The sequence below is a fragment of the Methylobacterium oryzae genome, from assembly GCF_036441375.1.
Classification (GTDB): Bacteria; Pseudomonadota; Alphaproteobacteria; order Rhizobiales; family Beijerinckiaceae; genus Methylobacterium; species Methylobacterium oryzae_A.
In genome coordinates this window covers 1-54,542 of the sequence record NZ_MLCA01000011.1, presented here as the reverse complement: position 1 = coordinate 54,542, position 54,542 = coordinate 1, and the positions used below count along the sequence as shown (strand labels likewise).

Below are 54,542 nucleotides of genomic sequence, written 5' to 3'. Positions count from 1 at the left end.
CAGCCGACGATCAGGACGCGGGCCGGGTCGAGCCGGTCGGACAGCCAGCTCGCCACGACGATGGCGGCGGCCATGAACAGGATCGCGCCGAGTTCGACCGTCAGGAACGAGGCCCGGGAATAGCCGAGCGTCGTCGTGCCGTAGCCGAGCGCGAAGGCGGTGGCGGTCCAGAACAGGGAGAAGCAGGCGACGACGCCGAACATCCCGGCGACGACCTGTCCGGCGTGGTGGCGCATCAGCGCGACGAGCGGGACGCGCGGGGGCTGCGCGTCCTTCACGGCGGCGGCGAATTCCTCGGTCTCGCCGAGATTGGTGCGGACCCAGAGACCGAGCCAGACCAGGGGAACGCTGAGCAGGAAGGGGATCCGCCAGCCCCAGTCCGCGAACTGCTCCGCGCTGAGGGTCACGGTCAGGATGAGGAACAGGCCGTTGGCCACGAAGAAGCCGAGGGGCGCCCCGAGCGGCGCGAACATGGCGTAGCGCGCGCGCCAGCCCGGCGGCGCGTTCTCCAGCGCCAGCAGGGCGGCCCCGCTCCACTCGCCGCCGAGCGCCAGCCCCTGCCCGAACCGGAGGAGGCAGAGCAGGACAGGCGCGAGCCAGCCCGCGAGCGCGAAGGTGGGCAGCAATCCGATGGCCGAGGTCGAGAGACCCATCAGCAGGAGCGAGGCGACCAGCGTCGCCTTGCGCCCCACCCGGTCGCCGAAATGCCCGAAGACCGCGCCGCCGATCGGCCGGGCCACGAAGGCCAGGCCGAAGCTCGCGTAGGCGCTGATCAGCTCCGCCGATTGCAGCGCCGCCGGGAAGAACAGCGGCCCGAAGATCAGGCTTGCCGCCGTGGCGTAGATGTAGAAGTCGTAGAACTCGACCGTCGTGCCGATCAGGCTCGCGAGGAGGACGCGCGCCGTCGTCTGCCTGGGACGCGCGTTGCCCACCGCACTCATCTCCGCGCCTCGCTCCGCAGCCTGCCATACGGGTGCGCGGCCGGACGGGGTGGCCGCGAGCCCGGGGGCCGAGACGCGCTGACCTCGCCGGAGGTTGAGCGAGCCCCGGGGACAGTGCAACCGCTCATAGCCACAAGCTTGGCCGCAAGTCGATAGACGCGGCCGGGTGCGGCCCCTGCATCCGACCCTTGCGGACGGGCTGCGCCGTCCACGGACAGTCGGCTTGATCGGGCGTGGACACAACCTGTAAGCACTGCCGTCTCGGACAGCCTGGCAGAGGCGCGCGGGGGCTCGTCGATCACGATGTCAGGCACTGTCCGGGGTGGCGCGGCGGGAACTGGCGCCGACACGGCCTCACCGCTGGTGGTCATCGTCGAGGACGACGAGGGCGTCCGGGAGGGGCTCCAGGATCTCCTGCGCTCCGTCGGCCTCGACACCCTCGCCTACGGCGCGACGAGCGAGCTCCTCGCGGCGACGCTCCCGGACCGCCCCGGCTGCCTGATCCTCGACGTGCGCCTGCCGGGATCCAGCGGTCTCGACCTGCAGTCCAAGCTGGCCGCGATGGGCAACCGCATGCCGATCATCTTCATGACCGGCCACGGCGACATCCCCATGACCGTCCAGGCCATGAAGGCGGGCGCGCTCGACTTCCTGACCAAGCCGTTCCGCGATCAGGACATGCTCGACGCCATCGCGGTCGCGATCGAGCGGGACATGACCCGGCGCGCGTCGCGCGCGGGGGTCGCCGAACTTGAGGCGCTGGCCGCCACCCTGACGGTGCGGGAGGCCGAGGTGATGGAGCAGGTCGTCAAGGGGCTGCTCAACAAGCAGATCGCCCACGCCCTCGGCATCAGCGAGATCACGGTCAAGATTCACCGGGGCAACGTCATGCGGAAGATGGAGGCCGGCTCCGTGGCCGACCTCGTGCGCAAGACCGAGCTGCTCAAGGCCCGGGCGGCCGTCTGAGCCCGAAGCCCGCCCCGCCGCAGCCTTCGGCAAGGGCCGGTCGGCGCGGAACGATGCCGGGCATCGCCGCGTTGGCACCCGCTCGGGACAGGGTCGTCGGCAAGACCTGATCGGACTCCGGCGAGACAGTCCCGGCTCGGCGCACGAAACCCGTGTCCACCGGATCGCGTCGCGGCGCTCCGAGGCCCGCTCTGCTGTGGCGGGACTGGTTCATCAGGATGTGGGTCCGGCGCGCCCATCAAACCATCGTATGATTTCGTCGGAGCGGCCGCTGGCCCACAGAGGTGGGATCGACGCGCCTCCGAGAGGCTCCGGAGGGAGATTCGTGCCGGTCGGGAAGAAAGCGGTCGCGGTCGTGGACGACGACGAGGCGGTTCTGGACGCGACGTCCAGCTTCCTCGAAGCGTTGGGCTACGACGCGCGGGCCTTCAACTCGGGCGAGGCCTTCCTGGCCTCGATGGCCGGCAGCGACGTCTCGTGCCTGCTGACGGACGTGAACATGCCGGGGATCAGCGGCATCGAATTGCAGGACCGCGTCCGGGAGCGGCGCCCGGCCCTGCCGGTCATCATGATGACCGCGCTGACCGACGACGCGCTCCGGCGCCGGGCCCTCGCCGGCGGCGCCCGCGATCTCCTGCGCAAGCCCCTCGTGGCCGACGAACTGATCCGCTGCCTGGAAGAGTCGATCGGGGCCTGACGATCGCGGCCTGAGGATCGGCCCCTTGAACGTTGGCCGTCTCCGTATCGGTCCCGCCGTCGCGCGCCCGGAGCCTGGGACGGGGCCGCGGGCGGCCGTCCCGCGCCGGACGATCCGATTGGGACATCAAACCTCCGTATGATTCCGGCGCGAATGGCCAGGGTGCAAGGTCACGCCATGGAAGGCGCGCGCCGCACGCGGGCCGGACGAGGAGGCGGGGATGGGACTGACGATGGCGAGCCGGGGCGGTGCAGGGTCGGACGAGGCCCTGCTGCGCGCGGAGACCGCCCGCAGCGCCATGGCCCGGCTCCTCGCCGTCGCCGGACACGATCTGAAGCAGCCCCTGCAGGTGGCCCTGATGGCGATCGACCGCGCGGTCTCGGACGGCGTCGGACCCCGGGCCGCGGCCCGGCTCGGCCTCGCCAGCGACGCGCTGGTGCGGCTCGGCCGCGAACTCGACGATCTGGCCCGCTCCTCCCAGGCCGGGACCGTGCCGCCCCGGCTCGGTCCCGTCGCCCTCACCCCCCTCCTGGAGGCGGTGGCGGCCGAGTGGCAGCCCTACGCCGACGCCGTCGGGGTGCGGGTGCGGGTCTGCGCCACGGCGCTGGCGGTCGAGAGCGAGGCCGCCATGCTGACGACCATCTTGCGCAACCTCGTCGGGAACGCCGTGAAGTATGCGGGTCCGGGCGGCCGTGTCGTCGTCGGATGCCGTCGCCGGCAGGGACGGGTCACGATCGAGGTGCACGATGGCGGTCCCGGCATCGCGCCCGAACGGCTGGCGGGCATCTTCGACGCCTTCGACCGCGCCGGGCGCCGGGACGGGGCCGGTCTCGGGCTGGGTCTCCATATCGTCCGGCAGACTGCCGCGGCGCTCGATCACCCGATCGCCGTGCGATCCCGCCGCAACCGGGGCTCGGTCTTCGGCGTGACCGCGCCCCGTCACCCTCCGGCATCCTCGTAGGCGCCGCGGGCCGATCCCGGCGCCGCCTCCGTCACGCAAGCGGGTCCGCTTTCCCGGCGACCGGAGGCTGCGAAACGCCCGGATCGCGCGCGCAGGCCCTCGAAACAAGCGGCGTCCACGGCGACGCAGGCGTGCCGCGGCCGCACGGCTTGCTCGCCAGGGTTGCTTGTGGAACCGTGTCGGCCTGAGACCCCGAAGAGGCGACGGATGCTCCGCACCGTGCTTTCGCAGACGGAGCGCGACCCGACATGACGGCTGGTGACCCGCCCAACAAGATGGCCGAAGTTGCCGGGCTGGCGGCCGCGATCGCCGACCACATCCTCGCGCAGCACGAGGCGGGGACCACGATCCCGCCGGAGCAGTTCCGGATGCTGGTGAGCGCCGCCCGGATGCTCCTGGACAACGGCGTGGCGTGGCCGCCGTCGGTGACCTACCTCATCATGGAAGTCGCCCGACGGGTCGAGGAGGCCGAGCCGCCGCCCAAGGGCGATCAGGTCGTGGCGCAGCTGACGCAGGCGCTCGACGCGGCCCGGCCCTCCTGAGGCGGACCGTCACGCGGCGGGGCCGATTTCCCGCGGGACCGGCGCCCTATATGGGCCCGATGCCCACACTCGGCCTCAAGCTCCCGCTCCGGATCTGCGTCCTCGAGAACGCCGCCTGCGTCGAAGATGCCGGCGGCCGGCGCACCGGCTTCGTCTACTGGGACGAGGGCCGGCCGGGGAGCGGCGACAGGCCCTTCACCCGCGCCGAGGCCATCGAGCAGGTCCGGATCATCGCGGGCGCCTGGGCCGGCGCTCTGGTCCACAGCGGCACCCTCGACACAGGCCCGGCACCCGAGCCGGGTGCCGCCGCCGCCGAGCCCTCTCCGGAACTCTGACCGCGTCCGCGCAGGGAGCGCCGCTACAGGCCGGCGCCGCTCGAATACGAGGCCGGCGCGCCCGGGCCCGCGCTCGTCGCGGAGGCCGCGACGGTGGCGGCGATCCAGTCGCCGTCGCTGGTCCCGGCCACCCGGCAGTTCCGCGCCATGGCCCGCTCCTGGCGGCGCCAGAGCCAGAGGCGGAGGGTGTGGATGAGGTCGTACATGGTCGGCCCCGCGCTGTCGCGCCCGTGGATGTGGTGCGCGCGCGCGGCCCGCTCAAGCCTGCGACCTGCGCCAGCGGGTGGGCGTGACCGCCGCCGCCGGAGGGGGCGTCAGCCGGCGCCGAGTTCCCGCACCACCGCCGCCAGCGTGTCGGCCATGTAGTCGAGCATCGGGTCGGTCAGGCCGGGCCAGACGCCGATCCAGAAGCTGTCGCGCATGATCTTGTCGGTGTGGGTCAGCGCGGCGTGGACCCGGTAGGTCACGTCCCGGAAGGCGGGCTGCCGGGTCAGGTTGCCGGCGAACAGCAGCCGGGTGCCCACGCGCTTCTCTTCCAGGCGCGCGACGAGGGCGTTCCGATCGATGCCGGCCCCGTCCCGCACCGTCAGGAGGTAGCCGAACCAGCTCGGCTCCGAGCCCGGGGTCGCCCGCGGCAGGTGGAAGAGTCGGTCGAGCCCGCGCTCCCGCAGGCGCCGCTCCAGCCCGGCGAAGTTCGCGCGGCGGCGCGCCACGAAATGGTCGAGCTTGGTCAGCTGGCTCACCCCCAGGGCGGCCTGCATGTCGCTGACCTTCAGGTTATAGCCGATATGAGAGTACGTGTACTTGTGGTCGTAGCCGTGGGGCAGGTCGCCGAGCTTCCAGCCGAAGCGGTTGCCGCAGGTGTTGTCGGTGCCGGGCTTGCAGTAGCAGTCCCGCCCCCAGTCCCGGAACGACTCGACGATCTTGGCGAGCGGGCCCTTGTCCACCAGCACCGCCCCGCCCTCGCCGGTGGTGATGTGGTGGGCCGGATAGAAGCTCAGGGTGGCGACGTCGCCGAAGGTCCCGACCCCCTGCCCGCCGATGGTCGCGCCGAACGCGTCGCAGCAATCCTCCACGAGCCAGAGGCCGTGGCGGCGGCAGATTTCGGCCACCCGGACCACGTCGAAGGGGTTTCCGAGCGAGTGCGCGATCATCACCGCGCGGGTCTTCGGCGTCACCGCCGCCTCGAGCAGGTCGACGTCGACGTTGTGCGTCTCGACGTCGACGTCGACGAAGACCGGCACGCAGCCGTGCTGCACGATCGGCGCGACGGTGGTCGGGAAGCCCGCCGCGACGGTGATGACCTCGTCGCCCGGCCGCAGGCGGCGGGCGCCGTGCTTCGGCGAGGTCAGCGCCGCGAAGGCCAGGAGATTCGCGGCCGAGCCCGAGACGGTCAGCCGCGCGTGCTTCCGGCCGAACGCCGCGGCGAGCTCCCGCTCGAACCGGTCGGCGTAGCGCCCCGCCGTCAGCCACATGTCGAGGGAGGCGTCGATCAGGTGGGCGCAATCCTCCGCGTCCATGACCTTGCCGGAGGGCGGGATGTAGGTCTCGCCCGGCACGAAGGCCGGCTTCCCCCGGGCCTCGAAATGCGCCCGGGCAAGGTTCAGGATCTCGGTGCGCAGGGCGTCGGTCATGGGGGCGAAACACTGTTGTCCGGTGCCGGGTCTCCGGCAGCTATACCGCGGGATCGGCCGGGCGTGAGACGGACTTCGGCGATGGAACCCGCTGCGATCGGGCCCGCGCCCCTGTCGGAGCGGCTGCCGGAGCGGCTGTCGCTGACCGGGCGCACGGCTCAGAACGGCGTGTCGAACGCGTCGAGGCCGGGATGCAGGCGATCCCGGTCCGACAGGGTTGGGTGCGCGATGCCCCAGTCGAACCCGAAGCTGTCCCAGCGGATGCCGGCATCGGCGGCGGGGGCGTGGACCGACGTGACCAGGTAGAGCAGCGTCGCCGCGCTGGAGCGCACGGCGAAACCGTGGGCGCAGCCCTCCGGGATGGAGACGCCGGCGGGCGCCGCCCCGTCGAGGTCGAAGGCGACGGCGCGGCCGTAGCCGGGCGAGTCCCGGCGCAGGTCGAGGACGACGTCCGTCACCGCGCCGGACAGGCACCAGACGAGCTTCGCGTGCTGGTGGGGCGGCACCTGGAAATGCATGCCGCGGATGACGTCCCGCGCCGAGGTGGAGCAGTAGACCTCGGCGAAATCGGTCCGCAGACCCGCCGCGGCGAGGCTCGGCGCGTGCATCAGCTTGTGGAAGCTGCCGCGGGCATCGCGGCTGCCGGGCGCGCGGAGGGCGAGCACCCCCGGAAGATCGCTGGTCCGGATCTCGAACATCACTGCGCCGCCATCAGTTCGGTGAGGCCGCGATCCAGGCCGACGGCGGCGGACCAGCCGGGCAGGAGCGGCCCCATCCAGGGCCGCATCACCTCCCGGGGCCGGTAGGGCCGCGCGCCCCAGGCCACCGGAACGGGCCGCGCACCGAGACGCTCGATCCGCGCCACGAGCGCGCGCAGCGACAGCGTCTCGGGCCCGCGGAGCGCGAAGGCTTCCTGCGTACGCGGCGGCGCCGCGCGGATCCTGTCCAGGGCGGCGCGGCTCCCCGACAGCACGTCGTCGACGTGGAGCAGGTTGAGCGTCTGCTCGCCCGGGGACAGGTCGAGCCGTCGCCCTTCCCGCTGGGCCTGGAGCAGGGCCGAGACGAGCTTGCCGCGGCGATCCGCCGGTCCGTAGGTGTCCGGCAGCTTCAAGGTCAGGATCGCGAGGCCCTCCGCCTCGGCGTAGTAGGCCGCGATATCCTCGAAGGCCTGCTTGGTCGCCGCGTAGAGGGTCGCCGGATCGTAGCGATCACCCGCGAAATGCTGCCAGATCGTGCCGAAATTGACCATGTGCCGGACCCCGCAGCGCGCCATCGCGTCGAGGAGCTGCGTGCCGAACAGCAGGTTGGCCTGGATCAGCGGCGCGACCTGGTCCGGCCCGTGCACGCCGACGAAGTGGGTGGCGGCGTGGATCACCGCCTCGGGCGCGAAGGCGCGCATCGCGGCGTGCAGCGTGTCGGTGGCGCCGTCGTGGCGCAGGATCGTCGCGCGCGGGTCGAGGAACTCGGTGGCCGAGTTCGCCCGGACCAGGGCGCCGACGGTGATGCCGGCCTCGGCGAAGCCCCGGGTCAGGCGTCCGCCGACGAAGCCGGTCGCGCCGGTGACGAGCAGCCGGCCGAAGGGCGGCGCTACCACGTCTTCCACGGTGCCCGTCCCGACGCCCAGAGCGCCTCGAGGTTGGTCTTGTCCCGGAGCGTGTCCATCGCCTGCCAGAAGCCGTCGTGGATGAAGGCCTGGAGATCGCCCTCCCGGGCCAGGCGCTCCAGGGGCTCGCGCTCCCAGACCGTCTCGTCGCCCGCGACCGTGTCGATCACCGACGGCGCGAGCAGGAAGAAGCCGCCGTTGATCCAGCCGCCCTCATTGTCGGGCTTCTCCTCGAAGGCCGTGACCCGATCGCCGTCGAGGGCGAGGTAGCCGAAGCGCTTGTCGGGCCGCACCGCCGTCACGGTGGCGCGCTTGCCGTGGGCGCGGTGGAAGGCGATCTGCGCGGTGACATCGACGTCGCTGACGCCGTCGCCGTAGGTGAGCGCGAACATCTCCTCGCCCTCCAGGTGATGCCGGACGCGCTTCAGGCGGCCGCCCGTCATGCTCTGGTCGCCCGTATCGACCAGCGTCACGGTCCAGGGCTCGGCGGTCTTCCGGTGGATCTCCATCCTGTTCTCGGCGATGTGCATGGTCACATCGCTCATGTGGAGGAAGTAGTTCGCGAAATATTCCTTGATGATGTACCCCTTGTATCCGAGGCAGATCACGAAGTCGTTGATGCCGTGGCGGCTGTAGCCCTTCATGATGTGCCACAGGATCGGCCGGCCGCCGATCTCGACCATCGGCTTCGGCCGCGTGGCGGTCTCCTCGGACAGGCGCGTGCCGAGGCCGCCCGCCAGGATCACGGCCTTCACCGGCCGTCTCCCCGGCGATCTCCCCGGCCCGTGGGGCGTGAGCGGAGGGTGGGGCGACGTGCGTGCATGATCAGGCGCTGTCCTCATCTGCGCGGCCGGCCGCGAGCCGGCCATACTCCGCGATCTGGGCCTCGACGAGAGCCCGGGCGTCGGCGGGACGCGCGCTGTAGTCGCGATACCACTCCATCGTCAGGCGCACCGTGCGGGCGAAGCTGAGCCGGGGGCGCCAGCCCAGCTCCGCCTCCGCCTTGGCCGCGTCGAGCTTGAGGATCCCGGCCTCGCGCAGGGCCGAGGCCTCGATCCGGACCGGGATCGGGTCGCCGCCCCAGGCGGCCAGCGCCTGCTCGATCAGCCGCCGCACCGCCACCTCGCTGGCGCGGGCCGGGCCAAAATTCCAGGCGCCGACCGCCGCGTCGTCGGCGGCGAGGAGACGCGCGCCGAGCAGCAGGTAGCCGTGCAGGAGTTCGAGCACGTGCTGCCAGGGCCTGACCGCGTCCGGGTTGCGCAGCACGAGCGGCGCGCGGTCCCGGATGGCGCGGACGAGGTCGGGCACGAGCCGATCCGCGGACCAGTCGCCGCCGCCGATCACGTTGCCGCCGCGGGCGGTGGCGAGGCGCAGGCGCGATCCCGGCATCAGGGCCTGCCGGTAGCTGCCGGCCACGATCTCCGCGGCGGCCTTGCTGGCGCTGTAGGGGTCCTTGCCGCCGAGCGGGTCGGACTCGCGGTAGCCCCAGACCCATTCGCGGTTCTCGTAGCACTTGTCCGAGGTGACGCAGACGACCGCGCGGACCGAGTCGGTGTGGCGCGCCGCCTCCAGCACGTGGGCGGTGCCCATGACGTTGACCGCGAAGGTCTCGAGCGGGTCGGCGTAGGAGCGCCGGACCAGCGCCTGGGCCGCGAGGTGGAAGACGATCTCCGGACGGAACGCCGCGACGGCCTCGCGCACCGCCTCGGCGTCGCGGATATCCACCACGACGGACCGCATCCGGTCGGCCAGCGCCAGGTCGCGGAACAGGCTCGGCCTGTCGGTCGGCGGCGCCAGGGCGAGGCCCATCACCTCGGCGCCCTGGTCGAGCAGCCAGGCGACGAGCCAGGCGCCCTTGAAACCCGTATGGCCCGTGACGAGGACGCGGGTGCCGCGATAGCGCGCGAGGGTCATCTCAACGGTCCGGTCCGGCTGGGCATCGATCGGGGCTCACGCGAGGGCCGGATCCGCCGGCCGCATCGGGCTCCGATCTGCCGTTCCCGCTGAGCCGGCCCTCGAATGAGAGGGCCGGCTCAGCGCGTCCCAGAAGAACCCGTACAGATCGGGCGCGCTGATCTTCTGCTCCGTCGCGAATTGGCCGCACGCATTGAAGAACATCATCAAGATATACCTGATGAGCGCGGCTTTGAGCGGTTCCGAATGGGACAGGTCGCCAAGCTTCGGCTTCAGCTGCTCGAAGAACTGGAACATGCCCGCATAGGCCTGCTTCGCCGCCGAGGTCGCCTGGAGACTCTCCTGATTCTGATGCAGCCGGTACAGGAAGACGGCCTCGGGCGCGTAGAACACCTTCGCTTGGCGGTTGAGAACGCCCACGAACGGGATCGTGTCGGAGAAGTAGGAGCCCGACAGGGTTGGCTGGCCGCCGGCGTCCAGCCACGCGGAGCGCCGGTAGAAGGTCGAGAACACGGTGTTGATCTGGCTGTGGGCCGTCGGACTGGTGAAGTACCGCGTCAGCCACGGCTCCGCGGCCTCGACCTGGGCGTCCGCGGAGAGCGGCTCGGCCTGATGCAGGATCTGGCTCGCGCCGTCGATCAGGACTCGCCGCCCGAGCCCGACCTGAACGGCGTCGTCGGACTCGAACGCCGCCACCATCGTCGAGACGTAGGTGTTCGAGATGAGATCGTCGTCGCTCAGGAGCAGCATGTACTTGCCGCGCGCGTGCTGGACCGCGTCGGTCACGTTCGCCTCCATGGGCAGCGTGAACGACCGGGTGAGGACCGTGAGCCGATCGTTCCGAAGCTGTGCCAGGAAAGCGCCCGTGGCATCGGTGCTGGCGTTGTCGCTGATGATCAGCTCCAGGTTGCCGTAATCCTGCGCCGACACGGAGCTCAGGGTCTGTGCCAGCAGCTCGAGACGGTTCAGGGTCGGCACGATCACGGAAACGAGCGGCAGCGACATCGAACGGCTCTCTGACAGGCTTTGACCGAGGCGTCGGGTGTGGACGGCGAGGCTCTCCGCTCGCGAACGGTTCACCCGACGAGACCGAGAACGGCGTGACGCGTGGCAGACCTGCCAGAATTGAAGACCTGTGTCGATCAGAGCGCATGGATCCCGCCGCCCAAAGTGCCTCTCACCCGGATCTGCCGCGGGCCCGCTCTGTCGGGCGGAACGGATTCTCAGGCCGCGCCCCCGGGCAGTCCCGTCCAGGCCTCGCGGACGAGCGCGAGGCGCCGCTCGGCCCGCGCCGCGTCGGCCTCCGCGACTTGGTGCAGGACCGCCTCCAGCGCCTCGGATCCGCCGAGCGCCGCGGCCGCCTCGCCCTGGCGACGCATCGCGGAGCGGTGCGCCCGCATCGCCGGTCCCGCCTTCGGCCCGGCCTCGATCGCCGCTAGGGTGGCGATCAGGGCNACGTCCTCTGGACGTAGGAACGCCAGCGCCGCCTCGAAGGCGGGGCGCTTGGTGCCGGCCTTGCCGGACTTCTTCTCCTCGAACAGGCGCTCGCAGCCGGCGCGTGTGAGCGCGTCACGCTGTAGGTCGAGGTTCTGGTCCTGGGTCGAGACGCGGGCATATCCGACGAGCATGTCGGGACAGTGCTACAGCTACGTTTCTCCGGCAATAGAAAAGCCGACACGTTTCTCCGACAAAAACGGGGCCATTTTAGGCCGCTCGCAGACGGCTCCTGCTCGTTGTCGGGAATACGGTCGGATATCCGACAGTTTTAGGAGGACGTCCGCTCTCAGCCGATCCCGAGCCCGCGGATGAGGCCGATGCTGACCGCGATGAGGACGGCCAGCGAGGCGGTCACCGCCAGGGTCACCCGGCCGCCGACCCGGGCGAGCACGCGCACGTCGACGCCGAGCCCGAGGGCGGCCATGGACAGCACCGTCAGCACACCTGCAAGCTGCGTCAGCGGCTTGACTGCCACGTCCGGGATCAAGCCCAGGGACCGGAACGTCGCCAGGATCAGGAAGCCGAGGATGAACCACGGCACCAGCTTGGTCAGACCGGGGCGGCCCTTCGAAACCGCGCCTTCCATCCCCGGCTCGCGGGGCAGACGCGGGGCAATCAGCGAGAACGCCACCACGACGGGGCCGAGCATCAGCACGCGCACGAGCTTGACCAGGGTGCCCACCTGCGTCGACAGCAGGCTGACCGGCACGGTGGCGGCCAGCACCTGCGGCACCGCGTAGACAGTGAGCCCGGCCAGCACCCCGTACTGGTTGTCGCTCATGCCGGCGAGCGGAACGAACAGTGGCAACCCGAGCACCATCAGCACGCCGAGCACCGCGGTGAACGCAATGGCGGCGGCGATGTCCTTGGGCTGGGCCCCGATCACCGGCGCAACCGCGGCGATGGCCGAGTTGCCGCAGATGGCGTTGCCGCAGGCCACCAGGATCGCCATCCGTGCCGGCAGGCCGAGCGCCCGGCAAATCGCCACGCTGGCGGCGATACCGATCACGACGGTGCCGACGATGCCGGCGAGTAGCGCCGGGCCGGAGGCGAGGATCGCCCCGAGGCTGAGGGAGGCGCCGAGCAGGACAACCGCGACCTCGAGGAGTTGCTTGGCCGAGAAGGCGATGCCGGTCCGGAACCGCGGGTGCGGCGTCCAGGCGGTGCGCACCGCGATGCCGATCAGGATCGCCAGAACCAGGGCCTCGACGTAGGGGTGGCCGGCGACGCGCTCCTCGACCGCCTGTGCGGCCACCGCCACGGCGGTGATCACCGCGCACAGGCCGATGCCCGGCAGCATGGAGGTCGCGCGCTCGGATTGGGTGCCGGTGCCAGGCGACACCGCCGCCGTGGAGCCCATCTTTGTCGAGACTGGTTCGGGGGAGGCCTCAGGGCTCACGACGGCCTCTCCGGAGGTACTGAGAGCGGAACGGGGAGAAAACGTTTGCTGCACGGGCGCAAGAGAGAAGGAGCCTCTCCGGGCGCGAAAAACTTCGGAAGACGCGTCCATTGCTGACGCGCGTCCCAAGCGCGACACTGACGATCATGCGCACCATTCCTGACAAGCGGTCGACCATGAAGACGTTCGATCCTTTCGGCGAGCCTGTGGCTGACGGCGTGGCGCGCGCCTACTCGTCCACCTCCTCGACCGGCGATCGCATAGCCCGCCGGACTGGCGGCGCGGTGTTCTGGACGCTGGCGCTGGCGATCTTGGCAGGACGCATCTACGCCTTCGACATGCCGGCTGTGCAGAGCGTCGCCACCTACGCCACCCAGGTTGTCGCCCTTCGCTGAGCCTCGCGCAGCGCGGCCCTCAATAGGTATCGGATAGGTAGGTCGCGATCGCGCGGCCGTCGGCCTCGTCGATCGGAGCGTGGTAGATCTTGATCATCTTGCTCACCTCCGCCTCCCAAAAGGCCTTACCTTTCCCCGGCGGCTGAGTGGCGATGTAGTCGACCGAGTGGCAGGTCTGGCAATTGCCCTGAGCCGCCTCGAAGCCGGCCTGATGAGCCGTGTCCTTGGGGGCCCGGAACTGCGCCGTGGGCTCGGGGACATCGTAGCGCACCGGAGCGGCGAGCACCGCTCCGGTCAAGCCCGCGGCGATCAGAGCCGGGAGCACGAGGCCCGCGAGCGCCGGGATGGTGAGAACCGCGCGAAGAACCTTCCTCATCCTCACCTCCCTCACGCCGCCCGCACCCGGGTGGTCTCGACCACGTTGCGCATGTAGCCGGCCTGGTTCCAGCGCGGCTCCATCGGCTGCGCGCCGCCGTCATTGCTGGTCGCTCGCACTCGGATCGCATGCGCCCCCGCGGGCAGGTCGACGTCGAGCGTCCAAGTTCGAAAGGCGTAGGGTCCGAGATCCTGCCCCAGCTTGCCCTGTGCCCAGGACTTGTCGTCGACGGATACCTCCACCGCCTTGATCCCGGAGCCGCCGTCAAAGGCGATGCCGCGCAGTGGCACCGGTCCCGCTTTCACCTGCATCTCGTCGGTCAGGTTCGTCAGGAACGAGCGTACGTTCAAGCGCCCGATCGGCACTGTGGCGGCGGCTGGCTTGCCCGGCTCGGTACAGGCGCAAGCATTGTCTGGGATGCGGTAGGCCGTCTTCATCCAGAAGCCCTCGAACGGCTTGTCGAGCACGGTGATCGCGTTGAGGTGCTTAACCCAGTAGGTGCCGTAATAGCCCGGCACTACGAGGCGCAGTGGATAGCCATTGAGCCAGGGCAGGTCCTCGCCGTTCATGGCCCAGGCCAGCATCACCTGTCCGTCGCGGGCGTGTTCGAGCTTCAGCGACTTGGCGAAGTCGGGCGTCTCCGGGATAACGGGCCCGTCCAGCCCTTCGAAGGCGACCTCGGCCGCCCCCGCCTTGACGCCAACCCTGTCGAGCACCGCTTTCAGCGGCACGCCGGTCCAGCGGGCACAGCCCATGGCGCCGTTGGCGAGCTGGCCGCCGGCCATACGTGGCTCGAAGAAGCCCCGGGAATTGCCCGAGCACTGATTGACCGCCACGATCTCTGTTGGGCCAAACAGACCTTTGAGGTCGGTGAGGGACAGAGACACGGGTCTGTCGACATGACCCTTCACGTCGAGCCGGAAGGCGTCCGGGTCGATTTGGGTCGGGATGTCGGCGAGGTGGTAGCGCACGAAGAAGGCGTCGTTGGGTGTGATCGCGCTCTCGTCAAAGACGGAGAACGGCGTCTCCAGCTGCGGCGGCCGCGCTGTCATCTGCAGGAGCGGACGCTTGCCCGGGTAGGCCACCAGCGGGCGCTCGCCGTTGCCGAACGGAAGGTCTACTTCGCGCGCCAGCGCTCGGCGGCTGGCAAGGGCTAGGGCGCCCGCGCCGAACAGCACATCACGTCTCAGCATGTTCTCGTTCCTCGCATCTCTCTTCGCATGCCGTTCAAGCGTGCAGCCCGAGGCCGAGGAGCCGGTCGGCGTTGCGCCAGAGGGCGGCTTCCAGGGACTCGTCGTTGAGGCCGAGCGAGCGGAAGTCCTCGACGCCCTGGCCCATCGGCCGGAACGGGAACGATGAGCCGAACAGGAACTGGTCCTTCATGAAGCCGTTCGCCGCCTCCACGTAGAGGCCGCCGCCCGGCGCGAACGTGTACATGTCAGGCGAGACGAACACGTTCTCGTTGCGGAAGGCCACTGTCACCATGTCGGCGACATTCGGGTAGAACCCGTGGCAGCACACAAGCGGCAGCTTCGGGAAGGTCTTGGCGACCCGGTCCACCGCGAGCGGGTCGTTGAGGCGCAGGTCTGGCGTCGTCGGGCCCGACATCACGAAGGCCGGGACCTTAAGATCCTGGCAGAGTTCGTAGAGCGGCATCAGGCGCTCGTCGTCGGCGCGCATAGCGTCGCCGTAGAAGCCGGCATCGAGGTTGATCCCCTTGAAGCCCAGTTCGGTCACGGCGCGCTTGGCCTCCGCCAGAGCGGCGTCGCGGCCGAGTTCAACAGGATCGACCGAGGCGATGCCGACGAGCCGCTTCGGATCGTGGCGGACGACCGCGGCAAGAGCGTCGTTTGGGACCCGCACCCCCGGGACCGAGCGGGCGACCATCACGGCGACGTCGATCCCGGCGCCGTCCATCTCGGCGGAAAAGCCTTCGACATCCATGCCGCGGGTGAAATGGTCGATCTCCGTCGTACCGACGCGTTCATTCAGCCAGCGCACGACACCGAATTCCGGCGTGTCGGGCTCAGCGCCGAAAAACTTGTGCAGGAAAGTTGGACGGCTGCGCATGTCTGCGATGGGCATGACTTTCGGCTCCGTATGCGGGACAGGGACGGTGCACGGAACCGCGCACCGGATTGAGAACGTCAGTGCGAGACGGCTTCGAGTACCTTGCCGCGGGTCTCGACGCCCAGGGTGAGGACGAGGACGGCAGCGATCAAAAAACCACCCGCACCGACCTGGAAGGCGGTGGCCGGCCCGTAGTTCTGAACCAGCACCGGTACGATCATCGGCCCCAGGATTGCGCCGATCCGCCCGAAGGCCGAAGCAAAGCCCGCCCCCGTCGCACGGGCCCGGGTTGGGTACAGCTCCGGGGTGTAGGCGTAGAGACAGCTCCACATGCCGAACATGAAGAACTGCATCACGAACCCGGAGACGAACAGCCACGTCTGATCGACGGCGTTGCCGTAGAAGTAAGCTGCGACCGCGGCGCAGACGAGAAAGATAGCGGTTGTGGGCTTACGGCCGACCTTCTCCAGCATCAGTGCGGCGGTGAAGAAGCCCGGGATGCCGCCGATAGTGATCAGGGTCACGAAGCCGACCGAGCCGACGATCGAGAAGCCGCGCTCCTTGAGCAGAACCGCGATCCAGGAATTGAGCCCGAAGAAGCCGATCAGCGCGAAGAACCACATTCCGAAAGCCATCAGCGTACGCATCCGGTAGGCGGGCGAGAACAAGGTCGCGATGGGGTTCTGATGCGGCACTGGCGCCGAGACGGCGGCTACAACAGAGGGGGCGACCGGCGGCAGCGGGCGACCAGTGGCCCGCTCGACCTCCCGCTCCATCATCGACATCACGGCATCCGCCTCGGCATGGCGGCCATTGTCGGCAAGCCAGCGCGGTGACTCCGGCATGGAGCGGCGCACCACGAGCACCACCATCGAGAGCAGGCCCACGATGGCAAACGCCCAGCGCCAGCCGAGATAGGGCAGTACAAAAAAGCTGATCGCACCCGAGAGCACGTAGCCGATCGCCCAAAAGCCCTCCATGAACGCGATGTACTTGCCGCGTACATTGGCGGGCACAATCTCGGAGACCATCGCCTGGGCCACCGGCGCCTCGCCGCCGACGCCGACGCCGATCAGGAAGCGACAGACCATCAAGGCCGTGAGGCTCCAAGCAGCGGCAGCGGCGAGGCTGGCGAAGCCCCACACCAGCATCGTGGCCTGGAACACTGTCTTGCGCCCGAAGCGGTCGGAGGCGGTTCCGGCGATCACATTGCCAATGAGCTGGCCCGCGAAGGTCATCGCGGCGAGTTGGCCGGCCTCGGTTGGGGTAAGGCCAAAGGCTACGACGATCGAGCCGAGCAGAAACGTCAGGAGCGCCACGTCGACCTGGTCGACGAGCCAGGCGGAGGCGATAATCGCGAAGATCTTACGCTGGTAGCGTGACATCGGCAGCCGCTCCAAGCGTCCGGCGATGTTTGTGGTGGCCGCGGCCGCAGCCCTATCAGAAGCGCTGAGTTCAACCCCCATCCCAATGGGGGCGTCTGTTGCGAGTTGCATGGCGTATCTCCCAGGCGTTTCCTGATCCGTGCCCAGGACGTGCGCCGCGAGCGCCCTCCGAGCCATTTTGAGCCTGAAGACTGTCTCTCATCCAATCGGAGCAACTGGATGGAGTGCGGCATCATTTTTCTACTCGAGGCTCACCGTACGTAGCAGCTCTTCTCTTTTTCACCCGATTCGCGCAAATATAATTCTATTTTGGCCCTATAGACAGAGGTTATGGCACTCAATCTCCATCTCCTACGGCTGTTTGCGACTGTGGCTCAGAGCGGGAGTTTCTCCCGTGCAGCCGAGGAGCTGCACATCAGTCAGCCCGCAATTTCGAAGGGCGTGCGCGACTTCGAACTGCAGGTCGGATGTCGGTTGCTCGACCGGGGCACCCGGGGCGTACGCACGACCCGCGAAGGCGAGGCTCTCCTCAGGCATGCCAAAACCCTCTTCGCAATAGAACGAGCGGCGGAAGAAGAGTTAAACGTTCTGAGAGGACTGGGCTGCGGCGTATTACGGATAGGTGCAAGTACAACAATCGCGGTGTACATGATACCGTATTACCTAGGAGTATTTCATCGAAAATATCCAGGCATAAAATTGAGTATCACCAGCACCAATACCAGAGATATAACCAAACTATTGGTTTCGCACGAAATAGATATTGCCTTAGTCGAAGGACCCGTCGAGGAACCGTGTGTTCTCAGCGAAGCTTGGCGCAAAGATGAAATGGTGCTTATTGCTTCACCAGAGCATGTCCTTGCAAATGCAGCAAAGCCAATCGACCCGGCTCTCGTAGCACAAGAAACGTTTATTGCGAGAGAGTTAGGATCCGGGTCACGTGAGGTGGTCGCCGCTGCCCTGGATACAATGCAGATCTGCCCGGTTCGCCAGCTTGAAGTCGGCAGCACGGAAGCGATCAAGCAACTCGTTGCGAGCGGTCTCGGTGTGGCGATTGTCTCGGTCGCTACAATCCGCGATCAAATGGCTAACGGTACACTGGTAATTATTCCGGTCCAGAACCTGCACGTTGAGCGGACTCTATGGCAGTTGAGTGTACATGGGCGCTTAGCTAATCCGGCGACAATTGCATTTAACAAACTCATACGTCTCTAACTTCACGTTTCGCCGCCAGCGCCGGTTATCAGAGCTGATTGGTCGTGTGATGCCCCGGCGGCAGGCCATATAGCCCCGCGCTATACGAACAACCCCACCGGTCGGGAAAACGATCGAATAAACGACGCGCCGCCTTATATGACTATAGCCCTATTTGTATACGATGAGACCGGTGATTTTTTGGATCAAGAATTGAAGCCTGCCGAGATGCGGACATGGTTCCGGCGCACGGTCTGGCTTGAGCATATCTGCCGGAATGCGGCCCTGTCGTGTGCTCGGCGAGGATCTCTCGCGAGCGGAACTTGTTCGTGCTTTGCCCGGCATTGGCTGGCAGGCGGTATTCACGGAGCGAAGGGGCTGGCGTCTTGATTTCCGGGAGCACGCGCTTGTAGATCTCAGGCCGATTAACGATGCCCTCTACCAATCCCGCCCATCACCTCGCGCGCCTTACAGATGCTGCCGCGACACTCAGCACGCCTGCGGAGGTCGCGGCGTGGAGTTCCGCGGTATCGGCCGAGATTGAACGCCTCCAAGCCAAGGGGATGCGGCTTCGCGAAGCTGCGCTCCGTTCGTCGAACCAACGCAGGATCGCCAAGGCCGATGGCTTCTGCGCTGCCGTGGAACCCGAGTTGAACCGTGCCGCTGTCGCCGTGCGCGCGGTCAATACAATGTTCTTCATCGACCCGCCGAGCACGGCGAGACATTAGTCACAGGGTCTCATACAGAGCGCATCCCGGCGAAGCGACCTTATGCTCGACAGCAACGCCGCGGCGGTTTTTCAGCTAAGACTTGGCAGTTCAGCAATGGTGCCCCACTTCAGAGCGCCCAGCACGGCGACTTTCACGGGCGACATCCACGAGGAAGCGCCCCCAGTCGACCGATCGTTTTTACAGAACGGAAGCATCGAGAGGTTCCGTTGGATCGAACCTTCAAGCTCGACGATGGTGGAGAACGCCAGAGTGGAGCCCCCCCTTGATCCAAGCCGCGTTTTTGTCCCCGGTCACCGAACAGGATCATCCGCATTGCCGCGGCAGTGCTACGGCGGCACAGGAGAAGACGAACGCGTGTCCGCAGGGTGGTGAGTGGTCCCCCGACCGAGACAGGGACACCCCGACACCCGGCCTGGAGCCGCGGCTGTTCCCGTACGTCTGGCGCCACTCGAAGCGCGACCAACTTGCCATCTGCATGGTCGTCCTGGCCTCGGTGCCATTCTACTTCGCTTCCCTCGACCTGCCCAAGCGCATCGTCAACGACGCGATCATCGGCAAGGCGTTCGCCCACGGCGAGGCGACCGCGCCGTTCCTGGATTTCGAGATCGCGTGGCCTGCCTCCCTCGGTGGCGGTCGGACCGAGCTTTTCAATGGCTTCCACGCCGATCGCCAGGGACTGTTGCTCTGGCTGTCCGGGCTGTTCCTCATCCTCGTCCTGATCAACGGTGCTTTCAAGTTCCGGATCAACCTGCAGAAGGGGGTTTTGGGTGAGCGCATGCTGCGACGCCTACGCTTCCAGCTGTTCTCCCTGATGTTGCGCTTTACCCCTGAAACCCAGCGCGAGGTGAAATCCTCCGAAACCGCGACCATCATCCGCGACGAGGTCGAGCCGATCGGCTCCTTCATCGGCGACGCGATCGTGGTGCCCGCCCAACTCGGCACGCACGCCGCGACTGCGCTGGCCTTCATTCTGATGCAGAACGTGTGGCTCGGACTGGCCGCCGGCGCGATAGCCGGCGTGCAGATAGCCGTCATTCCTCGGCTCAGGCACGCGATCTTACGCCTCAGTCGTCAGCGTCAGATCGACTCCCGCAACCTCGCCGGCCGTGTCGCGGAGGTGCTGGACGGACTCGATGCCGTGACGGTCAATAACAGCGTCCGCTGGGAGAGAGCTGAGATCAGCGGCCAGCTCCATGGGCTCTATGACCTGCGCCTACAGATCTATCGGCGCAAGTTCGCGATCAAGTACTTCAACAACCTGCTCGCGCAGGTGACACCGTTCCTATTCTATGCTGTCGGCGGCCTGCTCGCCCTGAAGGGCGAGCTCAGCATCGGCCAGCTGGTCGCGGTTTTGGCAGCCTACCGCGACTTGCCTCCACCGCTGAAGGGACTGATCGACTGGGACCAGCAGCGCCTGGACGTCGAGGTGAAGTACGAGGCGATCGCCGCACATTTTGGTGCACAGCGCCTGCGGCTGGCCGATGCGACTCGATCAGATCTGCCGCAGGACCAAATCCGCGCCGTGACGTCGGATGGACTCGTCCTGCGTGACCCGCAGGAGGGCCGGTCGGTGACGATCGCGGACCTGCACATCGCCCTGCCGGCGCAGGTCGGGCTTCACTCGCCCGGGACTAGCCTCGCGCACCAGTTCGCGCGCGCACTTGCCGGGTTGCAATCACCGGCGGCCGGGGCGCTCTCCATCGGCACCCTCAACCTTGTAACGGCCGGGCGTGCCGCACGAGCGCGGCGCATCGGCTACGCCGGTCGTGATCCAGTCCTGTTCCCCGGTACCATCCGTGACAACCTCGTCTATGGACTGCGCACGGCGCCACAGTCGCACCCTAAGGATGCTCAGCACCTGTCTGAGGCACACCGGACGGGCAACTCCCCAGACCCGGTGGACACACAGTGGGTCGACCTCGCCGCGCTCGGTGCGTCTGACGCCCGCGAGCTCGACCTGCGGATGCTGGATCTGCTTTCCCGACTCGGCATGGATGAGGATCTCTACCGGTTCGGTTTGACCGCGACCTCGCGCTGCGACGGCACGCCTTTGGGCGAACGCATGATCGCGGCGCGCCGGCACCTGCACCGCCGGCTCGTCGCCAGCGGCAAGGCTGATCTCGTCCTGCCGTTCGAGTCGGAGGAATACAATCCGCGTGCGACAATCGCGGAGAACCTGCTGTTTGGCGTGCCGACAGATCCAGCCCTCGTTGGCCGACGCCTCTCGTCGGAGCCGCGCTTCCGCGCTGTGCTGGCGGAACACAGCCTGCTCAATGACCTCGAATGTCTTGGTGTGGCGGTCGCCCGCACGCTCGTCGAGATCTCCCGCGGCCTTCCACCTGGACATGCCCTGTTTCGTTGCTTCCCAGTGATTGAGCAGGAGGCTCTACCCGAGGTCGAGCGGCGGCTCGCCGCGCTTGGAGATCGCGCGCTTCCGGACAGGACCGGCGACGACATCTTCCTCGCCCTGGCGCTGTCCTACGTCGAGCCGTCCCAGCGGCTCGGGCTGCTCGATCCGGCATTGTGCCGGCGGCTCGTCGGTGCGCGCGAACCGCTCCAGACGCAGCTGCGTTCGGAAGGCAAGCCTGATATCGAGCCGTTCGATCCGGATCGCATCAATATGCGCAGTTCGATGCTGGACAATCTCCTGTTCGGACGCATCGACACAACGCGGATGAACGCCGAGGCCGATATTCAGGAGCACGTCCGAGCCGCCGTGCGGCACTTCGGGCTTGAAGGCGACGTGCGGATCCGCGGGCTCGACTATGGCGTCGGAAACCGTGGCCGGCTCCTCACGGTGCGGCAGCAAGCGTCGATCGAGCTTGCCCGTGCCGTCCTGCGTCAGCCGGATCTCCTCGTTCTGGACGGCACGCTGCGGCACCTTGAGGACTGTGCAAGCGTGATCGAGGCGCTCACGTCGGGCCCGCTCGCGCCTGAAAGTCTTCTGGTCGTGACGGACACCGCCGAGGAAGCGGCTCTATTGCCGGTCCGCGTCACGGTGGAACGATCCGGTGCTGTGCACGTCGTGCAAGCCTCTCCTCCCGTGGTACTGGCCTGACGCGTGTGGCTGAAAGAGCGGGCCTTCGCGTCGCTTGGCGCGGCCAGGACAAGCAGGGTGGGCCATCGTGCGATGTCATCGGCGATGCCAGCCGAACTGCCGGGGCGGAGCGATATTGCAGCTGCCCCGCCCTTGTCCAGACTTTGCCACCGGTATCCAGGCGGAGAGACGGCGAACCTTAGTACTACTGTGTCACAAACTTTGGGTGTAGGGTTGGCGATTCAATCTCGTGATGGAGCGAGGCATGGATCGCTTGAACACCCCGCTAGCTGCCGACCAGCTGCGTTTTGCGGCCTATCTGGAGGCTTCGTCAGGCGTTCTGGGCCATGCTGATCGGATCGCACCGCTGAAGGCCTACTGTACGGGCCTCCTTCTGCCGGGTGCTCGTAAAGCATTGAGCCGATGGCGGCCCGGATCGCGCCGGCGCGTGTCCAGGCCACCCATCAGGCGCTGCATCACTTCGTGGCCAAGGGCGAATGGTCGGACAGCGCTTTGCTGGCTCAGGTACGCAGCGAGATTCTGCCTGTGATCAAGAGCCAGGGCCCGATCCAGGCCTGGATCGTCGATGATACAGGCTTTCCCAAGAAGGGCCGCCACTCGGTCGGGGTGGGACGGCAATACTGCGGTCAGATCGGCAAACAGGACAACTGCCAAGTTGCGGTGACGCTCTCGGTGGCCAACACTCAGGCCAGCCTGCCGGTGGCCTATCGCCTCTACCTGCCGGAAGCCTGGGTCCAGGATCCCGCGCGGCGCAGCAAGGCTGGCGTGCCCGAGGATATTTGTTTTCAGACCAAACCAGAGATCGCGCTGGATCAGATCCGAGCGGCCTTGGCCGATGGGGTGCCACCCGACCTCGTTCTGGCAGATGCCGGATACGGGATCGACACAGCCTTCCGCACGGCCCTGACGGCTTTGGGCTTGCGCTACAGTGTGGGCGTTCAGTCCTCGACGAGCCTGTGGGCCCCCGGAACGGCACCCCTGCCGCCCAAACCCTGGAGCGGACGCGGGCGCCCACCCACTCGGGTGCGACGCAGCCCTGAGCAAAAGCCCCTCTCGGCAGAAAAGCTGGCCCGGTCTCTGCCGGAGCCCGCCTGGCAGCATGTCACATGGCGCGCTGGCACAAACGGTCTTCTAGCATCACGCTTTGCGGCCGTGCGGGCCCGCCCGGCGCATCGGGATGAGCTGCGACACGAGCCCCGTCCCGAGGAGTGGTTCCTGATCGAGTGGCCGGAGGGCGAGGATGCGCCAACCAAGTACTGGCTCTCGACCCTGCCGCCAGAGACGCCCCTGGCCGAGTTGGTCAGTCAGACGAAGCTACGCTGGCGCATCGAGCGGGACTACCAGGAACTCAAACAGGAGATTGGGCTTGGCCACTACGAGGGGCGAAGCTGGCGCGGCTTCCATCATCACGCCAGCTTGTGCATCGCGGCCTACGGGTTCCTGGTCTCCGAGCGAGGCCGCTTTCCCCCCTCAGGACCCGACATCATCGGGCGGAAGGCGCTTGCGCTACCCGCCGGTTATAGACCCCGCGGTGCTCCCAATCCGGCCGGAGCGACACGTGCCTAACTCCATCACCACCTTGCGCCTGACGCTGGCACGGGCACTCACTCGAACCCTGGAACGATGTCCCTGCTGCCAAAAGAAATTTGTGACACAGTAGTATTAGAGGTCAAAGGCCCGGTCACGTTTTGACGTCTGGGTGGCTAGGTGCGCGCGAGAAGTTTGCGTAGCGTACGCGCGTCGATACCCAGTACACGCGCTGTCGCGCAGATGTCGTCGGTCATGATGCGCAGGATTTCCTGAGCGTGGCGTCGAGTGACAGCTTCCAGCGAGCTGTCCGCCGCACCGCTGAGCCTACATTCGTCCGATAGTTTGCGCAAGATCGCATCAATCTCGGCGGTTTCTGCCGGCCGAGCCAGGAAATCGGTCGCGCCCATGCGTAAGGCGGTAACCGCGCCTTGGAAGGTGGCACAGCACGATAGGACGACGATGCGGGCAGCGGGATCTGCTGTGATGAGCCTCGGGATCAGGCTGACTCCGCTGCCGTCCGACAGCTTGTAATCGAGGATGGCGAAGTGAGGTTGTTCAGCCGTGATGATCGCGAATGCCTCACCGAGAGATGAGGCCGCCCAGACGTGGTAGTCCAGCTGGGCCAACTCCCGCCCTCGTTGCTCTCGGCTGACCGGATCCGCGTCAGCGAGCAGGAGGCATCCGGGCCGCTCATGCGCCGCCATCGGGCAGGGCGGTGTTCGTCCCACCCGATCCACCAAACCTTTATCCCGACGCACCCAGTTCAATCCTCCAGCTTGAGCCCTGCCAGCGGCTACGTCTTGCAAGCGACATTGCCCGTCCAGAAGGTGATGGATCGAAGGCAAATTGACCTAGGTGTTTGTCATTTCTCGCCGTAAATGCGCGTCTCAGATGCGACTATAACTCGAAATGCCTATTAATTATCGAATAGTATGTCGGCGACATCTTAAAATATCCGGAGTTGACCTGAACAGCGGCCACCCGGTGACAGGTTAGGCTTTGCCGCGCTTCCCAATCCTCGATCGTCAGATTGAGTGAACCCGGCCAGCTCTCCGAAGGTACATTCAGCACGAGGAGGCGGTCCGCGACCGTATAGAGGTCATGACGCAGCTCCTCCAGTTGCGCATAGGTCGGCTTGGGTGTCGCCGTGATCGCGCAGCCCTTCGTCAATCGTGCTGCCCATTCGGCAGCTTGATCGTTCGCCTGAGTTCCAGTCATGATCAGGGCCTGTTCTGTGTGGCTTCGCCATCATACCGCCCCGAAAGAAAAGCGGCATGATGCGGGCGCCCCAAGCGCAATGCCGGTAAAGAAGCGCCGGTCGCGGGCGTCCAGAAGGTGCGCACGTGGGTGTTGATCAGGTCGGTGCGAACCAGGGCTTCGAATTAAGCCCGGTCGAACATCCGCTCTCCTACCCCCGGAACTAGGCCGCCGCGGCAGTAACCGCTACCCACAGCGTCAGTCCAGGCGGATAGCCGTTGACCCGGGCAATCAAACTGGGACCGCGGTTTGTCATAGGAGCCTCATGGTTCAGACAAGGATCTCACCCGGAAGTAGTTCGATCCAATGCATTTTTATGCTAGTTCTGATCTGGAAATTCGATCATATCCAGGCTGCTCGGTTCAGCGATGTGACCTTCGGTTACGCCAGGCCGAACGTCTCAGTGCTCAAGCCGAGGACCCGAGCCTGGATCCCACCCAAGGTGGCTACATGACCCTCGACCAACTCCGGATTTTCGTGGCGGTCGCCGAACGCGAGCACGTCACGCGTGCCGCTGAAGCGCTCAATCTCGTTCAATCCGCCGTCAGCTCGGCTGTCAGCGCCATCGAGGGGCGGCACGCCGTCAAGCTCTTCCACCGGGTTGGGCGCGGCATCGAGCTCACCGAAGCGGGCCGCATCTTCCTCGGAGAAGCGCGGGCCGTGCTTGCCCGCGCAGCGCGTGCCGAGCTGGTGCTGGCTGAACTCAGCGGCCTACGCCGCGGCACGCTGAGCATCCAGGCCAGCCAGACGATCGCGAGTGACTGGCTGCCCCGCTACCTGGTCGCCTTTCGCCGTGCCTATCCGGAGATCACCCTCAATCTGACGGTCGGCAACACCGCTCAGGCCGCGGCCGCTGTGCGCGAGGGTGGGGCCGAATTGGGCTTCGTCGAGGGCGCGCTCGACGATCCGGCGCTGGCCAGCACGACGGTAGCCGAGGATCAGCTCATGCTCCTCGTCGCCCCTGACCACCCCTGGGTAGGGCGCAGTGAGCTGTCGCTGGACGAGCTTGCGGAGGGCAGCTGGGTGTTGCGCGAGCCGGGCTCTGGCACGCGCTCGGCCTTCGAGGAGACCCTGGCCCAGCGCGGGTTCGCGCCGACACGTCTGACGGTGATGCTTGAGCTGCCTTCGAACGAGGCGGTGCGGTCCGCGGTCGAGGCGGGCGGCGGAGCAACCGTGCTCTCGGCCTCGGTGGCTGCGGCAAGCCTCAAGGCCGAGACGCTTTGTCATGTGCCTTTCGACTTGCCGAAGCGGGCGTACCGGATGCTGCGTCACAAGGAGCGCTACCGCAGCCGGGCCGCCGACGCGCTCCTCGACTTGATCAAGACCGCTCCTGCGAGGACAGCCTGACTGCTAAGGCTGCGGTCTCATGCTGGCGAGGTAATCGACGATGGCGGGCACGTCCGTATCGTCGATCGGTGCCTTGTAGATGTGGATCATCTTGTTGACCGTCGCACTCCATTCAGTCCTGGAGCGCTTGGGTTGGGTCAGCACCATCCCGGCCGAGTGGCAGGCCAGACAGTTGTTGTTGATTGCCTCGGCCTCGTGGCCGCCCGGGAAGGTCCGGTCGCTCTGCGGCAGCTCGACCGAGACAGACTTGAACCGCATCGCCTCGCTAGCCAAGGCGGCTCCTCCGGCAAGCGGGACGGCGAACAGCGCGGCGAGCGCGAGGCGGGGCAGGATCATCGTGGGCATGCTCTGCTCCTCGCCTCAGGATGCCACGACGGGCGTGGTCTCGGCCACGCTGCGCATGAAGCCATTCGGGTTCCAGGTCGGCTCCAGCGGCTGAGCCACGCCCTTCGTGTTGGTGCAGCGGACCTTCAGTTCGTGCCGGCCAGCGACCAGGGCAGGAAGGCTCGCCTCGAAGCGACGGAAGCTGTAGGTGCCCTCGTCTTTGCCGAGAGCAGCGGCAAGCCAGCTCTGCCCGCCATCAGGGGAGACCTCGACGGTCCTCACCCCACAATCGCCCCCAAAAGCGATGCCCCGCAGATTGAGCGGAGCCCCGGTCCTCACCGAGGCGTCAGCCATGACGTTGGTCAGCAGGGAGCGCGGCACCATCCGGTTGATCGGCACGGTGGCGTAGCCGGTCTCCCCGGGTCGGACATTCGCGCCAGGAGTGGCGGGGATGCGGTAGGCGGTTTTCGTCCAGAACTGCTCGTCAGCATGATCGAGTACCTCGATGTCGGACAGCATCTTGACCCAGTAGGTCGAGTACCAGCCCGGCACCACGAGCCGGAGCGGGAAGCCGTTGAGCAGTGGCAGCTGCTCGCCGTTCATCGCGTAGGCAATCATCACCTCGCCATCGCGGGCGTGATCGAGATCCAGCGACTTCTTGAAGTCGGGCGCGTCGGCGACCACAGGCTCGTCGAGGCCATTGAAACGCACCTGCACGGCGCCAGCCTTCACGCCGGCCCGGTCGAGCACGTCCTTGAGCCGCACGCCGGTCCAGAGCGCGTTACCCATGGCGCCGTTAGCCCATTGTGCGCCGGAGACACGCGGCTCGAACAGACCGCGCGAGTTGCCCGAGCATTGGTTGACCGCGGCGATCTCGAACTGCGGCAGGCGGACGATGTCGTCGAGCGAGAGGGAGAGTTCCTTCTCGACATGGCCGTGGATCTTGAGGCGGAAGCTCGGGGCATCGACTTCGGTGGGGATCGAGGCCCAGTGCCAACGCACGTAGAAGCGGTCGTTGGGGGTGAACACACCCTGGTCGAACACCTCGAACGGCGTCTCCAACAAGGGCGGGCGGGTGCGCTGCAGGATCATCGACCCCTTGCCGGGGAAGGCGGTCGTGAGGTCGCGCGCGTCGGGGCCGCCGGGCAGCGGTAGCTTGACCGAGCCAGCGGCCCAGGCAGGCGCGGCGGCACCGAGGCTGCCGAAGCCGAGACCGGCGAGGACTGCACGACGTGACAGGGCGCGGTGGTTCAAGGGTGTTCTCCGCCTTGCGGGCGCGGCGCACTGAGCACCCGCACCACGATATGCGAGGGATATCTTCTCCACTGTGGGCCGTCCAATAGAATGACCTGCTCGTTTCGATCGATTTTGCAGATCAGTGTTTCTCGTCGGCCGTGGAGCATGTACGGGCCGGCGCCGGGCACAGTGTGTTCCCCTTCAACGCTCCGCTGAGGGTCTGCTGCGTCGCCATCGGCAGGCTGCTTCAGGCTGGCGGCGTCAGAGTCGACGGCCCTTGCGTCAGGCCGAGTTCGAGCTGCGGGTTCGACTGGCGCGGTCGGCGCGGAGGCTGTGGCATGGCAATCTCCCGAGGACTCGGGCGATGCTAGCGTTGCTCGGCGCGGGACATGGCCTTTGCCCGCCGCAGCGAGCAGGACGCACAAGCTCATCAGCGCGGACAAGGCCGCGACCGGCTGCGGCGTCGCCCGCATCGCCCCGCACGCGACGGGATCGAGCATCCAGACCGGGATCTCCTGCAGGCGTGCGGCTGGCGCGTCCACGAGTGTGCAGCGCGCGGCCGTACCTGCTGCGCGCCCGATCACCTCGTGAAGGCGAACCGCACGCCCGGCTCACGGATGCCATCCGTAGACGACGACACCGTCGTCGCCAGCGCCGGTACTATGGGTCTTGTGCTGAGAGGTTGTACAACGAAGACCGACCTCATACGGCCCTGGGCGGCTTGACGCCCCGAGCCTTCGCCAACCAAGCTGTCACGGTCCGAGAACTTGCATAGGCCGTGGACCACAAACCGGGTCAACTCCAACAGCCCGAGAACTTGCATAGGTCGTGGACCACAAACCGAGTCAGGGTCACGGACACGGCGCTGTGTCAAAGGCTTCTGGTCGTGAGATGCACCGGCCTGACGGATAGGTCATGGTGCGGCTCAGCCCGCCTAACGCCCCAAGTACGGCGCCACCACCAAAGGCGGCAGGCGGGTTGAGCCGAAACCGATCAAGCATCGTGTCTATAAAACGATCGGAATGATCGTAACGTTCTGTTGGATCGGCGCCCTTCGATCCGCAATGGTGGGCTACCGCACCGGAGCCAACCACGATGCAGATCAAGCCTTTAACCGCGCGCCGCATGTCGACCGGAGCCATGCACCGCGTTCTGCCGGGCCTTGGCCTCTGTCTCGCGGTCACTGCCGTCGCAGTCGGCCTGGAGGCAACCGAGGAGCACTTGTTCGGCCGCGCCTGGCTGGAAGCGCTGGTGCTCGCCATCGTGCTCGGCACGGCCGTCCGCACTGCCTGGAACCCGGGGCCGCGCTTCTTTCCCGGCATTGCCTTCGGCGCCAAGACCGTGCTGGAGGTTGCCGTCGTCCTGCTCGGCGCCTCGCTCAGCGTCACTACCCTGCTCGCCGCCGGCCCCAGCCTGCTCGTCGGCATCGCCGCCGTGGTGACGCTCGCCATCGCCGCGAGCTACGGTATCGGTCGCGCGCTAGGGCTACACCCCAGGCTCGCCATCCTGGTGGCCTGCGGCAACTCGATCTGCGGCAACTCGGCCATCGCCGCGACCGCCCCAGTGATTGGCGCCGAGGCTGAGGATGTCGCCTCCTCCATTGCCTTCACCGCCGTGCTTGGCGTCCTCGTCGTCCTCGGCCTGCCGCTGCTCGTCCCGCTGCTTGGCCTGTCGCCGATGCAGTACGGCGTGCTTGCCGGGTTGACCGTCTACGCTGTGCCGCAGGTGCTGGCCGCCACCGCGCCGGTGGCCGTGTTGAGCGTGCAGGTCGGCACTCTGGTCAAGCTGGTGCGCGTGCTGATGCTCGGTCCGGTGGTGCTGGCGCTCTCGCTTGGCGCGAGCCGGTTGCGCGAGGAGACCGACGTGGCGGCCCCGCACGTCACCGCCGGCGAGCGGCCGAGGCCCGGGCGCGTGGCGCTGCACCGGCTGGTGCCGTGGTTCATCCTGGCGTTCCTCGCCATGGCCGGCCTGCGCTCGGCCGGGCTGATCCCGCAGGCCGCGCTGCCCCCGATCGCGGCGACCGCCAACCTGCTCACCATCGTCTCGATGGCAGCGCTCGGCCTTGGCGTGGACGTGCGCAGCGTGGCGGGAGCTGGGGCGCGGGTGACGCTGGCGGTGGTCGCCTCGCTCGCCGCACTCACCGGCGTCAGCCTCGCACTCATCCGCCTGCTCGGCATCGCCTGAGCGGTGCCCTGACGTCGATACCGCTCCAATGCGGACGGTCCAGCCGTCCGCTCAACGAGTAAAGTCTCATGCTCTTGATCGATGCCGTGCTGCTCTTGACCTGACCGGTATTTTGGACCGAGCCGATTGAGAGGCTACTGCATGGTGGCGGCCATGGGTAGCCGGAAGGCCAGGTCCGGGAAGGTGACAGGCGCGGGCGGCCGATAGCCCAAGGACGAATGCGGTCGAACGCGGTTGTAGTTATTCTGCCACATACCGATCACGGTCTGTGCCTCCTTGAGTGAGTAGAAGATCTCTTGGCGTAGGCACTCGTCCTTAAGCTTGCCGTTGAAGCTCTCGCAGTAGCCATTCTGCCACGGCGATCCTGGTGCGATGTACTGGATCTGCGGGCCGGTTTTGGCGACCCATTTCCGCAAAGCCTTCGCGATCATCTCCGGGCCGTTGTCGCAGCGGATGTTCTCCGGGATGCCATGCAGGCACATCGCATCGGCCAGCGCCTCGATCACACCCAGACTGTTGATGCGCCTCGCGACCTTTAGCGCTAGGCAGGCGCGACTGTGCTCGTCGATCAGCGTCAGGATACGCAGGCTTCGCCCGTCATGGGTCTGGCCCTGCACAAAGTCGAAGCTCCAGACGTGATTGCGATGGAGAGGCCGCAGCCGTACGCAGGAGCCATCGTTCAACCACAGCCGGCTTCGCGGCCGATGCTTCTGCGGGACCTTGAGCCCCTCACGACGCCAGATCCGCTGAACCCGGTCCTTGCCCACCTGCCAGCCCGCTGCCTGCAGCAGCGCGGTGACGCGGCGGTAGCCGTAGCGTCCGTACTGGACGCCAAGGCGATGATGGCGCGGGTCAGCGCATCCTCGTCAGCCGGTACCGTGGGCACGTAGCGTTGCGTACCCCGGTGCTGGCCGACGATCCGCCAGGCGTGGCGCTCCGAGAGGCCGTACTTCTCCTGGATCGCGTCGACTGCCTGCCGGCGTCGCTCCGGGGCTATAAGTTTTGCTGACGCTGCCCTTCGGGTCCCGCTGCGACGTCCGCCAACACCTGCTTCTCCAGGGACAAGTCAGCCACAAGCCGGCGCAATCGAGCGTTCTCACGCTCCAGATCCTTCATCCGACGGGCTTGGTCGATCTGCAGGCCGCCGTACTCCTTGCGCCAGCGATAGTAGCTTTGCTCGGAGATCTCCGCCTCCCGGCACGCTATCGCCAAACTTTTACCCTGCGCGGTCTGTACCTCAATCTGGCGCAGCTTCAGCACCACCTGCTCCGCACCCGTCTTCTAACCTCGCTTCATGTCCAGCTCCTTCAGTCCTGGCTGATCCTCTCAATCAGCCCGGTCCAAAGCCAGCCGGTCAGGTCACCGGGACAAAGGAAATCTCCCGCCAAAACGTTCTTAAAGAACGATTGCAATGATCTAAACGTTCTATTGGAAAGAATTATATCGGGCCGCCATCTTAGAAACCGCCGCAGATCGCGGAAGAAGATTGACGCCATGTCGGAGCAAGTCATCATCGAAACCGCAGAGCAAGCCCGTGAGGGAGAGACCAGCGGGCGCATGCGCTGGGTCCTCCTGTGGGGACTGCTGCTGTCCATGGCCGCACTGGCGGTCGCCGGCCTCGCGATCATCGGCTGACCGACTGGATCGGCGACCCGACCCATCACTGAGCGGAGATACTGTCATGACTGTCGAAACTGGACGGCGCGGCGTGCTGCAGATCATAGGCCTCGGCCTCGGCCTCGCGACCAGCGCGACCGTCGGCTCGGCCTTGACTTCGGCCACGGCTCGGGCCGCGGGGACTGACAAGGCTCCCCTCATCGAGGCGGGGGCGGGCGACCTGCGCGCGCTTATGGAGCGCCTCGCCAAGGCGCCGCGGCGGCGCGACTTCAAGACCGTGCCGATGATCCTCACGAAGCCCGAGGAGTGGGACCATGAGGCGCTCACGGAGGTGATGGCCTACCGACCCAAGCCCAAGCAGGTCTGGGACAACACCGACATCGCCAGCCCCTGGCTCAACCTGATGCGCAACGCCCTGAACGCGCAGATCTGGTCGTTCCGCCATCCGGACTTCCTCGCAGTCTCGGCCACCCACGGCACCGCCCATCTCGCGCTCTACGACCAGGAGACCTGGGAAAAGTACAAGCTCGCCGACCTCGCCGGTCCGAAGTTCAAGTCGAACACGCTCATCGTCGAGGGCAAGGCGGCCTCGGCCGACCCGAAGAACTTCGAGGATCCGGCGGGCGTGTTCTCGCCCGAGGACAACGCGATCCCGGTGCTGATGCGGCGCGGCGCGGTGTTCACCTCCTGCCACAACGCGATCTGGGAGGAGGCCGGCGGCCTGATCGCCAAGGGCGTCAACCCGGACAAGCTCAGCCACGAGGCGCTCGCGGCCGAGCTGACCAACCACCTCATCCCCGGCGTGATCCTCACGCCCGGTGCCGTCGGTACGCTGCCCGAGCTGCAGCAGGCCGGCTTCCACTACGCGAAGTGAGGAGAGCCCGATGCACCATTTCCGCAACGCCCTGCTCGCCGGCTGCGCCTTCGCACTGGCCCTGTCCTCCGCCGCGCGGGCCGAGGACGCGAAGGGGCCGCCCGGCCCGTTCCCGCCCTGGCAGCACGGCGACAACAACGACGCCACGCCCCGCGGTCTGCCGTTCACCGTGCCCGAGGTCGACGTGCTCGCCGACTTCCACGGCAGCCTCGACGACCCGAAGCTCGTGCTGTTCGTGGGCGGCAACTACTTTTTCGCGATGGCGCCGCTGGTGAAGGCGTTTGAGGCGAGCCACCCGGAGTACAAGGGCCGGATCTTTTGGGAGACGATCCCGCCGGGCCTGCTCGTCAAGCAGATGGAGGCCGGCGGCACGGTCACCGTGGGCAACATGACCTTCACGGTCAAGCCCGACGCCTATTTCGCTGGGCTCAAGAAGGTCGAAGCGCTGATCCACGAGGACAAGCTCGTCGGGCCGGCAGTGCCCTACGTGACCAACACGCTGACCATCATGGTGCCCAAGGGCAACCCGGCGGGCGTGAAGGGTCTGGCTGACCTCGGCAAGCCGGGCATCCGGCTCGCGATGCCCAACCCCGAGTTCGAGGGCATCGCGCGGCAGATCAAGATGTCGCTGGCCAAGGCGGGCGGGAAGGATCTGGAGACAGCGGTCTACGACACGAAGGTCAAGGACGGCTCGACGATCCTCACGCATATCCACCATCGCCAGACGCCGCTGTTCCTGATGCAGGGCCGCGCACAGGCCGGCGTGACGTGGCAGTCCGAGGCGCTGTTCCAGCAGCAGGTCGGCAACCCCATTGGCCACGTCGACATCCCGGACGCGGACAACGCCACCGCCGTCTACGCCGGCGCCGAAGTGAAGGGAGCGGCCCATCCCGAAGCGGCCAAGGCGTGGCTCGCCTTCATCCAGTCTCCCGACGCTCTGCAGATCTTCGAGCGCTACGGCTTCAAGCCGTACCGCGGCGGTTGAGGAGGCGGCGATGGGAGGCAGGATCATGACCCTGCACCAGTTTCGTGTCTTCGTGGCGGTGGCCGAGCGGCAGCACCTGACGCAGGCCGCGGCGGCGCTGCACGCGGCACCCTCCGCCGTCAGCGCCTCGATTGCCGCGTTGGAGATCGAGTACGGGCTGTCGCTGTTCGATCGGGTCGGGCGCGGCCTGCGCCTGACGCCTCACGGCACGGTGATGCTGGAGGAAGCGCGCGGGGTGCTGGCGCGGGCCGATGCCGCCCGGGCGCGCCTCGCGAGGCTGCGGACCAAGCCGAGCACGAGGGACGTTGCGCGGTGAGGCATGCAAGGCGTCTGAGTCGGCCAGCCGTCGCATCCGCCCGCCTCTGCGATCGGAGACATTCTTTCGGATCATACGAATGGACCGAAGCGCGATGAGAGCTTACATATCCGTGTTGGTAAACAGCTCCAAGACATCGGCATTGCGTGGCACCCGGGGCGTCGAAGGCGCGAACGGCTCGACGTCGTGCACGGGCACTGCGCTGATGGTGACGCTCGCGCTCCTCGCTCCGGTGCCCGTCCTGGCTAAGGACGATCCTGCCGTCGGCGCCGCCATCGCGCTGCAGCCCGGTCCTTCCGGCCGGCCGGCCTGCGCCGCCTGCCACGGCGCTGATGGCGCCGGGCAGCCGGACGTGGGCATCCCGCGCCTGGCCGGGCTCCACGCCTCCTATATGGCCGACCAGCTCGGCCACTTCGCCACGGGGGTGCGCGCCAACGCGATCATGGCCCCCTACGCCGCATCGCTCTCGGCCGACGAGCGCCGGGCTGTCGCGGACTACTTCGCCAACCTGCCGCTCACGGCGCCGGTTGATCCGATCCCCGAGCCGGCCGCCCGGCTCAAGCGGGGGGAGACGCTGTTCCAGCGCGGGGACGCGCGCGTCGGCCTGATCGCCTGCACCCAGTGCCACGGCCCGAACGGGGTAGGCGTCGGCAACTTCACGCCGCGGCTCGCCGGCCAGTCCGGCCCCTACATCGCCGAGCAGCTCCACAACTGGCACGCGGGCGACGTCCGCGACCCGCGCGGCGCCTACATGCGGGCGATCGCCGCGCGCCTGCCTCCGACCGACATCGAGGCGGTGGCCGCCTACGCGGCCGGCCTCAAGGCAAGCGAGACCATTGGCAAGACGGTGGGAGGGAAGCCGTGAAATTCATGCAAGCGACTGCGACCGCCTGTGCCATGTCGGCCCTAGCTGTGGTGGGTCTCGCCGGCACAACGGCGTGGTTCCCGCACGCGGCCGGGGCGGCCGGGGCGGCCGAGACGCCGGCACCCTTCACGCCGCCGGCCGAGGACGCGATCCCGGCCGGCAAGTTCGGCGACGAGGTCCGCCTCGGCGAGAAAATCTTCCGCGAGCCGGGAGAACACGCAGCGGCCTACGTCGGCAACGACCTGCGCTGCTCGAACTGCCATCTCGACGCCGGGCGGCTAGCAGGCTCGGCGCCGATGTGGGCGGCCTACGTGTCCTACCCGGCCTACCGCTCGAAGAACGGCCACGTAAACTCCTTCCAGGAGCGCCTGCAGGGTTGTTTCCGCTACAGCATGAACGGCAAGGTGCCCCCGCTCGGCGACCCGGTGCTCGTTGCCCTGGAGAGCTACTCCTTCTTCCTGGCAAAGGGTCTCGCGACCGGCGAGAAGCCCCAGGGCCGCGGCTTCCCGGCGCTGCCGAAGCCCGCTCTGGCGCCGGACTACGTCCGCGGCGCGCAGGTCTACGCGGAGAACTGCGCCGCCTGCCACGGCGGCGACGGCCTCGGCCAGTCGGCCGACGGCAAGGTCGTGTTCCCGGCGCTCTGGGGTCCGCGCTCGTTCAACTGGGGCGCGGGCATGGGCTCGATCAAGAACGCGGCCGAGTTCATCCACGCCAACATGCCGCTCGGCATGGGCGGGACGCTGACGCCGCAGCAATCCTGGGACGTGGCGACCTACGTCGACAGCCAGGTCCGCCCGCAGGACCCGCGCTTCACCGGCGACGTGGCCGAGACGCGCGCCAAGTTCCACGACAACCCGAACTCGATGTACGGCCGCACGGTCGACGGCGCAGTGCTCGGCGATCCGAAGCTGACGCCCCCGGCCGGCACGGTCCCGGACGCGAAGGCGGGGCCGAAGCGATGAGCGGGGACGCGGCCCCCCCGCCGCTCGCGGACGCGTCCGCCCCGACCGAACCCGTGCGGCCGGTAGGCACCTGGGCGGTGGCGGCCTTCCTGGTCGCCTCGATCGTCGTCGTCTGGTGCCTCGCGGCGCTGGTCTTCCACACTCGAAGCTGAGGACCGGCGATGAGCGAGACCGGCGCGTCGTCCGCCTTCGAGGACGCCTTCCACAAGTCCGCCGAGCGGCACGAGCGCGTCTGGGTGTTCGTTGCCGTCGCGATGCTGACCCTGCTGCTCGCCGGCACGATGTTCATCGTCGTCTACGCCTACGGCATCGTGGTGCGCACCGACGGCTTCCGCCGCGATCCGGCGGCGGTCGAGGCACCGGAGGGCAGCGTCGTGAAGACCGGCCCGAACGCCTACACCGTCACCGTGGTCGCGCGCCTGTGGCGCTGGAGCCCGAGCCCGCTCCGCATCCCCAAGGGTGCGACCGTCACCTTCCGCGTGACCAGCGCCGACGTGCTGCACGGCTTCGCCATCCAGGGCACCACCGTCAACGTCACGGCAGTGCCGGGAATCACCGGCAGCGTCACCTACACTTTCAACCGCCCCGGTACCTTCAACATCGTCTGCAACGAGTATTGCGGACTGGAGCACCAGGGCATGCTCGGGCGCATCGTCGTCGCGGGAGATCCGGCATGAGCGCCACCGCTATCCCCGGCGCGCTGCTCGCGTCCGTCGCCGCGCCCGCCGACGTTCTGGCACCGCAGCGGCGCACGATGCTGGCCTTCCTGGTCTGGGGGTTCTCGGCCCTGATGATCGGGGCGATGATCGGCCCGCTCCAGGCGCTCAACTACGGCGGCGTCAACGCCTACCCGGCCCTCGCGCCGATCCTGAAGAGCTACTACCAGGGCCTGACCATCCACGGCGTGCTCAACGCCTATATCTTCACGTTCTTCGTGACTTGCGGCCTGCTGGTCTACCTGCCGGCGCGCGAGCTCGGGCTTGCGCCGAACATGGCCCTGTGGCGCGGCTGCTTCGGAGCGATGGCGCTCGGCACGCTGATGCTGCTGGTCGCCATGTTCGACAACTCGTCGAGCGTGCTGTGGACGTTCTACCCGCCGCTGAAAGGTAGCGCCTGGTTCTACCTCGGCATGACGCTGGTCGTCCTCGGCAGCCTGATGCCTTTGCCGATCCTCCTCGACCTGCGCGCCCGCTGGAAGGCGCGCCGGCCTGGGGAGGTCACGCCGCTCGTCACCTACATGAGCCTGACGACTATGCTGATGTGGGCGCTGGCCGGGGGCGGCGCGCTGATTGAACTCATCGTCCAGCTTAACCCGTGGGCGTTGGGGCTGACCGACACGATCGACCCGATCGTCGCCCGCACGCTCTTCTGGTGGACCGGACACCCAATCGTCTACTTCTGGCTGATGCCGGCCTACGTGAGTTGGTACGGGCTGCTCTCGAAGCAGATCGGCGGCAAGCTCGTGTCCGACCCGATGGCGCGGCTAACCTTCGCGCTGCTGCTCGTGTTCTCCCTGCCGGTCGGCAGTCACCACCAGTTCACCGATCCCGGCTTCTCGCCGGTCTGGCGCGGCATCCTGACCGCGCTCACCCTGTCGGTGGCGCTGCCGAGCCTGGTCACCGCCTTCACCATCGGGCTGAGCCTCGAATACGCCGGGCGGCTGCGCGGCGGCCTGGGCTGGCTCGGCTGGTTCACCGCCCTACCGTGGCGCGACCCCAGCGTCGCCGCGCAGGTGCTTGCCATGCTCACCTTCATCTTCGGCGGCGCCGGCGGCATCGTGAACGGGAGTTGGGAGCTCAACAACATCGTCCACAACACCACCTGGGTGCCGGGCCACTTCCACATCACGGTCGGGACCGCCTCGGCGCTGACCTTCATGGGCGTGACGTTCTGGATGTTGCCGCACCTCACCGGCCGTGCGCTCCTCAGCCGGAGACTGGCGCTCGCGGCCGCGTGGCTGTGGTTTGCCGGGATGTCGATATTCGCCCTCGGCATGCACTGGGCGGGCCTCCATGGCGTGCCGCGCCGGGCCTGGATCTCCATGCTGCCGCGCTCGGTCTACGAACGGGTCTACGGTGACGCCTACTTCGCTCTATTCCTCGTGGCGATCGGCGGTTGCATCCTGTGGCTCGCCACAATCGCCTTCTACACGGTCTTCCTCGGCAGCCTCGGTACGCGCCGCCTCGACCGGCGCCCGGCGATCCCCTTCGCTCAGGCCTTCGGTGGCCGCGAGAGCTACGCCCTCGACGGCGGCGAGCCGGTCGGTATCGTCGCCAATCAGGAAGTCTCGAAGCTCGCCCGCGCCCTGGAACACCTCGGGCTCATCACAGCATTTACGGCGTTCGCCACCGCCGCGGCCTACGTGCCGATTTTTTGGCCATTCCTCCGGAACGTCACCGCCGCCCGCGGCTGGGTCGTCTGGTGAGAGGTGTCGGCATCACGCGACGGGCGGTCCTGAGCGCGCTGCCGCCTGTTGCGCTTATCACCCTGTCGCCCGTCGCGCTGCAGTGGGGACGCTCCGGCGGCGCGCTCATCGGTACGCCGGTCCCCTCCGGTCCGACGCCGCCGCTCGCCTTATCGAAGACCGATGGCCGGCCATTCGACCTCGCCGCCGAGCACGGTCGCCTGGTTCTGGTCTATTTCGGCTACACGCGCTGCCCGGACGTGTGCCCGACGACGCTGGCCGACTTGGCGTCCGCGCTCGCCCATCTTAGCTCCGAAGAGGCCACCAGGGTGCGTGTGGCCTTCGTCAGCCTCGACCCCACGGCGGATCCAGCCCCGGCATTGCAGGGCTACCTTGGCAGCTTCGGTCCCAGCCCGCCCTTCGTCGGCTTGACCGGCTCGCCCGCGGCGGTCGCGCGGGCTGCCGCCGCATGGGACGTCACGTGGCGGAAAGCGGAAGGTGGCTTCTTCGACCACAGCTCATTCGTGACGGCGGTCGATCCGGGCGGAATTCGCCGCCTCCGCTACGGATACGCGCAAACCCAGGATCCGGTCGCGCTCGCTCACGATCTCAGCGTCCTTCTGCACGATGCCTGAGCGAGCGCTTCCTTCCCTCCGCCGCGCGGCCGGTGCCACGGGCATCGCTGTGACGGTGGTAGCCAGCCTCGGTCTACGCGACCCGCTTGCCTCGATGGCGAGCTACACCGCCGCTCTGATGGCGCTCAACCAGATCGCTCCCCCCCTCCTTCTCCTCGCCCTCGACCGCCCGGGACCGCGCGCGGCGAGATTCCTCGCCGCGACGCTGGATCCGATCCTGGCGTTCACGGCCTTCTGCACCCTGAGCGTCGCGGTCAGCCTGCCCGGCATCTTCGAACCCACGCTGGCCAACGCGCTGTACGCGGCCCCGCTCGGGCTGCTCGAACTCGGGACCGGTCTCATGATGTGGGCGCAGGCGATGCCGGCGACGCGTCAGGTCCGCTCGGCCTGGCGGGTGGCGCTGCTCCTCTGGGTCGCGAGCGTCCCGATGACCGCGGTCGCCGTCGTGTGGATGCTCAGCCCCGACGTCCTCTACACGCCCTATCTCGACGTCATCTGCCGCTGGGACGTGCCACCGCTCGTCGACCAGAAGTGGTCGGGGTTCGCCATGTTCTTGGCCGGCATTCCGATGCAACTCGCTGCCGTCTGGCTGCTGCTAGGTCTGTCTAGAGCGCGCCGCGATGCCATCTGAGCAAGTCTGGGAGCTGAGCTTGACCATCTTTCGCCCACTGATCGCAATATCAATTTATACGTTCGTGAAGCGTTTGATTTTCATGCTATATAATTGCTTTGTTTGTCATAATGTCCAGCTGTGTAGGGCGGAGTAAATCTAGCCCACTTGAGCTTCGCCTAGCCCGCTGAGCCCATTGGCGAAACGATTTGCCAGGCAATCAGTTGCGCCTGTGCGCCTGTGCGCCAGTCGCGCGCCAGCGTCCGCGCCCGACGCTTCAAGGGCGGTTTGGTGGCCTGGAATGTACGCCTCCGGTGAGGCTTACAGTTACCCACATCGTCGGTCTGAGGTTTGCCTCGCCTGAACCGGCCGTGATTCTGTCCGTGACGCCGAATCACGGAGGCGTTGCGGATGAGCGGTGGTGTATTGGCCGGCGACGCCGGCTGGCAGGACGCTGAGATCGCCTGCGCGAGCTTGCCCGATCAGCGCCTGGCACGTCGCCTTCGCAGGCTCCTGGATCAGCTGTCCTGGGGCTGTCGCAAAGATTTTTGCCGCAGAAAATTCTGCTTTCAGCGGGGGGGTACCTCTATCCGCTGAGGCGGTTCCGACCCCATCAAACGGCTTCACCGACCTCGACGAGGCAGGTCATCAGACGGTGAACAGGCACCGTAACGCCCTGTTCGGAGAATATTATTTCGCCCGTCGAACGTTTGCGACACGCCCCTGGGAACGCCCCTGACAGTTCACGTGCTCGTCTCGCTTGAACGGGAGACATCCGACCTGCTCGATGCCTTCGTTCGCCGTCTGCGCGCCCGACCCGAGGTAAGGGCGGCTTGGTACGTCACCGGAGATTCCGATTTCGTCCTTCAACTCCGCATCTCTGGCATGGAGGCATACGAGGCGTTCACCCGCGAAGTCTTCCACGACGAGCCGAACGTGCGTGGCTTCCGCACGATCATCGCGATGCGCCAGATCGTCGGGACTTAGGCCATTGCCCCCGGCGGTGCGAGCTATCGTGAGGTGTCGGACATTCCCGTCTTCAATCCACCGCTTGCAAGCAGAATACCGATCAACCGGGTAGGAGGGGCTAACCCTCGTCAAGCACCTCGAAGCGGACCTTCCGAACTTCCGCAAAGGGTCGTGAGCGGTCGCCGCGACTATTTCCGCTTCGCTGCATCCGTCGTCCGAATGCGGACGGGCAGGAAACCACCCAGTCCAGCCGTAGGCCGGTGCCTCTCGTCAGCCTAGAGGCGGGCCTTTCCATGGCTCACAATGGAACGCACGCGGCTGCGGACGATCACGGTGCGCCTGGTTCCGTAGCGTGCCCTTATGCGAATGACCGCTCCAGCAGAGCCCTTCCTGTTCAGGTGCCCTGCTCGGGATTGGTCCGGGCGGAGTAGCGGTCCCGCGCCGTGAAGCGGTCGGCCGGAAGGTCGATGATCGGCCGGCGGTAGATCGCCTCGCTCAGAAACGTCCGCTCGATCTCGATCTGATCCTCGTCCAAGTCGACGTACCAGCAGCGGCGACGGCCACTCCAGCGGTAGCGCCGCGCCTTCAGAAGCTCTTTGGTCTCAATCGGCGACCCCTGCGCCCACAACCGCACCGTCGGCTTGCGCGCCGTCTCCAGGAGCGCGGCCAGCGCCAGCTGGCCGGAGGCCTGCAGCGGCCGGGCGAGCAGCGCCAGCAGTGCATGGCAGTCGTCGATCGCCCGGTGGCCGCGGTGGAAGAACCCGCAATCGGACAGCAGGTAGCCGAGCTTCAGCCCCTCGTGCCCCTCCGCCCGCCACGGGATCTGGTGGCACGAGCAGCCCCAGTTCTTCTCGCGGAACACCGGCCAGCGCGGTTCGCACATTTGCCGGTCGAAGCTGGCGTTGTGCGCGATAACCACGGCAGCGTCGGCTGCGATCCGCGCCACCGCCGCATCGTCGATCCGCTGCCCGGCCACATCGGCGTCGGTGATGCCGGTCAGTCGGGTGATCTCCAGCGGGATCGGCTTCTGCGGCTCTTGCAGCTGGTTGAGGGTGTCGAGAACCCGGTAGATGCGCCCGCTGGCGCCGTACTCGAATTTCAGGATCCCGAGCTCGATCACCTCGTCCGTACTGAAGCGGTGCCGGTGGTCTCAACGTCGACCACCAGGCCGATGAACGTCGGCTCGTTGGGGGCGTCCGGATGGTCAGCCAGCGGCTGCAGCCGGCGCAGTACGCGGTAGTCGCCCGTGCCTTCGAGGACAGTGGCGATGCAGTCGAGGGGCTGGCTCACGTGCCTGGCGGTCCCGGTTCTCCCTGGCCGCGCACCATCCCGGTCGCAGCGGCGGATCCGCCTGAGCCTAGCGGCAGGCCGAGCAGTACGGACAGCCACGGAAGGCCTGTCCACTGACGGATGCGGCGTGCGGACAGGCCTCACCCTTCTATTGACCGATAGATTAGATCTATTCTAATTCATAACTGAGCGCAGCCGCCAGCTGCCACCCAGTTCCAGGAGCCCGATCATGGCCAACGCCAAGTGTAAGACCTGCCGCTTCTTCGACGAGCACAAGGGCAACGGCGCCGTCGCGCAGAACGATGCCGGCCTGTGCCGCTTCAACCCGCCAGTCAGCCAGCCCGCGCCCGAGTCCAAGGGCCTCTGGCCGGTGGTCGCCACCGGCGACTGGTGCGGCCACTACACCGCCGAGATGACCGCCGCCGAGTGAGGCGGATCGTTCCGAGTGAGGCGGATCGTTCCGAGTGGGACGCTGGGCCGGCTTCGAGGCCGGCCGTTTTCGTTTGCGGATAAGGGTCCGTGGAGCAGACTGGACGACGGCTGGAAGCCACGGGGCCAGTTCGATCGACGCCGTCCGCGCAGCCGGGTTCCTCGACAGGCCTACGGGGTCTCAGACGCTTCAGTGCGTGTGGTGTGATAGTCCAAGCTTATGGCAAACCACTGGCAAACTTGCTGGCAACGACTGGCACCCTGTGGGTCCTTGTAGCCCGTCTTGGGCGCAGCCTTCCTCAACCGCACAGACGCTACAGCGGATGGGTGGCGCCGCCGTCGGATCCGGTCTCAGCCTGAACGGCGACGTGGCACGTCGGTGGCGGCACGACAGGGTACGGGCCGGGTCCGGCAAGAGGCGGTAGAAGACGGTCGTGGTACGGTAGCAAGAAGGGCATCACACCACACGCACTGAAGGTGCAGGCAGCCGTGGCGCTCCATCCGATCGAGCCGAACCGGCAAAAAATCAGCCCGTATCACCCGATGGATCCACCTCTCCCTTCTTTCTCGGACGGTGTGAGGTCTGAAGCTACTTCAGACTGTGCGTCGGGTCGTCCTCCCGGATGTCGATCGACTTGGCTCCGGTTTGCCTTCCGTTCGTGTTCGGGCTCTGCCGGCCTTGCTCCGAGCATATCGGACGATCTGCACACGTCGCACCCGCATCGTACGCGTCGCCGCCCGACTTTATGCTCCAGACTATGGCCGAGCTGTTCCCGGCATCACTGCCGCTTGCGTCCGGCACGCGGCGCGGCTGTCGCGCCTATGCCTGTGCGTCGAGGCAGATCGTGTGCGGGTCATATCGGACGGTTGTCGCGTCTCTGATCACCCATGTCGGCATCGTTATCGCAGGGATCCTCCGGCGTCCGGTCGTCGGCCTGGAACCGGCGATCGAACCCATTTCTGGCCAGCCCAAGTGGCGTTGCCACAATCGCTTTTCCGGGTTCTGGCCGCGAATGGCCCTCCGGAGGTGCGTGGTGTGTGCTGACAACGAGAGCCCGCATCCGACAACCAGGCGCGGCACTGCTGGGGACGCAGGCCGTCACTAGGCTGACCCATGAGGCGCAACGAGAAGGACGGGAGATAGCAGGACATAATCCACACCTCGAGCCGTCCCACACAGCGCCTCTCAAGGCTGGCAGCATCACCCCGACAAGGAGAAGGCCGCGGATCCGGTAAGCCCAACCCTGGCTCGCCTCAGGTCCGACGACGACCGCCGCACAAGTCCGCGCTCGAGCCCGAACCACAACCCAGCGAACCCGACCACATAAGCCGCTTCCACCCACCAGCGGAACGCGAACGGGAACATCGCTGGGCCAGAGGGTGAGGGCTAACGGGCTGATCGAGGCCGACGCGGTTCATGCCCGGCCTGGGAGCCGCGACCCTCACGCGATGATCGTCGCGCCGATCACGGCCGCAGCATCCTGTGGAGCGTCGATCGGCTCGCCGATTGGCTCGATCACGAACCCCCACCCGGCGAGCCGATCGACGATGACGAGCCCGGGAGTTCCGAACGGCAAGGGACGATCATCAACGAGCAGACGTCAGCGCTGGGTGCGCGCGTCGACCGTCACGAGGCGACGGGTTCTGAAGCCGCCGCCCGCTGAAGCCGCCCGAGGCCGAACCCCTTGGCCAGCTGCGAGCGCCTCTCGGCATAGCCCGGCGCGACCATCGGATAATCGGCGGGAAGCCCCCACTTGCTCCTGTAGGCGTCCGGGGTCAGCCCGCAGGCAGCCAGATGCCGTTTGAGCGTCTTGTAGGTCTTGCCATCCTCGAAGCTGATCAGCGCCTCGTGCGTGACCGAACGACGGATCGCGGCGGCCGTTGGTCTCTCGACCGGCGTAGCAGCCGCAGCGTTCGAACCGCCGAGGTTGGCCACGGCTTCTCTCATACGAATGATCAGCTCAGGCAGCTCGGAGACAGCAACATGATTGTACGCCACATAGGCAGAGACGATATCGACTGCCATCTGCGTGTAGTCGATGGTCTCTCCGTCGCTCGTCATGGATGTTTGGTCCACCACGCATCTCCATGAAAGACAATATGCACAATGCGATATAACTCCGAGTGTTAGGTGTCAAAACTTTTCTATCACGAACTAACGCTCCGGCACCAGAATGCGACATACAATATGCTGTTGCTGGGCTTAGCTTCATTTTTACCGGAAGTTGCAATCGCCGAAGCCCGGCTCGTGGCCCAACTGCTCCACGCAGCAGGGCCATCATCGTCGCGATCTTCGGCACCGCGCGCCTGCACACGAAAACCGGCTTCAAGATCCTGGCGGGTGCCGCTACCCTCACTCCATGATCGACGCGTCGGTCACAGCCCCTGCCTCAGACACGGAGGCCGCCGCCTCGGCCAGGCCGGCCGCCGGCGCCGTCGTGGCGGGCCGCTACGAGGTCTCCCGGGCCTCCGAGTTGTGCGCACTGCTGCAGGAGCGGCCGCCCGTGTTCTCGATCGCCCCCGGCGATCCGGTCCGGCCGCTGGCGCTCGGTACCCTGCGGGCGCTCACGCGGCTCACCCGTCCAGGTGCCACCGGAGCAGTTGAAGCAAGCTCTGAAGGTCTACTGCCTCGGCCTGGGCTACCTGTGTGCCCTCAGTCGATCCAGCGCGTGGCGGTACGATCTGGCCGGCCACCCGGTGGAGCCGGTGAGCGAGGAGCACCGCACAGGCGCGTGGCGTCAATTCAAGGGCGTGCGGGCGTACAGGGACCGGATCCGGCTGGCACGACGGGCCGCGGAACAGCCGCAGGAAACGCCCGCAGCCGCGTCCGTCGACACTGCGCCGGCGGCCGTGAGCCACCAGCCGGCCTGACGTCAGTCCCGCGCAGTCGACGGTCTGCCCATCTCATGGCAGCGCCATCGCGGTGAAGGCGCGGATCCAGTTGGGAGCGAGGATGTCGCCGCTGTCCGTGATGATCCACGGAGTAGCATCCTGACCGTTGATGGCCTCAGCTGCGGCGTCCAGGGCGGCGCGCAGGGTCGGGAAGCTGCGCATCTCGGCGGCGCGAGCCGGAACATGGCCGGGCCAGAGCGTGAGTTCAGCCGGTTGGTTGAGGTCGACGTGCATCATGAGCCGGCTGACTTGGCGGCGGGTCTGGCCCCTATGCCAAGGACGTGCCGCGCGGGTTCAGCCGAGCGTGTGAGCGGGCCATGAGCCGGCGCATGCGGTGACCAGTTCCACCGCGGCGCCGACCCTCACGCGACCGCCCGGCCGAGGCGTCACGGGCGAACCGAGGGGAACTGGCCCTTGATCGCCTGTCGTCGCGCGCTTGCCCGCCGCGGTGCCGTGCGGTGTCGCGAACGCCTCGAGCACCTGGCGGGAAGAGGCGGCGGTGTAGCAGGCCAAGCTCGGCTTGTCGCCGATCAGCCCACCTGTTGGAGGCGGGTTTGCAGCTGCTCGGCCTCGGCGTGCCAAGCGTCGCGCTCAATCTGCACGGCCGCGATGCGGGCGTGCAGGTGTCCGGCGTCGATGGCGGTTTCCATCAGCAGGTCCTGGGCCTCGCCGAGCTGCACGCGCAGTTCGGCATTCTCCGTAGCCAGGGCGAGGAGCAGGGCCGGCAGGTCATCGCTCCTGTCATGGTGCATCGCGCCGCTCCGGAATCGGGAGCGGCGCGTCTAGCCGAGCCACACACCCGTGTCGACGCACGTCCGCGTGTCGGCGGACTCGCGCGGTCACAGGTGATCGGCCGGCTGTGTGCCGGTGAGCCGAGGATGCTGTGATGGTGGAGGGCGTTCGTCAGACCGTCCGGGCTCAGACCCTCAGCGCATGGCTCTGGCCTTCCCACCACCCTGTCGGATTCTTGAAGGTGTCGCACGATCGAGGTCGCCCGCTGCCCTCCGGCAGCCTTTCGACGGCTGGGTTATCCTCGAATCTACCGGGTTTAGAACTTGAGTATGCGTGCGCTTTGGGGATTTGCACCCTCCCCCCTCAGCCACAGCGGCCTGCTGAGGCAGATGCGCGGGATGGGTCTTGCGGGCGAGGCGCAGCCAGGCGGTCCACTCGGGCGCGATGATGCGGACGATGTTGGTGTCGTTGCGAAAGCCGGTGATGCGCCGCTCCTCGACGGTGAGGAGCCCGAGCTTGCCCGCCTCGCGGATGGCGTTGCGCACGGTGGTCTCGGCCACGCCGACGATCGCCGCGAGGTGACCGATGGCGAGGCGGCAATCGCCCCGGCGGACGGTCTCGGCCGCCACCAGCGCCAGTACCGCCTGCTCGGCCAGGGTGAACCGGGCCGCCAGCCCCGGTGGCAGCCGCCCGGAGGCCGCCCATCGACGACGGCGTTCCATCGACGCGCCCGTGCGCGGGCGTGAGCCCACCGACCGCCTGGGGCTTCCTGGAAGCGCCTGAGGGGTCTCTGTAGTCGCGGCTGCCTGCGGCTCTGCAGGGCTCGACGGCTGCGCGAAACGAGCTGCCTTGCCGGTGAGCATGCGCGCCTCGATCAAGGCTGAGAGGCGCTCGGCCTCGGCCTCGGTGATGTGTCCGTCCCCGAACGCGCGCCAGAGCTGCGCCGTCACCTGAGGCAAGGCGATTCGGCTCGCCGCCTCGATGGCGCGGCGGATCTCGTCTGCAAACATCCCTTCTCGGCCCTCGTCGGGCCACGACAGGTCGTTCCGGGCCGCCGGTTAGGGCGTCCGGTCCACAGGCAAAGCCTCACCGTCGCGAAAGTTGGCGCTTTCGCTTGACGCCCGGGGGCATCTCATGGCTTGTGAGGGGTGCTTACAGCCTCACAGACCGATTTCGGTTCAAACGGCCCTCCAGTTTGGCGACTGGGGGGCCGTTGGCTTTTCAGGGGTCGACTTGCGGCGGCGGTGTCTCCTGATGGTTCCAGCGACTCGCGCGAGGCGATGCGTAGCCGGACATCGCATGTCGGCTGGCGAGCACGGCTAAGTCAACGTTGAGGCTTCGTCCGGATCGTTGAACGTGGTGGGGAGGCCAGAGAGCCAATCGCCACAGCCACAGCGCTGAAGGGCGATCTTCGAGCCAGCCGTATCGGCCCTGCTGGTTTCGTAGGCCGTCTGAGAGATGCCGGGCCAACGCGGTCCTGCAGCGCTCCCCTCCCCTACAGCGCGAACCGCCTCACGCTGCGGCCGTGGACGATGGCTAGGATCAGGATGCCATCCGCCACGACCTCGTACAGGATGACGTGCGCAGCATGCTCGTGCCGGTGCACGCCTGGGCGGATCGCGTCGGCCTTGCGGCCCATGCCGGGGTTGTCGGCGAGAAGCTGGAAGGCATGCTCCAAACCGGCAGCGTAGGCTTCGGCTTGGCGGACACCGAACTGCCGGTAGCCGTGGACGGCGATGTCGAACAGGTCCGCCTCGGCCCTCCTCGTGAGCGTATAGTCACTCATCCAGCATCTGATCGGCCTGCGCGTGCTTCTTCGCCCGTGCGAGGATCTCAGGGACCTTGCGCCGGCTCAGTCCGCTGGCGCGAGCGTCATCGACAATCCGGCGCAGATCCTCGAGCGTCAGTTCGGGATGGGCACGCCGCTCCCGGTCCCGGCGGACGAGATCGCGGACATAGTCACTCGTGCTGGCGTAATCGCCCTGCCTGATCTGCGCCTCGATCCACTCCTTCATCGGGTCGGGCAGAGAGATGGTCATGGTCGCCATGGAGGCCTCGTCGTCGACCTGAGCATAGTCAGGATAAGCATTTTTCACAAATATCCTTATGCCAGCTTGCAGAGCAATCGCCCTACCGGCCACTAGGCCTTAGGCCCCGATGCCTATATGCTCCGATGCCTCTTTGAGCAGTTGCCCTACTAACCAAATGGGCATTTGCGTTTTGGGGATCTAGCGTTAATGGTCCGTTGATCCTTTGGGCTACAGAGCGCTTGAGCTCAGGGGAACAAGGGCAACAGAGGGCTTGAGCAATGGCCGTCATCAGCGTCTGCAGTACCAAAGGTGGGGTCGGGAAAACGACGCTCGTGATTTGCCTTGCCGATGCCTACGCGCGGCAGGGCGGCAGCGTTGCCATCATCGACGCCGATCCAAACGGACACGTCTCTTCCTGGCGAGAGCGCGCCGGTGAGGACTGCAGTGTGGATGTAATCACGGGCGTGACCGAGAAGACGGTCCTCGACCGAATTGCCGATACTGCCTCACGCTATAGCCTCGTATTTGTAGATCTCGAGGGTGCAGCATCGCAGGCAGTCACCTATGCGATCGCCGAAAGCGACTTAGTACTGATACCTTCTAAAATCTCGGGCATGGACCTGCAGGAGGTGTTTCGCACATATGAGGTCGTTCGGCGCGCAGAGAAGATGCTCCGTCGACCAATCCCTGCCCGAGTAGCTCTGACACAGATGTCACCCCTTCAGAGCCGCGTAGCGCAGCATGCACGGCAAGAAATTCAATCCGCCGACATCCCGGTCCTGCGAACAGAAATTATTCAGCGCGCGGCCTATCAAGCGATCCATTTCACTGGCGCCACACCATCGCACCCGGACGGTGACCCAAAAGCCTTGCAGGAGGTTGCCGGAGCCCTCGGCGAACTCCTAGAAATCTTAGCAGTCCAGCAGGAAGAGGCCTGAACGCAATGGCGAAGCCCTCCTTTCAGCCCGCGCCGCGGCCGCGGCCACGTATCTCACCTGAGGACGCACAACAACTCGCCGAGGCTACCGGAGATCTGGGTTTCACACGACCCTCCTCCCCACCGGAGCTAACGACCGAGCCCACTACGTCAGTAGCGACAGAGGCTCAAAAGAGCATGGGTCCGGTTACTCAAGAACCCAAAAGCCCTCTTGCCCCCTCAAAAGCGGCAACCCTGAAATTCGAAGTGCCTGACACAGTTTGGACCGCATTACGTCAGGAAGCGCTGAACCGCCGCGTGACAGTAAAGTATCTCGTCCTCGAGGCCCTGGCCGCAAAGGGCTACAACGTCGATTTGGCTGCCGTGCCGGAAGACGGGCGACGCCTACGATAATCGAGAGAGCCGCCTTGCCGCTTGCGTAAGAGATTTCTGGGCCTGTCGCAAACTCAGCTGCGGGCCATAGGAGAGCTTCTACCGTCCCGCTTTCACGCTTTGTTCGCGGCGGGAAGGCCAAAGCAGTGGGCCAGCAGCTGGTTCTGCTCCCGGACCGTCCACGCGCCGGCAAGGCCGAAGCCTTTGCGCAGCCACAGCATGGCCTCAAAGCCGCAGATCGCCCGCCGTGCCGTGTTGAAGGACCGGAAACCGCCGATCCTTGGCATCGCCCGTTTCACTCGGAAGTGGTCGCTCTCGATGCCCTGCTGCAGGTGCTTGGTCACGTTATTGTCCGGGATCAGACCGGCGGCACGCACGGCTTCATCGGCTCGCATGAACAAGCCGGAGCCGGAATAGTCTGCCGCTTTTGTGTCATCTCCAACGTGATCCGACCGGCGGATCCGGCCAGCCTCCGCTAGGAGACCTGCTTGGACCATCCAGAGAAAGGCCGACGCCTTGGCGCGGTTAGCTTGGTCGGCTAGGTCGCTCGCCACGTCAGATCCGCCTCATGTCAGGCCCGGCCTCGGCCAATCGTGACATCACTGGTGTCCCGACCCTTCAGCGCGAACCGGATCGGTTTCCGGGGTTGGGCGTCGGCGTCGAGGCGGGTGGTTGCTGTGCAGCGGGCGCCGGAGCCGAAGCTGGCGGCGAGGGCCGGAAGGCCGGCGGAGGTGCTGGTCGAGTAGGGATTGTCGCCGGCCCCATAAGACCGCCCCGCTTGACGTACCCCTCGGTGAGAACGCTGCGGTTCACCGTAGCTCCATCCTGCGCCATTGTCGGACGGTTTTTGGGTTGATCGGTCATTGTGTCTTGCCTCACGGCCGATGGGGGAACTCGATATGGATCGTTTCGGCCTTTCGCGAAAGGTAGAGAAGCGGCACGTCGTACATCAACTTGCCCGCGAAATCGTACACCTCGACGTCCCGTAGAACCAACTCGCGGATGCCCTCCCGCTCGGAGAAAGCGTTTACGAACCCTGCGTAGACCACCTCGTGCTCAAAATCACGGAAGTGCGCGAACTGAACGGCCGGTGCGCGGCTATTGAACGTGAAGTCCCAAACATCCTCATCACCGTAGCGCCTCGTAGCTCCAATGAGCTGTAAGAAGCGCGCCATCCACTTGTACGTGTTGGCGTAAAGCCATAGCACCGCCAGCAAAAAGCCAACAACAGTAGCAAAAAAGATCTCTTTGATGATTGAAGGCGTAAAAAACGCTGAAGCCTCTAACTTGACGACTTCGTAAGGCCACCCAATCAGTGTGAAGATCGTATATACAATGGCATGACATGTTAGACCAAACAAGAATGCTCGAACGAAGAATTCGGTATCTGACGGCTTTGTCTGCCGTGTCCAGCTGGCATCTATTCGCGCCCAGACAACTCCTGGCAGAAACAGAATTGCCAATTGAATAATGAACGTGTCAAGTTTCAATTCCGCCACCCGTACTATATTAATTCTGATCTCTATCAGAAATAAAACGGACTATTGTCGGTAGGTATTTTTGGACCTGTTCGCGATCGCTGTCTTTCTCTGCGTCGCTTAGCTCGGCATAGGGCGTTTCGATTTGGCGTTCCCATTGGTCGACTAGGTGGGCGGGGAGAACCAAAGAACCATCAGCCTGCTTCTCCGCTTTGCCATGCATGTATCGTTGCCAGTGCGCCCAGCGCTCGTGTTCAATCGCAGCGAGTTCCTCGACGAGGCCACCGAGAGCGTCGGATACGGATTGATCACTCATTCCACCCCCTAGATCATTCCGGACTCGACAAGCTTTCGATAATGCTTGCCTAGGACGGTCAATTGGCACGCCTTACTCTGCATCGCAGCATGCCACATGTGCGGCGCATCCACTGGAACAACTAAATTTACTTTGACGAGATTTTGAAGAATTCGGAAGATTTTATTTTTCGCCGCATCTGGGGGCGGGATTGTAGGATCGGCCAACTGTTCAGTGTTCCGTTCCGGTTCATAAGCCGGGTCGAGGGGAAACTCGAAATCGTCAGATGGGAAGAAAGTGGCGAGCTGCATCAGCTCGCCATAGTCGATTGGCGACTGGACGGTCCTGAGCGATATGAACGATTGAACGTTGGTTTTGAAAACAGGCCGCTGAGAGTTGGGCCCGAGGGATTGATCGATATGGGCGTAGATGCTGCCCGGCGTCACGTCGCCGACGAGGTTGGCGGCACCTCCGTTCAGCGCGTCCACAAAGAGCGTCGTGAAGACACCGCCGCCGCCATAGGCCTCCATCGCAGATTGCATGGCGGTCGAAGCCGTGAGGATCGTAGTCCCCTCTTCAAGCTCAGCCGTCCGTTTGTGGCCGCCCCGCGTGCCAGCAGCCCCGCTGTGGCAGCTATCAAGAATGATGATCCGATTGGTCGCGGGCGACGTGTTGGCGAACAGGACCAGATCGTTCAACGCCAGCCCATCGTCCCCGCTCTCGGAGTCGCTGGAACACAGGTATCCACCCGTATCCTCGACGTAGCCGTGCCCGGCGAAGTAGATCAGCGCTATCTCCGCCGGCTGCTGAAACAGCTCGCGTGCCGCCTGCTTGAGTTCGGCCTTCGAGATGAGGGATCTGGGCCCATCGCAAAGCATCATCTTCGGTTGCTTGAAGTTCGCCCTACCGTCACCGTGGCGCTCAAGAACGCCCTTGACCGCGAGCGCGTCCTTGACGCACCCGCCCAGACCCTTGATGCGCTCGTAATGATCGATACCAATAATGAGTGCCCGCCGCATAGCCAGTCTCACAAACCGTCGATAAAGCTTGTAATGTTTACATCGCTCCACTCAACCGTCTTTATACCAGCAATGCTTGCGCGATCATTAGAGTAAGCCCAGATCCCAAGGATCGGTATACCCTCTTCTTTCGCACATTCAATTTCCCACTTCTGCCCCGTCGACGCGGCTGAGTTCTTGCTGACGAGAGCTATAACGCCGTTCGACCGCTTGATCCGAGTGCGAACCTTATCCTTCCAGCCGGTAACGTATGCATCCTTCACCGACATGTCGATGAACTCGTATGGAGACCGAGGATGCAGACGTTGCCCCACAAAAAGGTCGCGTTGCCCCTCATCCTCGATGGCAAAAGCAATAAAGACCACCTTCTTATCCGCCATGAGCTACCATCTCCGTCCGAGCTGTGTTCACTTTATGTCCCCTAACAGCCGCACCCCGCAAAGGTTGCATCTCACTCGTGACGGTTGCAGAGCATGACCTCCGGGCGCGTCAAGCCGCACCCGGTATGGGGACTAGACAGCAACCAGCTCGGCGAGTTTTGCCGCAACCTGTGCCATCGACTCCTCCGAAGTGCTCAGCCCACTACGGGATGCCAGCATTGGGCTAACATCGTTCAGATCTTCAAAGCTGGCCCCATGTAAGATCGGAACGAGCCGCTCACCCCTGAGAAGGACCGCGAGTTCCTTGTCCGCGATGCCTTCTGCTCGCAGGCGGTTTAGAAGAGCTGGTGTCACCAGCACGATCCCAACTTTCGAGTTCGCCAACCCTTTGTCGATAGCTCGCATCAATGGGACGCCGAGGCTGACGTTCTGCTGACTGAACCAGACTGAAACGCCTTGTGTAGCCAATAATTCATGTAGTTCTTTTGCAGAGTCCTGCCGGTCATCCCAGGCGTGACAAAGGAATGCATCCCAGAGTTCGGGCTGCCGTTCTGCAAGAACTTCAACTTTCTCGCGGATTGGCGTCAATGCCCGCACTTGAGCGGGCGTGTAGATCACAGTCGAACCGCCCCGCGACCAGCGCGGCCTCGAACTGCTACTTGACCGACCACCTCCACTCCGACCACCGCCACCGCTGCCACCTGAAGAGTACGAGGGCGGGCTGTAAGATGTGGGATAGGACGGTGCGGAGGAGTATCGTGATCCGTAGCGAAATCGACCGCCACATGCTGGACAGTCTGCCGCGGCACTATCCGACCGATGGCCATATACTGGTGCGGTGCATTTCGCCATTTCTCACCTACGCATGTGCAAATTTTATTTCTTTATTAGTCGCGGATCATAAGTCCACTTACGGACTTTTTGTGCTGTAATACTCGATGCATCTGAGTGCAACGGGTTTATTAAAACATTAAATTCCTCTGGGATAATCACAGAGGGTATGACTAGTAGCGCCGAACTTTTGCGTCCGAGCCAATTCGTACCGAAGTCGATGCTTACTTTACCTGCTGGCTCCGCATCCCAGCCTACAGCTAACGTTGCAACGGTCTCTCGTTGCGCAGCGTTCCATATGGGGTCGGGCACCTCGATTTCAACCAAATAACGATTTAGGGGCAGCCCCCCTGAGTTGAGATGAACAACGGTTTCGAGGCAAGCAAGGCCTCTGCTCGTCGAGCTGTACGTGACTGGCGTCCCGGCAGCATTCCAGCGCCCGCCAGTTTTTTCCGAGCCGGCTCCGGTCATATCATCAGCGGTATATGCGGGCGTATCCGCTGCGATACGCCAGAGGGACCGACTCATGCGTATGCTCCACTTTGCATCTGAGCAAGAGCTTGAGCAACCAATGTCTGACCTTCCATGGTATCAAGGAAGTTCATAGGTGCATCGCCAAGAGCTGGTAACGGCTCTCTTAGCCATCTTGATAGCCAAGACGCCGCATCAAAACCTTCTGGATCTCCGGACTCTTCAACCATAGCTTCAATTTGTCCCAAAAGCTTTGCGAGACCAAGAACTCGCTCGGCATCTCCTAGCGATAAGTTTTCATTCTGCGCCGCCTTTTTATTTATAGTTGCTGTTTTTATATTCAAAGCTCGAAACATATTTTTTTGATCCAAATGCATCATACCAAGAATGTATTTTGCGCTTTTTGCAGAAAAACCCCTCTTTATGATTGCAATGCGCTCAACTGGAGGCGTTCGATAAAAGTGCAGATAGTCGAATGGCCTGACGGGGGCCTTTTCGGACTTTGAAGCCGGTGCTGTGGCGTTTGGCATGCGATGCTCCTTTGAGCATATAGATAGCTATTTTGAGCACGGGCACAAGCCGTAGAAGGACCGCCGCGGCATTCCGTTGGGGCTTGCTCTAAAGGAACGGCAGCGGCTGGAACGGTCACGCTCCGGGTCGACCATCAGGTGCCGGTTTGCGTGAACAGGTCGAGCTGACCAGGCACGACGCGAGCACGTGAGCGCGGTGCCGAGCCAGAGGGCTTCGCTCTCGGTATCGGCAGAACTGGCAAGGCGACGCCCGGCTTGCCGTACAGCACCGCCCCGACAATCCGGCACCCATCACCGCGGTGGAACACGTTCACCGTATGCGGCCCGGCCCGTAGGATCTCCTGCATCAGCGGCTCGTCGAGGCTAAGGTCGGACAAGGTCGTGAGCAGGCAGGTGAGGCCCGCCACCTCAACGGCGAACGACTGGAATTCCGCGGCCCGCTGTCGCCAGACCTGAGAGACGGCGCCGACGCTGGTTTCCGGAAACGGGTTCGGCGCCGGCTGCGTTGCGGCCTGGGCGACGAAGGCGGCGATCAAATGCCGATCAGCGATGTGGTCGGCGGCAAGCAAGGAGGCGGTGAGCAGACGGGGGCTGATCGGCATGGTGCTCCGGCTATCGGGCTCAGGGGCGGGCAGGGGCGCCTGCGGGCTGCCAGCTGACTCCGTCAGCAGAGAAGGAGGGTGGGCTCCGACAGGCCGGGTGCTCAGCCCTTTGCGGCCACGCTGTTGGCACGGGCACGGGGGAAGTAGCTGTAGAAGGTGTCGCGATTGACGCCGAGCCGCTTGGCGATCTCGGCGACACTGATCGTGCCGGCCGCCAGCATGGCCCGGGCCGCCTCCAAATCGGCTTCCTTTAGCTTCCTCGGCCGGCCCCCCTTGCGGCCGCGGGCGAGAGCCGCCTTCAGGCCCTCCATCGTGCGCTCGCGATTAAGGTCGAGGAAGTACTCGGCCATGGCGCCGTGCATCTGCAGGGCGAAGCGGCCGTGGGCGGTGGCGCTGTCGAACTGCTCGGTGAGCGAGCGGAAGTGGACCTCCTTCACCCGC

Annotated in this window: 59 protein-coding genes and 5 pseudogenes (1 of these 64 running past the window's edge); 27 read left to right on the top strand and 37 right to left on the bottom strand. The window is 66.0% G+C overall.

The window, feature by feature from the left end; genetic code table 11:
- Window positions 1–941: the start of an MFS transporter gene (locus MOTC310_RS22930; RefSeq protein ID WP_331303415.1), read on the bottom strand. The gene continues 1,585 nt to the left of window position 1, outside the view; 941 of the gene's 2,526 nt are visible here — the first part of the coding sequence; the start codon lies at window positions 939–941; the stop codon falls past the left edge of the window.
- Window positions 942–1,244: 303 nt separating this feature from the next.
- On the opposite strand from MOTC310_RS22930, the gene MOTC310_RS22925 reads away from it, so the two are divergent.
- From MOTC310_RS22925 to MOTC310_RS22905, 5 genes are all read left to right on the top strand, one after another.
- Window positions 1,245–1,907, top strand: a complete 663-nt coding sequence (locus MOTC310_RS22925; RefSeq protein ID WP_331303414.1) for a response regulator transcription factor — start codon at window positions 1,245–1,247, stop codon at window positions 1,905–1,907.
- 325 nt (window positions 1,908–2,232) lie between these two features.
- Complete coding sequence (locus MOTC310_RS22920) at window positions 2,233–2,604, top strand: response regulator transcription factor (protein ID WP_331291372.1); 372 nt, start codon at window positions 2,233–2,235, stop codon at window positions 2,602–2,604.
- A gap of 220 nt (window positions 2,605–2,824) precedes the next feature.
- A complete protein-coding gene (locus MOTC310_RS22915) occupies window positions 2,825–3,565 on the top strand; it encodes a sensor histidine kinase (protein ID WP_331291371.1) in 741 nt (246 codons plus the stop codon).
- Between the two features lie 248 nt (window positions 3,566–3,813).
- Complete coding sequence (locus MOTC310_RS22910; protein WP_331291369.1) at window positions 3,814–4,107, top strand: hypothetical protein; 294 nt, start codon at window positions 3,814–3,816, stop codon at window positions 4,105–4,107.
- A 50-nt stretch (window positions 4,108–4,157) separates the two neighbouring features.
- The gene (locus MOTC310_RS22905) at window positions 4,158–4,442 is read left to right on the top strand and encodes a hypothetical protein (protein WP_331303413.1); all 285 of its coding nucleotides are present in this window, start codon (window positions 4,158–4,160) and stop codon (window positions 4,440–4,442) included.
- 23 nt (window positions 4,443–4,465) lie between these two features.
- Here the strand turns inward: MOTC310_RS22905 and MOTC310_RS22900 are convergent, their stop codons facing one another.
- The 9 genes and pseudogenes from MOTC310_RS22900 to MOTC310_RS22860 form a co-directional block, all read right to left on the bottom strand.
- Window positions 4,466–4,648 carry a hypothetical protein gene (locus MOTC310_RS22900; protein WP_331291367.1) on the bottom strand — a complete coding sequence of 61 codons (183 nt, stop codon included), beginning with the start codon at window positions 4,646–4,648 and terminating at the stop codon, window positions 4,466–4,468.
- Window positions 4,649–4,756: 108 nt separating this feature from the next.
- The gene (rfbH, locus tag MOTC310_RS22895; RefSeq protein ID WP_331291366.1) at window positions 4,757–6,076 is read right to left on the bottom strand and encodes a lipopolysaccharide biosynthesis protein RfbH; all 1,320 of its coding nucleotides are present in this window, start codon (window positions 6,074–6,076) and stop codon (window positions 4,757–4,759) included.
- 158 nt (window positions 6,077–6,234) lie between these two features.
- Complete coding sequence (locus MOTC310_RS22890; RefSeq protein WP_331291365.1) at window positions 6,235–6,774, bottom strand: dTDP-4-dehydrorhamnose 3,5-epimerase family protein; 540 nt, start codon at window positions 6,772–6,774, stop codon at window positions 6,235–6,237.
- Window positions 6,774–7,679 carry an NAD-dependent epimerase/dehydratase family protein gene (locus MOTC310_RS22885; RefSeq protein ID WP_331291364.1) on the bottom strand — a complete coding sequence of 302 codons (906 nt, stop codon included), beginning with the start codon at window positions 7,677–7,679 and terminating at the stop codon, window positions 6,774–6,776. Before MOTC310_RS22885 ends, MOTC310_RS22890 begins: the two co-directional genes overlap by 1 nt.
- Entirely contained in the window at window positions 7,664–8,434 is a 771-nt protein-coding gene (gene rfbF, locus MOTC310_RS22880; protein ID WP_331291363.1) for a glucose-1-phosphate cytidylyltransferase, read from the bottom strand. The genes MOTC310_RS22885 and rfbF overlap by 16 nt, the downstream gene beginning before the upstream one ends.
- 70 nt (window positions 8,435–8,504) lie before the next feature.
- Window positions 8,505–9,593 carry a CDP-glucose 4,6-dehydratase gene (gene rfbG, locus MOTC310_RS22875; RefSeq protein WP_331303412.1) on the bottom strand — a complete coding sequence of 363 codons (1,089 nt, stop codon included), beginning with the start codon at window positions 9,591–9,593 and terminating at the stop codon, window positions 8,505–8,507.
- Window positions 9,594–9,629: 36 nt separating this feature from the next.
- On the bottom strand, window positions 9,630–10,598 hold the full coding sequence (locus MOTC310_RS22870; RefSeq protein WP_331291361.1) for a glycosyltransferase family 2 protein: 969 nt from the start codon (window positions 10,596–10,598) through the stop codon (window positions 9,630–9,632).
- 440 nt (window positions 10,599–11,038) lie between these two features.
- A pseudogene (locus MOTC310_RS22865) lies at window positions 11,039–11,221 on the bottom strand (recombinase family protein); the annotation flags it as partial.
- Between the two features lie 155 nt (window positions 11,222–11,376).
- Window positions 11,377–12,450, bottom strand: a complete 1,074-nt coding sequence (locus MOTC310_RS22860; RefSeq protein WP_091995115.1) for a YeiH family protein — start codon at window positions 12,448–12,450, stop codon at window positions 11,377–11,379.
- A gap of 149 nt (window positions 12,451–12,599) precedes the next feature.
- Between MOTC310_RS22860 and MOTC310_RS22855 the strand changes: the two genes are divergently transcribed.
- The gene (locus tag MOTC310_RS22855; protein WP_331303411.1) at window positions 12,600–12,884 is read left to right on the top strand and encodes a hypothetical protein; all 285 of its coding nucleotides are present in this window, start codon (window positions 12,600–12,602) and stop codon (window positions 12,882–12,884) included.
- A 19-nt stretch (window positions 12,885–12,903) separates the two neighbouring features.
- On the opposite strand, the gene sorB is transcribed toward MOTC310_RS22855, so the two are convergent.
- From sorB to MOTC310_RS22835, 4 genes are all read right to left on the bottom strand, one after another.
- Window positions 12,904–13,260, bottom strand: a complete 357-nt coding sequence (gene sorB, locus MOTC310_RS22850; RefSeq protein ID WP_230368343.1) for a SorB family sulfite dehydrogenase c-type cytochrome subunit — start codon at window positions 13,258–13,260, stop codon at window positions 12,904–12,906.
- 11 nt (window positions 13,261–13,271) lie between these two features.
- Window positions 13,272–14,453: a SorA family sulfite dehydrogenase catalytic subunit gene (gene sorA / locus MOTC310_RS22845; RefSeq protein ID WP_331303410.1), complete on the bottom strand. Its 1,182-nt coding sequence runs from the start codon at window positions 14,451–14,453 to the stop codon at window positions 13,272–13,274.
- A 34-nt stretch (window positions 14,454–14,487) separates the two neighbouring features.
- Window positions 14,488–15,345: an amidohydrolase family protein gene (locus MOTC310_RS22840; protein WP_091995124.1), complete on the bottom strand. Its 858-nt coding sequence runs from the start codon at window positions 15,343–15,345 to the stop codon at window positions 14,488–14,490.
- Between the two features lie 62 nt (window positions 15,346–15,407).
- Window positions 15,408–16,715, bottom strand: coding sequence for an MFS transporter (locus MOTC310_RS22835; RefSeq protein WP_230368340.1), 1,308 nt, complete (start codon window positions 16,713–16,715; stop codon window positions 15,408–15,410).
- Between the two features lie 330 nt (window positions 16,716–17,045).
- On the opposite strand from MOTC310_RS22835, the gene MOTC310_RS22830 reads away from it, so the two are divergent.
- From MOTC310_RS22830 to MOTC310_RS22815, 4 genes and pseudogenes are all read left to right on the top strand, one after another.
- Entirely contained in the window at window positions 17,046–17,930 is an 885-nt protein-coding gene (locus MOTC310_RS22830; protein WP_091995128.1) for a LysR family transcriptional regulator, read from the top strand.
- Between the two features lie 410 nt (window positions 17,931–18,340).
- Window positions 18,341–18,637 (top strand): hypothetical protein, encoded by a 297-nt coding sequence (locus MOTC310_RS22825; protein ID WP_139239557.1) that lies wholly within the window; start codon window positions 18,341–18,343, stop codon window positions 18,635–18,637.
- A gap of 265 nt (window positions 18,638–18,902) precedes the next feature.
- A complete protein-coding gene (locus MOTC310_RS22820; protein ID WP_230368338.1) occupies window positions 18,903–21,698 on the top strand; it encodes an ABC transporter ATP-binding protein/permease in 2,796 nt (931 codons plus the stop codon).
- A 244-nt stretch (window positions 21,699–21,942) separates the two neighbouring features.
- Window positions 21,943–23,264, top strand: a pseudogene (locus MOTC310_RS22815) (IS701 family transposase).
- Window positions 23,265–23,401: 137 nt separating this feature from the next.
- Here the strand turns inward: MOTC310_RS22815 and MOTC310_RS22810 are convergent.
- A complete protein-coding gene (locus MOTC310_RS22810) occupies window positions 23,402–23,932 on the bottom strand; it encodes a response regulator transcription factor (protein ID WP_091995133.1) in 531 nt (176 codons plus the stop codon).
- Between the two features lie 193 nt (window positions 23,933–24,125).
- Window positions 24,126–24,446, bottom strand: a complete 321-nt coding sequence (locus tag MOTC310_RS22805) for a hypothetical protein (protein ID WP_139239558.1) — start codon at window positions 24,444–24,446, stop codon at window positions 24,126–24,128.
- Window positions 24,447–24,935: 489 nt separating this feature from the next.
- On the opposite strand from MOTC310_RS22805, the gene MOTC310_RS22800 reads away from it, so the two are divergent.
- Entirely contained in the window at window positions 24,936–25,832 is an 897-nt protein-coding gene (locus tag MOTC310_RS22800; protein WP_091995135.1) for a LysR family transcriptional regulator, read from the top strand.
- A 3-nt stretch (window positions 25,833–25,835) separates the two neighbouring features.
- Here MOTC310_RS22800 and MOTC310_RS22795 read toward each other — a convergent pair whose 3' ends face one another.
- Both MOTC310_RS22795 and MOTC310_RS22790 read right to left on the bottom strand, forming a co-directional pair.
- Window positions 25,836–26,177, bottom strand: a complete 342-nt coding sequence (locus MOTC310_RS22795; protein ID WP_091995137.1) for a sulfite:cytochrome C oxidoreductase subunit b precursor — start codon at window positions 26,175–26,177, stop codon at window positions 25,836–25,838.
- 15 nt (window positions 26,178–26,192) lie between these two features.
- On the bottom strand, window positions 26,193–27,410 hold the full coding sequence (locus MOTC310_RS22790) for a molybdopterin-dependent oxidoreductase (protein ID WP_091995140.1): 1,218 nt from the start codon (window positions 27,408–27,410) through the stop codon (window positions 26,193–26,195).
- 1,077 nt (window positions 27,411–28,487) lie between these two features.
- Here MOTC310_RS22790 and MOTC310_RS22785 point away from each other — a divergent pair.
- Window positions 28,488–29,576 (top strand): YeiH family protein, encoded by a 1,089-nt coding sequence (locus tag MOTC310_RS22785; protein WP_170867515.1) that lies wholly within the window; start codon window positions 28,488–28,490, stop codon window positions 29,574–29,576.
- Window positions 29,577–29,710: 134 nt separating this feature from the next.
- Here MOTC310_RS22785 and MOTC310_RS22780 read toward each other — a convergent pair.
- Window positions 29,711–30,839: pseudogene (locus MOTC310_RS22780) on the bottom strand (IS3 family transposase).
- Window positions 30,840–31,070: 231 nt separating this feature from the next.
- Between MOTC310_RS22780 and MOTC310_RS22775 the strand changes: the two are divergent.
- From MOTC310_RS22775 to MOTC310_RS22720, 12 genes are all read left to right on the top strand, one after another.
- Window positions 31,071–31,211, top strand: a complete 141-nt coding sequence (locus MOTC310_RS22775; RefSeq protein ID WP_170867516.1) for a hypothetical protein — start codon at window positions 31,071–31,073, stop codon at window positions 31,209–31,211.
- 46 nt (window positions 31,212–31,257) lie between these two features.
- Complete coding sequence (gene tetH / locus MOTC310_RS22770; RefSeq protein WP_091995147.1) at window positions 31,258–32,067, top strand: thiosulfate dehydrogenase; 810 nt, start codon at window positions 31,258–31,260, stop codon at window positions 32,065–32,067.
- A 10-nt stretch (window positions 32,068–32,077) separates the two neighbouring features.
- Window positions 32,078–33,052 (top strand): molybdate ABC transporter substrate-binding protein, encoded by a 975-nt coding sequence (locus MOTC310_RS22765; protein ID WP_091995150.1) that lies wholly within the window; start codon window positions 32,078–32,080, stop codon window positions 33,050–33,052.
- A gap of 10 nt (window positions 33,053–33,062) precedes the next feature.
- Window positions 33,063–33,368 (top strand): LysR family transcriptional regulator, encoded by a 306-nt coding sequence (locus tag MOTC310_RS22760; protein ID WP_307356090.1) that lies wholly within the window; start codon window positions 33,063–33,065, stop codon window positions 33,366–33,368.
- A gap of 142 nt (window positions 33,369–33,510) precedes the next feature.
- Window positions 33,511–34,233, top strand: coding sequence for a c-type cytochrome (locus MOTC310_RS22755; protein ID WP_170867517.1), 723 nt, complete (start codon window positions 33,511–33,513; stop codon window positions 34,231–34,233).
- A gap of 32 nt (window positions 34,234–34,265) precedes the next feature.
- A complete protein-coding gene (locus MOTC310_RS22750) occupies window positions 34,266–35,195 on the top strand; it encodes a c-type cytochrome (RefSeq protein ID WP_230368332.1) in 930 nt (309 codons plus the stop codon).
- Window positions 35,192–35,347: a hypothetical protein gene (locus MOTC310_RS22745; protein WP_170867518.1), complete on the top strand. Its 156-nt coding sequence runs from the start codon at window positions 35,192–35,194 to the stop codon at window positions 35,345–35,347. Before MOTC310_RS22750 ends, MOTC310_RS22745 begins: the two co-directional genes overlap by 4 nt.
- Before the next feature lie 9 nt (window positions 35,348–35,356).
- A complete protein-coding gene (locus MOTC310_RS22740) occupies window positions 35,357–35,872 on the top strand; it encodes a cytochrome c oxidase subunit II (protein ID WP_091995160.1) in 516 nt (171 codons plus the stop codon).
- Window positions 35,869–37,620, top strand: a complete 1,752-nt coding sequence (locus tag MOTC310_RS22735; protein ID WP_091995163.1) for a cbb3-type cytochrome c oxidase subunit I — start codon at window positions 35,869–35,871, stop codon at window positions 37,618–37,620. The genes MOTC310_RS22740 and MOTC310_RS22735 overlap by 4 nt, the downstream gene beginning before the upstream one ends.
- Window positions 37,617–38,234, top strand: a complete 618-nt coding sequence (locus MOTC310_RS22730; RefSeq protein ID WP_210187145.1) for an SCO family protein — start codon at window positions 37,617–37,619, stop codon at window positions 38,232–38,234. Before MOTC310_RS22735 ends, MOTC310_RS22730 begins: the two co-directional genes overlap by 4 nt.
- On the top strand, window positions 38,227–38,865 hold the full coding sequence (locus MOTC310_RS22725) for a cytochrome c oxidase assembly protein (protein WP_091995165.1): 639 nt from the start codon (window positions 38,227–38,229) through the stop codon (window positions 38,863–38,865). Before MOTC310_RS22730 ends, MOTC310_RS22725 begins: the two co-directional genes overlap by 8 nt.
- A gap of 726 nt (window positions 38,866–39,591) precedes the next feature.
- Window positions 39,592–39,831: an Lrp/AsnC ligand binding domain-containing protein gene (locus MOTC310_RS22720; RefSeq protein ID WP_331303409.1), complete on the top strand. Its 240-nt coding sequence runs from the start codon at window positions 39,592–39,594 to the stop codon at window positions 39,829–39,831.
- 376 nt (window positions 39,832–40,207) lie between these two features.
- On the opposite strand, the pseudogene MOTC310_RS22715 reads toward MOTC310_RS22720, so the two are convergent.
- A pseudogene (locus MOTC310_RS22715) lies at window positions 40,208–41,103 on the bottom strand (3'-5' exonuclease).
- Window positions 41,104–41,332: 229 nt separating this feature from the next.
- On the opposite strand from MOTC310_RS22715, the gene MOTC310_RS22710 reads away from it, so the two are divergent.
- Window positions 41,333–41,533, top strand: coding sequence for a hypothetical protein (locus MOTC310_RS22710; RefSeq protein ID WP_331303408.1), 201 nt, complete (start codon window positions 41,333–41,335; stop codon window positions 41,531–41,533).
- Between the two features lie 1,441 nt (window positions 41,534–42,974).
- Here MOTC310_RS22710 and MOTC310_RS22705 read toward each other — a convergent pair.
- Together MOTC310_RS22705 and MOTC310_RS22700 are read right to left on the bottom strand one after the other, a co-directional pair.
- Window positions 42,975–43,109 carry a hypothetical protein gene (locus MOTC310_RS22705; RefSeq protein WP_331303407.1) on the bottom strand — a complete coding sequence of 45 codons (135 nt, stop codon included), beginning with the start codon at window positions 43,107–43,109 and terminating at the stop codon, window positions 42,975–42,977.
- 50 nt (window positions 43,110–43,159) lie between these two features.
- Complete coding sequence (locus MOTC310_RS22700) at window positions 43,160–43,594, bottom strand: Ros/MucR family transcriptional regulator (RefSeq protein ID WP_331303406.1); 435 nt, start codon at window positions 43,592–43,594, stop codon at window positions 43,160–43,162.
- Between the two features lie 539 nt (window positions 43,595–44,133).
- Between MOTC310_RS22700 and MOTC310_RS22695 the strand changes: the two genes are divergently transcribed.
- Window positions 44,134–44,403 (top strand): ProQ/FINO family protein, encoded by a 270-nt coding sequence (locus tag MOTC310_RS22695; RefSeq protein WP_331303405.1) that lies wholly within the window; start codon window positions 44,134–44,136, stop codon window positions 44,401–44,403.
- A gap of 33 nt (window positions 44,404–44,436) precedes the next feature.
- On the opposite strand, the gene MOTC310_RS22690 is transcribed toward MOTC310_RS22695, so the two are convergent.
- The 5 genes from MOTC310_RS22690 to MOTC310_RS22670 form a co-directional block, all read right to left on the bottom strand.
- Window positions 44,437–44,661 (bottom strand): hypothetical protein, encoded by a 225-nt coding sequence (locus MOTC310_RS22690; protein ID WP_331303404.1) that lies wholly within the window; start codon window positions 44,659–44,661, stop codon window positions 44,437–44,439.
- Window positions 44,662–44,954: 293 nt separating this feature from the next.
- Window positions 44,955–45,176, bottom strand: a complete 222-nt coding sequence (locus tag MOTC310_RS22685; RefSeq protein ID WP_331303403.1) for a hypothetical protein — start codon at window positions 45,174–45,176, stop codon at window positions 44,955–44,957.
- A gap of 174 nt (window positions 45,177–45,350) precedes the next feature.
- A complete protein-coding gene (locus MOTC310_RS22680; RefSeq protein ID WP_331303402.1) occupies window positions 45,351–46,166 on the bottom strand; it encodes a helix-turn-helix domain-containing protein in 816 nt (271 codons plus the stop codon).
- Window positions 46,167–46,651: 485 nt separating this feature from the next.
- Window positions 46,652–46,942 carry a type II toxin-antitoxin system RelE/ParE family toxin gene (locus tag MOTC310_RS22675; protein ID WP_331303401.1) on the bottom strand — a complete coding sequence of 97 codons (291 nt, stop codon included), beginning with the start codon at window positions 46,940–46,942 and terminating at the stop codon, window positions 46,652–46,654.
- A complete protein-coding gene (locus MOTC310_RS22670; protein ID WP_331303400.1) occupies window positions 46,935–47,204 on the bottom strand; it encodes a type II toxin-antitoxin system ParD family antitoxin in 270 nt (89 codons plus the stop codon). The genes MOTC310_RS22675 and MOTC310_RS22670 overlap by 8 nt, the downstream gene beginning before the upstream one ends.
- A gap of 260 nt (window positions 47,205–47,464) precedes the next feature.
- Here MOTC310_RS22670 and MOTC310_RS22665 point away from each other — a divergent pair, with 260 nt between their 5' ends.
- Window positions 47,465–48,124, top strand: coding sequence for a ParA family protein (locus MOTC310_RS22665; protein ID WP_331303399.1), 660 nt, complete (start codon window positions 47,465–47,467; stop codon window positions 48,122–48,124).
- 484 nt (window positions 48,125–48,608) lie between these two features.
- Here the strand turns inward: MOTC310_RS22665 and MOTC310_RS22660 are convergent.
- From MOTC310_RS22660 to MOTC310_RS22615, 10 genes and pseudogenes are all read right to left on the bottom strand, one after another.
- A pseudogene (locus tag MOTC310_RS22660) lies at window positions 48,609–48,944 on the bottom strand (DDE-type integrase/transposase/recombinase); the annotation flags it as partial.
- A gap of 426 nt (window positions 48,945–49,370) precedes the next feature.
- Window positions 49,371–49,994: a DUF6338 family protein gene (locus MOTC310_RS22655; RefSeq protein WP_331303398.1), complete on the bottom strand. Its 624-nt coding sequence runs from the start codon at window positions 49,992–49,994 to the stop codon at window positions 49,371–49,373.
- Window positions 49,995–50,004: 10 nt separating this feature from the next.
- Complete coding sequence (locus tag MOTC310_RS22650; protein ID WP_331303397.1) at window positions 50,005–50,289, bottom strand: hypothetical protein; 285 nt, start codon at window positions 50,287–50,289, stop codon at window positions 50,005–50,007.
- An 8-nt stretch (window positions 50,290–50,297) separates the two neighbouring features.
- The gene (locus MOTC310_RS22645) at window positions 50,298–51,287 is read right to left on the bottom strand and encodes a caspase family protein (protein ID WP_331303396.1); all 990 of its coding nucleotides are present in this window, start codon (window positions 51,285–51,287) and stop codon (window positions 50,298–50,300) included.
- An 8-nt stretch (window positions 51,288–51,295) separates the two neighbouring features.
- Window positions 51,296–51,667: a TIR domain-containing protein gene (locus tag MOTC310_RS22640; protein WP_331303395.1), complete on the bottom strand. Its 372-nt coding sequence runs from the start codon at window positions 51,665–51,667 to the stop codon at window positions 51,296–51,298.
- Between the two features lie 132 nt (window positions 51,668–51,799).
- Entirely contained in the window at window positions 51,800–52,285 is a 486-nt protein-coding gene (locus MOTC310_RS22635) for a toll/interleukin-1 receptor domain-containing protein (RefSeq protein ID WP_331303394.1), read from the bottom strand.
- A 258-nt stretch (window positions 52,286–52,543) separates the two neighbouring features.
- On the bottom strand, window positions 52,544–53,026 hold the full coding sequence (locus tag MOTC310_RS22630) for an RES family NAD+ phosphorylase (protein WP_331303393.1): 483 nt from the start codon (window positions 53,024–53,026) through the stop codon (window positions 52,544–52,546).
- Window positions 53,023–53,499, bottom strand: a complete 477-nt coding sequence (locus MOTC310_RS22625; RefSeq protein WP_331303392.1) for an antitoxin Xre/MbcA/ParS toxin-binding domain-containing protein — start codon at window positions 53,497–53,499, stop codon at window positions 53,023–53,025. Before MOTC310_RS22625 ends, MOTC310_RS22630 begins: the two co-directional genes overlap by 4 nt.
- 134 nt (window positions 53,500–53,633) lie before the next feature.
- Window positions 53,634–54,101, bottom strand: coding sequence for a hypothetical protein (locus MOTC310_RS22620; protein WP_331303391.1), 468 nt, complete (start codon window positions 54,099–54,101; stop codon window positions 53,634–53,636).
- A gap of 101 nt (window positions 54,102–54,202) precedes the next feature.
- Window positions 54,203–54,542 (bottom strand): helix-turn-helix domain-containing protein (locus tag MOTC310_RS22615; RefSeq protein ID WP_331303390.1); only part of this gene is annotated, 340 nt, incomplete at its 5' end.

What these genes read in the sequence shown, in the direction of transcription:
- MOTC310_RS22690 (WP_331303404.1), bottom strand. Translation starts at nt 44,661, where the DNA reads ATGATGCACGTCGACCTCAACCAACCGGCTGAACTCACGCTCTGGCCC.
- MOTC310_RS22650 (WP_331303397.1), bottom strand. Translation starts at nt 50,289, where the DNA reads ATGAGTGATCAATCCGTATCCGACGCTCTCGGTGGCCTCGTCGAGGAA.
- MOTC310_RS22890 (WP_331291365.1), bottom strand. Translation starts at nt 6,774, where the DNA reads ATGTTCGAGATCCGGACCAGCGATCTTCCGGGGGTGCTCGCCCTCCGC.
- MOTC310_RS22740 (WP_091995160.1), top strand. Translation starts at nt 35,357, where the DNA reads ATGAGCGAGACCGGCGCGTCGTCCGCCTTCGAGGACGCCTTCCACAAG.
- MOTC310_RS22710 (WP_331303408.1), top strand. Translation starts at nt 41,333, where the DNA reads ATGGCCAACGCCAAGTGTAAGACCTGCCGCTTCTTCGACGAGCACAAG.
- MOTC310_RS22765 (WP_091995150.1), top strand. Translation starts at nt 32,078, where the DNA reads ATGCACCATTTCCGCAACGCCCTGCTCGCCGGCTGCGCCTTCGCACTG.
- rfbG (WP_331303412.1), bottom strand. Translation starts at nt 9,593, where the DNA reads ATGACCCTCGCGCGCTATCGCGGCACCCGCGTCCTCGTCACGGGCCAT.
- MOTC310_RS22620 (WP_331303391.1), bottom strand. Translation starts at nt 54,101, where the DNA reads ATGCCGATCAGCCCCCGTCTGCTCACCGCCTCCTTGCTTGCCGCCGAC.
- MOTC310_RS22670 (WP_331303400.1), bottom strand. Translation starts at nt 47,204, where the DNA reads ATGGCGACCATGACCATCTCTCTGCCCGACCCGATGAAGGAGTGGATC.
- MOTC310_RS22750 (WP_230368332.1), top strand. Translation starts at nt 34,266, where the DNA reads ATGTCGGCCCTAGCTGTGGTGGGTCTCGCCGGCACAACGGCGTGGTTC.
- MOTC310_RS22630 (WP_331303393.1), bottom strand. Translation starts at nt 53,026, where the DNA reads ATGAGTCGGTCCCTCTGGCGTATCGCAGCGGATACGCCCGCATATACC.
- MOTC310_RS22680 (WP_331303402.1), bottom strand. Translation starts at nt 46,166, where the DNA reads ATGTTTGCAGACGAGATCCGCCGCGCCATCGAGGCGGCGAGCCGAATC.
- sorA (WP_331303410.1), bottom strand. Translation starts at nt 14,453, where the DNA reads ATGCTGAGACGTGATGTGCTGTTCGGCGCGGGCGCCCTAGCCCTTGCC.
- MOTC310_RS22735 (WP_091995163.1), top strand. Translation starts at nt 35,869, where the DNA reads ATGAGCGCCACCGCTATCCCCGGCGCGCTGCTCGCGTCCGTCGCCGCG.
- MOTC310_RS22860 (WP_091995115.1), bottom strand. Translation starts at nt 12,450, where the DNA reads ATGGGCTCCACGGCGGCGGTGTCGCCTGGCACCGGCACCCAATCCGAG.
- tetH (WP_091995147.1), top strand. Translation starts at nt 31,258, where the DNA reads ATGACTGTCGAAACTGGACGGCGCGGCGTGCTGCAGATCATAGGCCTC.
- MOTC310_RS22760 (WP_307356090.1), top strand. Translation starts at nt 33,063, where the DNA reads ATGGGAGGCAGGATCATGACCCTGCACCAGTTTCGTGTCTTCGTGGCG.
- MOTC310_RS22625 (WP_331303392.1), bottom strand. Translation starts at nt 53,499, where the DNA reads ATGCCAAACGCCACAGCACCGGCTTCAAAGTCCGAAAAGGCCCCCGTC.
- sorB (WP_230368343.1), bottom strand. Translation starts at nt 13,260, where the DNA reads ATGAGGAAGGTTCTTCGCGCGGTTCTCACCATCCCGGCGCTCGCGGGC.
- MOTC310_RS22725 (WP_091995165.1), top strand. Translation starts at nt 38,227, where the DNA reads ATGCCTGAGCGAGCGCTTCCTTCCCTCCGCCGCGCGGCCGGTGCCACG.
- MOTC310_RS22805 (WP_139239558.1), bottom strand. Translation starts at nt 24,446, where the DNA reads ATGACTGGAACTCAGGCGAACGATCAAGCTGCCGAATGGGCAGCACGA.
- MOTC310_RS22835 (WP_230368340.1), bottom strand. Translation starts at nt 16,715, where the DNA reads ATGTCACGCTACCAGCGTAAGATCTTCGCGATTATCGCCTCCGCCTGG.
- MOTC310_RS22800 (WP_091995135.1), top strand. Translation starts at nt 24,936, where the DNA reads ATGACCCTCGACCAACTCCGGATTTTCGTGGCGGTCGCCGAACGCGAG.
- MOTC310_RS22870 (WP_331291361.1), bottom strand. Translation starts at nt 10,598, where the DNA reads ATGTCGCTGCCGCTCGTTTCCGTGATCGTGCCGACCCTGAACCGTCTC.
- MOTC310_RS22640 (WP_331303395.1), bottom strand. Translation starts at nt 51,667, where the DNA reads ATGGCGGATAAGAAGGTGGTCTTTATTGCTTTTGCCATCGAGGATGAG.
- MOTC310_RS22645 (WP_331303396.1), bottom strand. Translation starts at nt 51,287, where the DNA reads ATGCGGCGGGCACTCATTATTGGTATCGATCATTACGAGCGCATCAAG.
- MOTC310_RS22825 (WP_139239557.1), top strand. Translation starts at nt 18,341, where the DNA reads ATGCCCTCTACCAATCCCGCCCATCACCTCGCGCGCCTTACAGATGCT.
- rfbH (WP_331291366.1), bottom strand. Translation starts at nt 6,076, where the DNA reads ATGACCGACGCCCTGCGCACCGAGATCCTGAACCTTGCCCGGGCGCAT.
- MOTC310_RS22795 (WP_091995137.1), bottom strand. Translation starts at nt 26,177, where the DNA reads ATGCCCACGATGATCCTGCCCCGCCTCGCGCTCGCCGCGCTGTTCGCC.
- MOTC310_RS22925 (WP_331303414.1), top strand. Translation starts at nt 1,245, where the DNA reads ATGTCAGGCACTGTCCGGGGTGGCGCGGCGGGAACTGGCGCCGACACG.
- MOTC310_RS22830 (WP_091995128.1), top strand. Translation starts at nt 17,046, where the DNA reads ATGGCACTCAATCTCCATCTCCTACGGCTGTTTGCGACTGTGGCTCAG.
- MOTC310_RS22910 (WP_331291369.1), top strand. Translation starts at nt 3,814, where the DNA reads ATGACGGCTGGTGACCCGCCCAACAAGATGGCCGAAGTTGCCGGGCTG.
- MOTC310_RS22745 (WP_170867518.1), top strand. Translation starts at nt 35,192, where the DNA reads ATGAGCGGGGACGCGGCCCCCCCGCCGCTCGCGGACGCGTCCGCCCCG.
- MOTC310_RS22775 (WP_170867516.1), top strand. Translation starts at nt 31,071, where the DNA reads ATGTCGGAGCAAGTCATCATCGAAACCGCAGAGCAAGCCCGTGAGGGA.
- MOTC310_RS22900 (WP_331291367.1), bottom strand. Translation starts at nt 4,648, where the DNA reads ATGTACGACCTCATCCACACCCTCCGCCTCTGGCTCTGGCGCCGCCAG.
- MOTC310_RS22685 (WP_331303403.1), bottom strand. Translation starts at nt 45,176, where the DNA reads ATGCACCATGACAGGAGCGATGACCTGCCGGCCCTGCTCCTCGCCCTG.
- MOTC310_RS22675 (WP_331303401.1), bottom strand. Translation starts at nt 46,942, where the DNA reads ATGAGTGACTATACGCTCACGAGGAGGGCCGAGGCGGACCTGTTCGAC.
- MOTC310_RS22700 (WP_331303406.1), bottom strand. Translation starts at nt 43,594, where the DNA reads ATGACGAGCGACGGAGAGACCATCGACTACACGCAGATGGCAGTCGAT.
- MOTC310_RS22905 (WP_331303413.1), top strand. Translation starts at nt 4,158, where the DNA reads ATGGGCCCGATGCCCACACTCGGCCTCAAGCTCCCGCTCCGGATCTGC.
- MOTC310_RS22915 (WP_331291371.1), top strand. Translation starts at nt 2,825, where the DNA reads ATGGGACTGACGATGGCGAGCCGGGGCGGTGCAGGGTCGGACGAGGCC.
- MOTC310_RS22810 (WP_091995133.1), bottom strand. Translation starts at nt 23,932, where the DNA reads ATGGCGGCGCATGAGCGGCCCGGATGCCTCCTGCTCGCTGACGCGGAT.
- MOTC310_RS22840 (WP_091995124.1), bottom strand. Translation starts at nt 15,345, where the DNA reads ATGCCCATCGCAGACATGCGCAGCCGTCCAACTTTCCTGCACAAGTTT.
- MOTC310_RS22665 (WP_331303399.1), top strand. Translation starts at nt 47,465, where the DNA reads ATGGCCGTCATCAGCGTCTGCAGTACCAAAGGTGGGGTCGGGAAAACG.
- MOTC310_RS22785 (WP_170867515.1), top strand. Translation starts at nt 28,488, where the DNA reads ATGCAGATCAAGCCTTTAACCGCGCGCCGCATGTCGACCGGAGCCATG.